Origin of the sequence: Pseudonocardia sp. ICBG1293 (genome assembly GCF_020131355.1) — a bacterium.
Lineage (GTDB): Bacteria > Actinomycetota > Actinomycetes > Mycobacteriales > Pseudonocardiaceae > Pseudonocardia.
In genome coordinates, this window is record NZ_JAHLEL010000044.1 from 345814 (window position 1) to 402295 (window position 56482).

The 56482-nt window shown below is 74.3% G+C and carries 53 protein-coding genes and 2 pseudogenes (2 of these 55 running past the window's edge); 22 read left to right on the forward strand and 33 right to left on the reverse strand.

Going from position 1 to position 56482, the window contains the following annotated elements:
• A protein-coding gene (locus KPF47_RS21330; protein ID WP_374108881.1) for a leucyl aminopeptidase crosses the window boundary here: on the forward strand, positions 1-1170 show its 3' portion. The gene continues 339 nt to the left of window position 1, outside the view; 1170 of the gene's 1509 nt are visible here — the last part of the coding sequence; its start codon lies beyond the left edge, outside the window; its stop codon occupies positions 1168-1170.
• 7 nt (positions 1171-1177) lie between these two features.
• Here KPF47_RS21330 and KPF47_RS21335 read toward each other — a convergent pair whose 3' ends face one another.
• Entirely contained in the window at positions 1178-1738 is a 561-nt protein-coding gene (locus KPF47_RS21335; protein ID WP_224390530.1) for a hypothetical protein, read from the reverse strand.
• 92 nt (positions 1739-1830) lie between these two features.
• Between KPF47_RS21335 and KPF47_RS21340 the strand changes: the two genes are divergently transcribed.
• Positions 1831-2679 (forward strand): SDR family oxidoreductase, encoded by an 849-nt coding sequence (locus KPF47_RS21340; protein WP_224390531.1) that lies wholly within the window; start codon positions 1831-1833, stop codon positions 2677-2679.
• Positions 2680-2687: 8 nt separating this feature from the next.
• Here KPF47_RS21340 and KPF47_RS21345 read toward each other — a convergent pair whose 3' ends face one another.
• Complete coding sequence (locus tag KPF47_RS21345; protein WP_224390532.1) at positions 2688-3095, reverse strand: oxidoreductase; 408 nt, start codon at positions 3093-3095, stop codon at positions 2688-2690.
• A gap of 201 nt (positions 3096-3296) precedes the next feature.
• Between KPF47_RS21345 and lpdA the strand changes: the two genes are divergently transcribed.
• The 5 genes from lpdA to lipB all read left to right on the forward strand — a co-directional run bounded on the left by lpdA (position 3297) and on the right by lipB (position 9550).
• Positions 3297-4688, forward strand: a complete 1392-nt coding sequence (gene lpdA / locus KPF47_RS21350) for a dihydrolipoyl dehydrogenase (RefSeq protein WP_224390533.1) — start codon at positions 3297-3299, stop codon at positions 4686-4688.
• 53 nt (positions 4689-4741) lie between these two features.
• Positions 4742-6529, forward strand: a complete 1788-nt coding sequence (sucB, locus tag KPF47_RS21355) for a 2-oxoglutarate dehydrogenase, E2 component, dihydrolipoamide succinyltransferase (protein ID WP_224390535.1) — start codon at positions 4742-4744, stop codon at positions 6527-6529.
• 135 nt (positions 6530-6664) lie between these two features.
• The gene (locus KPF47_RS21360; RefSeq protein ID WP_224390537.1) at positions 6665-7555 is read left to right on the forward strand and encodes a TIGR01777 family oxidoreductase; all 891 of its coding nucleotides are present in this window, start codon (positions 6665-6667) and stop codon (positions 7553-7555) included.
• Complete coding sequence (locus KPF47_RS21365) at positions 7552-8817, forward strand: NAD(P)/FAD-dependent oxidoreductase (protein ID WP_224390539.1); 1266 nt, start codon at positions 7552-7554, stop codon at positions 8815-8817. The genes KPF47_RS21360 and KPF47_RS21365 overlap by 4 nt, the downstream gene beginning before the upstream one ends.
• Positions 8818-8827: 10 nt before the next feature.
• The gene (gene lipB, locus KPF47_RS21370) at positions 8828-9550 is read left to right on the forward strand and encodes a lipoyl(octanoyl) transferase LipB (RefSeq protein WP_224390540.1); all 723 of its coding nucleotides are present in this window, start codon (positions 8828-8830) and stop codon (positions 9548-9550) included.
• A gap of 56 nt (positions 9551-9606) precedes the next feature.
• On the opposite strand, the gene KPF47_RS21375 is transcribed toward lipB, so the two are convergent.
• Positions 9607-10539 carry an LLM class F420-dependent oxidoreductase gene (locus tag KPF47_RS21375; RefSeq protein ID WP_224390542.1) on the reverse strand — a complete coding sequence of 311 codons (933 nt, stop codon included), beginning with the start codon at positions 10537-10539 and terminating at the stop codon, positions 9607-9609.
• Between the two features lie 78 nt (positions 10540-10617).
• Here KPF47_RS21375 and KPF47_RS21380 point away from each other — a divergent pair, with 78 nt between their 5' ends.
• From KPF47_RS21380 to KPF47_RS21390, 3 genes are read left to right on the forward strand one after another with little or no spacing between them, the layout of a single operon-like run.
• Complete coding sequence (locus KPF47_RS21380; RefSeq protein ID WP_224390544.1) at positions 10618-11538, forward strand: SDR family NAD(P)-dependent oxidoreductase; 921 nt, start codon at positions 10618-10620, stop codon at positions 11536-11538.
• The gene (gene lipA, locus KPF47_RS21385; protein WP_224390545.1) at positions 11535-12539 is read left to right on the forward strand and encodes a lipoyl synthase; all 1005 of its coding nucleotides are present in this window, start codon (positions 11535-11537) and stop codon (positions 12537-12539) included. The genes KPF47_RS21380 and lipA overlap by 4 nt, the downstream gene beginning before the upstream one ends.
• A 45-nt stretch (positions 12540-12584) precedes the next feature.
• A complete protein-coding gene (locus KPF47_RS21390) occupies positions 12585-13322 on the forward strand; it encodes a DUF4191 domain-containing protein (RefSeq protein WP_224390546.1) in 738 nt (245 codons plus the stop codon).
• A gap of 75 nt (positions 13323-13397) precedes the next feature.
• Here the strand turns inward: KPF47_RS21390 and KPF47_RS21395 are convergent, their stop codons facing one another.
• The 9 genes from KPF47_RS21395 to KPF47_RS21435 form a co-directional block, all read right to left on the reverse strand.
• Positions 13398-14198: a (2Fe-2S)-binding protein gene (locus KPF47_RS21395; RefSeq protein ID WP_224390548.1), complete on the reverse strand. Its 801-nt coding sequence runs from the start codon at positions 14196-14198 to the stop codon at positions 13398-13400.
• A 115-nt stretch (positions 14199-14313) separates the two neighbouring features.
• Positions 14314-14742, reverse strand: coding sequence for a glycerol dehydratase reactivase beta/small subunit family protein (locus KPF47_RS21400; protein ID WP_224390550.1), 429 nt, complete (start codon positions 14740-14742; stop codon positions 14314-14316).
• Positions 14739-16607 carry a diol dehydratase reactivase subunit alpha gene (locus tag KPF47_RS21405; RefSeq protein ID WP_224390553.1) on the reverse strand — a complete coding sequence of 623 codons (1869 nt, stop codon included), beginning with the start codon at positions 16605-16607 and terminating at the stop codon, positions 14739-14741. Before KPF47_RS21405 ends, KPF47_RS21400 begins: the two co-directional genes overlap by 4 nt.
• A gap of 13 nt (positions 16608-16620) precedes the next feature.
• A complete protein-coding gene (locus KPF47_RS21410; protein ID WP_224390555.1) occupies positions 16621-17208 on the reverse strand; it encodes a propanediol/glycerol family dehydratase medium subunit in 588 nt (195 codons plus the stop codon).
• Positions 17205-18926: a propanediol/glycerol family dehydratase large subunit gene (locus KPF47_RS21415; RefSeq protein ID WP_224390556.1), complete on the reverse strand. Its 1722-nt coding sequence runs from the start codon at positions 18924-18926 to the stop codon at positions 17205-17207. The genes KPF47_RS21410 and KPF47_RS21415 overlap by 4 nt, the downstream gene beginning before the upstream one ends.
• 3 nt (positions 18927-18929) lie before the next feature.
• Entirely contained in the window at positions 18930-19355 is a 426-nt protein-coding gene (locus KPF47_RS21420; RefSeq protein ID WP_224390563.1) for a diol dehydratase small subunit, read from the reverse strand.
• A complete protein-coding gene (locus KPF47_RS21425) occupies positions 19352-20212 on the reverse strand; it encodes an MIP/aquaporin family protein (RefSeq protein ID WP_224390564.1) in 861 nt (286 codons plus the stop codon). Before KPF47_RS21425 ends, KPF47_RS21420 begins: the two co-directional genes overlap by 4 nt.
• Positions 20209-20610, reverse strand: a complete 402-nt coding sequence (locus KPF47_RS21430; RefSeq protein ID WP_224390565.1) for a heme-binding protein — start codon at positions 20608-20610, stop codon at positions 20209-20211. The genes KPF47_RS21425 and KPF47_RS21430 overlap by 4 nt, the downstream gene beginning before the upstream one ends.
• 157 nt (positions 20611-20767) lie before the next feature.
• Positions 20768-21808, reverse strand: a complete 1041-nt coding sequence (locus KPF47_RS21435) for a LuxR C-terminal-related transcriptional regulator (protein ID WP_224390566.1) — start codon at positions 21806-21808, stop codon at positions 20768-20770.
• 121 nt (positions 21809-21929) lie between these two features.
• Between KPF47_RS21435 and KPF47_RS21440 the strand changes: the two genes are divergently transcribed.
• Entirely contained in the window at positions 21930-22607 is a 678-nt protein-coding gene (locus KPF47_RS21440) for a GntR family transcriptional regulator (RefSeq protein ID WP_224390570.1), read from the forward strand.
• Between the two features lie 9 nt (positions 22608-22616).
• Here KPF47_RS21440 and KPF47_RS21445 read toward each other — a convergent pair whose 3' ends face one another.
• A complete protein-coding gene (locus KPF47_RS21445; protein WP_224390571.1) occupies positions 22617-23087 on the reverse strand; it encodes an RDD family protein in 471 nt (156 codons plus the stop codon).
• Positions 23088-23270: 183 nt separating this feature from the next.
• Between KPF47_RS21445 and glnA (KPF47_RS21450) the strand changes: the two genes are divergently transcribed.
• Both glnA (KPF47_RS21450) and KPF47_RS21455 read left to right on the forward strand, forming a co-directional pair.
• Entirely contained in the window at positions 23271-24692 is a 1422-nt protein-coding gene (glnA, locus tag KPF47_RS21450; protein WP_062395988.1) for a type I glutamate--ammonia ligase, read from the forward strand.
• A gap of 402 nt (positions 24693-25094) precedes the next feature.
• On the forward strand, positions 25095-25415 hold the full coding sequence (locus tag KPF47_RS21455) for a VOC family protein (protein ID WP_224390578.1): 321 nt from the start codon (positions 25095-25097) through the stop codon (positions 25413-25415).
• A 304-nt stretch (positions 25416-25719) separates the two neighbouring features.
• Here KPF47_RS21455 and KPF47_RS21460 read toward each other — a convergent pair whose 3' ends face one another.
• The 8 genes and pseudogenes from KPF47_RS21460 to KPF47_RS40320 all read right to left on the reverse strand — a co-directional run.
• Positions 25720-26448 carry a cold-shock protein gene (locus KPF47_RS21460; RefSeq protein WP_374108882.1) on the reverse strand — a complete coding sequence of 243 codons (729 nt, stop codon included), beginning with the start codon at positions 26446-26448 and terminating at the stop codon, positions 25720-25722.
• A gap of 27 nt (positions 26449-26475) precedes the next feature.
• Positions 26476-26673 (reverse strand): annotated as a pseudogene (locus KPF47_RS21470) (cold-shock protein); the annotation flags it as partial.
• Between the two features lie 231 nt (positions 26674-26904).
• On the reverse strand, positions 26905-27171 hold the full coding sequence (locus KPF47_RS21475) for a GlsB/YeaQ/YmgE family stress response membrane protein (RefSeq protein ID WP_224390579.1): 267 nt from the start codon (positions 27169-27171) through the stop codon (positions 26905-26907).
• A gap of 715 nt (positions 27172-27886) precedes the next feature.
• Positions 27887-28321: a heme-binding protein gene (locus tag KPF47_RS21480; protein WP_224390581.1), complete on the reverse strand. Its 435-nt coding sequence runs from the start codon at positions 28319-28321 to the stop codon at positions 27887-27889.
• Positions 28322-28388: 67 nt separating this feature from the next.
• Positions 28389-28811 carry a nitroreductase/quinone reductase family protein gene (locus KPF47_RS21485; protein WP_224390582.1) on the reverse strand — a complete coding sequence of 141 codons (423 nt, stop codon included), beginning with the start codon at positions 28809-28811 and terminating at the stop codon, positions 28389-28391.
• 12 nt (positions 28812-28823) lie between these two features.
• The gene (locus tag KPF47_RS21490; protein ID WP_224390583.1) at positions 28824-29534 is read right to left on the reverse strand and encodes a M50 family metallopeptidase; all 711 of its coding nucleotides are present in this window, start codon (positions 29532-29534) and stop codon (positions 28824-28826) included.
• Positions 29535-29560: 26 nt separating this feature from the next.
• The gene (locus KPF47_RS39000) at positions 29561-30112 is read right to left on the reverse strand and encodes an LLM class flavin-dependent oxidoreductase (protein WP_308015466.1); all 552 of its coding nucleotides are present in this window, start codon (positions 30110-30112) and stop codon (positions 29561-29563) included.
• A 76-nt stretch (positions 30113-30188) separates the two neighbouring features.
• Positions 30189-30512: pseudogene (locus KPF47_RS40320) on the reverse strand (LLM class flavin-dependent oxidoreductase); the annotation flags it as partial.
• Between KPF47_RS40320 and KPF47_RS21500 the strand changes: the two are divergent.
• Entirely contained in the window at positions 30500-31465 is a 966-nt protein-coding gene (locus KPF47_RS21500; protein WP_224390584.1) for a MerR family transcriptional regulator, read from the forward strand. The pseudogene KPF47_RS40320 and the gene KPF47_RS21500 overlap by 13 nt on opposite strands.
• Here KPF47_RS21500 and KPF47_RS21505 read toward each other — a convergent pair.
• Positions 31444-34479, reverse strand: coding sequence for a bifunctional [glutamine synthetase] adenylyltransferase/[glutamine synthetase]-adenylyl-L-tyrosine phosphorylase (locus KPF47_RS21505; protein ID WP_224390585.1), 3036 nt, complete (start codon positions 34477-34479; stop codon positions 31444-31446). The genes KPF47_RS21500 and KPF47_RS21505 overlap by 22 nt on opposite strands.
• A 68-nt stretch (positions 34480-34547) precedes the next feature.
• A complete protein-coding gene (locus KPF47_RS21510) occupies positions 34548-34997 on the reverse strand; it encodes a Rid family hydrolase (protein WP_224390586.1) in 450 nt (149 codons plus the stop codon).
• Between the two features lie 44 nt (positions 34998-35041).
• Between KPF47_RS21510 and KPF47_RS21515 the strand changes: the two genes are divergently transcribed.
• Positions 35042-35524, forward strand: coding sequence for a MarR family winged helix-turn-helix transcriptional regulator (locus KPF47_RS21515; protein ID WP_224390587.1), 483 nt, complete (start codon positions 35042-35044; stop codon positions 35522-35524).
• Positions 35525-35571: 47 nt separating this feature from the next.
• Complete coding sequence (locus KPF47_RS21520) at positions 35572-36786, forward strand: FAD-dependent monooxygenase (RefSeq protein WP_224390588.1); 1215 nt, start codon at positions 35572-35574, stop codon at positions 36784-36786.
• Here KPF47_RS21520 and KPF47_RS21525 read toward each other — a convergent pair.
• The 3 genes from KPF47_RS21525 to KPF47_RS21535 all read right to left on the reverse strand — a co-directional run bounded on the left by KPF47_RS21525 (position 36783) and on the right by KPF47_RS21535 (position 40327).
• Positions 36783-37271: a cupin domain-containing protein gene (locus tag KPF47_RS21525; protein WP_224390589.1), complete on the reverse strand. Its 489-nt coding sequence runs from the start codon at positions 37269-37271 to the stop codon at positions 36783-36785. The two genes, KPF47_RS21520 and KPF47_RS21525, sit on opposite strands and share 4 nt — an antisense overlap.
• Positions 37268-38611 carry a type I glutamate--ammonia ligase gene (gene glnA, locus KPF47_RS21530; RefSeq protein WP_224390590.1) on the reverse strand — a complete coding sequence of 448 codons (1344 nt, stop codon included), beginning with the start codon at positions 38609-38611 and terminating at the stop codon, positions 37268-37270. Before glnA (KPF47_RS21530) ends, KPF47_RS21525 begins: the two co-directional genes overlap by 4 nt.
• Positions 38612-38704: 93 nt before the next feature.
• On the reverse strand, positions 38705-40327 hold the full coding sequence (locus KPF47_RS21535) for an alpha/beta hydrolase (protein WP_224390593.1): 1623 nt from the start codon (positions 40325-40327) through the stop codon (positions 38705-38707).
• 178 nt (positions 40328-40505) lie between these two features.
• On the opposite strand from KPF47_RS21535, the gene panB reads away from it, so the two are divergent.
• The gene (gene panB / locus KPF47_RS21540) at positions 40506-41360 is read left to right on the forward strand and encodes a 3-methyl-2-oxobutanoate hydroxymethyltransferase (RefSeq protein ID WP_224390596.1); all 855 of its coding nucleotides are present in this window, start codon (positions 40506-40508) and stop codon (positions 41358-41360) included.
• On the opposite strand, the gene KPF47_RS21545 is transcribed toward panB, so the two are convergent.
• A complete protein-coding gene (locus KPF47_RS21545) occupies positions 41351-42577 on the reverse strand; it encodes a glutamate-cysteine ligase family protein (protein ID WP_224390597.1) in 1227 nt (408 codons plus the stop codon). The genes panB and KPF47_RS21545 overlap by 10 nt on opposite strands.
• A gap of 182 nt (positions 42578-42759) precedes the next feature.
• Here KPF47_RS21545 and KPF47_RS21550 point away from each other — a divergent pair, with 182 nt between their 5' ends.
• Together KPF47_RS21550 and KPF47_RS21555 are read left to right on the forward strand one after the other, a co-directional pair.
• The gene (locus KPF47_RS21550; protein WP_224390599.1) at positions 42760-42927 is read left to right on the forward strand and encodes a hypothetical protein; all 168 of its coding nucleotides are present in this window, start codon (positions 42760-42762) and stop codon (positions 42925-42927) included.
• Positions 42928-42931: 4 nt separating this feature from the next.
• Positions 42932-43726: a hypothetical protein gene (locus tag KPF47_RS21555; protein WP_224390601.1), complete on the forward strand. Its 795-nt coding sequence runs from the start codon at positions 42932-42934 to the stop codon at positions 43724-43726.
• On the opposite strand, the gene KPF47_RS21560 is transcribed toward KPF47_RS21555, so the two are convergent.
• The 3 genes from KPF47_RS21560 to KPF47_RS21570 form a co-directional block, all read right to left on the reverse strand.
• The gene (locus KPF47_RS21560) at positions 43709-44518 is read right to left on the reverse strand and encodes a maleylpyruvate isomerase family mycothiol-dependent enzyme (protein ID WP_224390603.1); all 810 of its coding nucleotides are present in this window, start codon (positions 44516-44518) and stop codon (positions 43709-43711) included. The genes KPF47_RS21555 and KPF47_RS21560 overlap by 18 nt on opposite strands.
• Complete coding sequence (locus KPF47_RS21565) at positions 44488-45327, reverse strand: fumarylacetoacetate hydrolase family protein (RefSeq protein ID WP_224390604.1); 840 nt, start codon at positions 45325-45327, stop codon at positions 44488-44490. Before KPF47_RS21565 ends, KPF47_RS21560 begins: the two co-directional genes overlap by 31 nt.
• Positions 45328-45780: 453 nt before the next feature.
• Entirely contained in the window at positions 45781-48153 is a 2373-nt protein-coding gene (locus KPF47_RS21570) for a xanthine dehydrogenase family protein molybdopterin-binding subunit (RefSeq protein WP_224390606.1), read from the reverse strand.
• A gap of 111 nt (positions 48154-48264) precedes the next feature.
• Here KPF47_RS21570 and KPF47_RS21575 point away from each other — a divergent pair, with 111 nt between their 5' ends.
• Positions 48265-49914 carry a fumarate hydratase gene (locus KPF47_RS21575; protein ID WP_224390608.1) on the forward strand — a complete coding sequence of 550 codons (1650 nt, stop codon included), beginning with the start codon at positions 48265-48267 and terminating at the stop codon, positions 49912-49914.
• Between the two features lie 133 nt (positions 49915-50047).
• Here KPF47_RS21575 and KPF47_RS21580 read toward each other — a convergent pair whose 3' ends face one another.
• The 3 genes from KPF47_RS21580 to KPF47_RS21590 are packed head-to-tail and all read right to left on the reverse strand — an operon-like array spanning position 50048 to position 54907.
• A complete protein-coding gene (locus tag KPF47_RS21580; RefSeq protein ID WP_224390610.1) occupies positions 50048-52774 on the reverse strand; it encodes a bifunctional GNAT family N-acetyltransferase/acetate--CoA ligase family protein in 2727 nt (908 codons plus the stop codon).
• 8 nt (positions 52775-52782) lie between these two features.
• Complete coding sequence (locus KPF47_RS21585; RefSeq protein WP_224390612.1) at positions 52783-53955, reverse strand: acetoin utilization protein AcuC; 1173 nt, start codon at positions 53953-53955, stop codon at positions 52783-52785.
• Positions 53956-53989: 34 nt separating this feature from the next.
• On the reverse strand, positions 53990-54907 hold the full coding sequence (locus KPF47_RS21590; RefSeq protein WP_224390615.1) for a sulfurtransferase: 918 nt from the start codon (positions 54905-54907) through the stop codon (positions 53990-53992).
• A 93-nt stretch (positions 54908-55000) separates the two neighbouring features.
• Here KPF47_RS21590 and KPF47_RS21595 point away from each other — a divergent pair, with 93 nt between their 5' ends.
• Positions 55001-55717 (forward strand): metal-dependent transcriptional regulator, encoded by a 717-nt coding sequence (locus tag KPF47_RS21595; protein WP_224390616.1) that lies wholly within the window; start codon positions 55001-55003, stop codon positions 55715-55717.
• Between the two features lie 15 nt (positions 55718-55732).
• Positions 55733-56482, forward strand: partial view of a UDP-glucose 4-epimerase GalE gene (gene galE / locus KPF47_RS21600; protein WP_224390617.1) — the 5' portion only. It continues 219 nt past the right edge of the window; 750 of the gene's 969 nt are visible here — the first part of the coding sequence; it begins with the start codon at positions 55733-55735; the stop codon falls past the right edge of the window.

Here is a 56482-nt window from a genome sequence, read left to right on the forward strand (position 1 = left end):
GCCCGCGCCCTGGCCGGCACCGGCTCGGCGCTGAGCACGCTGTCCGCCCTCGACGAGGAGGCCGCCGTCGTCGGCGCCGTGCTCGGCGGGCACCGCTTCGACCGGCACCGCTCCTCCCCCGACGCCGCGTCCGCCCCGGTCGGCTCGTGGTCGTTCACCGGCACCGACGACCGGGCCGTCCGGCGCGCGACGCTGGTCGCCGAGGCCGTGGTCACCGCCCGGGACCTGGTCAACACCGCGCCCAACGTGCTGGTCCCGGAGACCTTCGCGGCGCACGCCGTCGCACTGGGCGAGCGCGCCGGGCTGGTCACCGAGGTCCTCGACGACGCGGGACTGCGGGAGAACGGCTACGGCGGGATCACCGGCGTCGGGAAGGGATCGTCGAACCCGCCCCGGCTGGTCCGGCTGACCTGGAACGGCGGCGCGGCCGCGGCGAAGCGGGTGGCGCTCGTCGGCAAGGGGATCACCTTCGACACCGGCGGCATCTCGCTGAAGCCCAACGCCGGCATGGCCGACATGACCTCGGACATGGGTGGGGCGGCGGCCGTCGTCGCGACGGTCGTGCTGGCCGCGAGGCTGGAGCTGCCGGTCACCGTGACCGCGACCGTGCCGATGGCGGAGAACATGCCGTCCTCGACGGCGTACAAGCCCGGTGACGTGCTGACCATGTTCGGCGGCACCACCGTCGAGGTGCTCAACACCGACGCCGAGGGACGGCTGATCCTCGCCGACGCGATCGTCCGCGCCGCCCAGGACGATCCCGACTACCTGGTGGAGACCTCGACGCTGACCGGAGCGCAGCTGGTCGCGCTCGGCATGCGCACGGCCGGGGTGATGGGCTCCGACGAGCTGCGCGACCGGATCGCCGCGCACGGCGTCGCCACCGGCGAGGACGCCTGGGCGATGCCGCTGCCGGAGTACCTGCGCAGCGACCTGGACTCGCGGGTGGCCGACATCAGCAACGTCAGCGGGCAGCGGTTCGCCGGGATGCTGCTGGCGGGCATGTTCCTCAAGGAGTTCGTGCCGGCCGGGCTGCCGTGGGCGCACATCGACATCGCCGGGCCGTCGTTCCACACCGGCGGGCCGCGCGGCTACACCACCAAGGGCGGCACCGGGGTGCCGGTGCGCACCCTGCTGGCGTTCCTGGAGGACGTGGCCCGGAACGGCTGACGCCGCCTCAGCGGTCCTGCAGCGCGTCCAGCGCGACGGCGAACGCCGCGGCCAGCCGGAAGTCGACGCGCGGGTCGGGGACGGACACGTCGTAGGCGTCGCGCAGCGACCACTTCCGGTCGCTGCTCATCAGCGGCGTGCCGTCGGCGTCGTCGGTGACGTCGAAGTGGTACGGCAGCGGCAGGTTCTCCGCGACCCGGCGCAGCAGCGCGACCCCCAGGCTGCGCTCGCGCCCGGTCGCGGCGAGCCCGGGTGCGCTCAGCGTCCACGTCGAGCGCAGGAGGCTCGCCCCGAACCGCTTGCCGAAGGTGCCGATCACCTGCCCGTGCTCGTCGATCACGTCGTGCTCGGCGCGGACGTCGAGGCGCTGGCGGGCCCGGAAGGAGAACACCGCGCGCGAGCGGCTGTCGTCGGCCCAGAAGGTGACCTGCTCCTTGAAAGCGAACCGCTTCTGCTGGGCGAAGGCCATCAGCGCGCCCTGGCTGCCGTCGGGGTTCGCGGCGTGCACGTCGTAGCGGTTCACGCCGAGGGTGATCCGCTGGCGGACGAGGAAGCGGGGAAGGTGCATCGCGGCCGTCACGGGGCCCGAGTCTGGCCGGACCGGATCCGGGCGGCGACACCGGACCGGGGGTTACCCACGGGTAGGGCATACTGCCGCCCATGAGCCGGCAGCGTCGTCGACACGAGGTCCCCACGCACGCCCCGCGCTCCGCGGTGGTCACCGGCGCCGCCCGCGGCATCGGCGAGCAGATCGCCCGCGAGCTGGTCGGGCGCGGTTACCGGGTGCTGGTCACCGACGTCGACGGCGCCGCGGCGCAGGCCACCGCGACCCGGATCGGGGCCGCCGCCGGTACCGCCTGCGACGTCACCGACCCGGCCGCGTCCGCGGGCGCGGTGGCGCGGGCCCGCGAGCTCGCCCCGCTGGGGGCCTGGGTGAGCAACGCCGGTGTCGGGTTCGACGGCACCGTCGCCGACATCGCCGAGGCCCGCGCCCGCGCGCTGGTCGAGGTCAACCTGCTGGGCCCGCTCTGGGGCGCGCGCGCCGCGGTGGCCGCGTTCCGCGAGCAGGCCGCCGACGGCTCCGCCCGGGGCGGCGAGATCGGGGTGACGGTGTCGCTGTCCGGGCTCGGCCCGGTACCCGGCCTGTCGGTCTACGCGGCGTCGAAGGCGGGCGCCCTGTCGATGGTGTCCGCGCTCGCCTCGGAGGTGCGCCGCGAGGGCATCGGGGTGCACGCGGTGTGCCCGGACGGGGTGAACACCGAGCTGCTGCGGTCGATGACGCCCGGCGGCCAGGGCCAGGCACTCGTGCGCTCGGGGGTGCTGGTCACCCCCGAGCAGGTCGCGACGGCGCTGGTCGGGATGTTCGGGACCGGCCGGGTGTACCGCACGCTGCCGGCCTGGCGGGGTGCGCTGCTGCGGCTGACCGCGCTGGCCCCCGGTCCCGCGCTGCGCCTGGAGCCCGCGATGCGCGCGCTGGGCGAGCGGCGCGCCCGCTCGCTGCGCCCCTGACGGGCCGGTCAGGCGTCGCGGTCCTTGGCCCGCAGCTCGCGCAGCATCCGCTCCTGACGCTCACGCTTGCGCAGGGCACGGTCGCGGGCGTCGTGCTCGCGCATCCGGTTCGGGTAGCCGACCAGCTGCACGTCGTAGATCGGCATCTGCAGCGACCGGGCCAGCTTCTTCGCCGCGTTCGGATTCGCGACCCGTCTGCGGGTCCACTCCCCGTCGTGCGCGACGAGGACGACCGTCGTCTCCGTCACGGTCGTGCGCGGCTCGACGAAGGCCTCGACCCCGATCCGGGCGGCCGACCACTCCCGCAGGTGGGACTCCCCCTCCGCGTACCTGCCACGCCTCCCGCCGGAGCCGGATCCCCGGCCGGACCTGGGCCCCGACGGTCCCCGTGACCGGAACAGGTCGAGCAGACCCATGCGCGTCGTCCTCTCCTCGATCCGGTCGCACCCCGACGAACCGGACACGGTAGCTCCAGGTACCCAACGAACGGGATCACGGATTTGCTCCCGACACCCCCGTGGCGCAGCCGCGGCCGGATGACAAGATGGTCGCCGCGTAGCGGGGTCCCGTCCGGCGGAGCCGGTCCACCGGTGGTGACCCCCGGAGGGAGCTGATCGGTGTCCGACCCGGGCGCTCGTTCCGCCGACCTGGTGATCCTGGGCGGCGGCTCCGGTGGCTACGCGTGCGCGCTGCGGGCCGCGGAGCTGGGGCTGTCGGTCGTCCTGGTCGAGAAGGACAAGCTCGGGGGCACCTGCCTGCACCGCGGCTGCATCCCGACCAAGGCGCTGCTGCACGCGGCCGAGGTCGCCGACCACGCCCGCGACGGCGGACAGGTCGGTGTCCGGTCCACCTTCGACGGCCTCGACATGGCCGGGGTGAACGCCTACAAGGACCGCGTGGTCTCCCGGCTGTACACGGGCCTGCAGGGCCTGGTCGCCTCGCGCGGGATCACCGTGGTGCCCGGCGCGGGCACCCTGGAGGGTCCCGGCACCGTCCGGGTCGGCGACGAACGGATCACCGGCCGCCACGTCGTGCTCGCCACCGGCTCCTACGCACGGTCGCTGCCCGGTCTGGAGCTCGACGACCGCGTCGTCACCTCCGACGCCGCGATCTCCCTCGACGAGGCCCCGCGCCGGGTCGTCGTGCTCGGCGGCGGTGTGATCGGCGTCGAGTTCGCCAGCGTGTGGCGCTCCTTCGGGGCCGAGGTGACGATCGTCGAGGCGCTGGGGCGGCTCGTGCCGAACGAGGACGAGTTCTGCTCCACCCAGCTCGCGCGGGCGTTCCGGCGGCGCCGGATCGCGACCCGCACCGGGGTGCGGTTCGCGGCGGCGACCCGCAGCGGGGACACCGTCACCGTGTCCCTGGAATCCGGTGAGGAGATCGAGGCCGACCTGCTGCTGGTCGCGGTCGGCCGCGGTCCCAACACCACCGGTCACGGCTTCGCCGAGGCCGGCGTCGCGATGGACGGCGGGTTCGTCACCGTCGACGAGCGGCTGCGCACGAACCTCGACGGCGTGTACGCCGTCGGCGACGTCACCCCCGGTCTGCAGCTCGCCCACCGCGGCTTCGCGCACGGGATCTTCGTCGCCGAGGACGTCGCGGGGCTGGCGCCCCGCCCGGTCACCGACGACGGCATCCCGCGCGTCACCTACTGCGACCCCGAGGTCGCCTCGGTCGGGCTGACCGAGGCCGCCGCGCGGGACCGCCACGGCGAGGTGCACACCCTGACCTACGACCTGGCCGGCAACGGGAAGTCGCAGATCCTGCAGACCTCCGGCGCGGTCAAGCTCGTCGCCGAGGGACCTGCCGGGCAGGGCGGGCGCGTCCTCGGCGTGCACATGGTGGGCTCCCGGATCGGGGAGCTCGTCGGGGAGGCACAACTGGTCTACAACTGGGAGGCTCTGCCCACCGACGTCGCCCCGCTGATCCACGCCCACCCCACCCAGAGCGAGGCCCTCGGAGAGGCCCACCTCGCGCTGGCCGGGAGACCGCTGCACACCCACGGCTGATCCCGGCCCCACGACCCGAACACCCACGCGGAACAAGAGGAGCTCCACCCGACATGGCCGTCACCGTTGAGATGCCCGCCCTGGGCGAGAGTGTCACCGAGGGCACCGTCACCCGTTGGCTCAAGGCCGAGGGCGACACCGTCGAGGTCGACGAGCCGTTGCTCGAGGTCTCGACCGACAAGGTCGACACGGAGATCCCGTCGCCGGCCGCCGGCGTGCTGAAGCGCATCATCGCGGGCGAGGACGACACCGTCGAGGTCGGCGGCGAGCTCGCCGTCATCGGCGACGCCGACGAGGCGGACGACACCGGTTCCGACTCCTCCTCCGAGAAGGCCGAGGAGCCCGCGGAGTCCGAGCCCGAGCCGGAGCAGGCCGAGGAGGAGGCCCCGAAGCCGTCCTCCGGTGGCTCGTCGTCCGGCGGGGGCTCCGGCACCCCGGTCACCATGCCCGAGCTCGGCGAGTCGGTCACCGAGGGCACCGTGACCCGCTGGCTCAAGCAGGTCGGCGACGCCGTCGAGGTCGACGAGCCGCTGCTCGAGGTCTCCACCGACAAGGTCGACACGGAGATCCCGTCGCCGGTCGCGGGCACCGTGCTCGAGCACACCGTCGCCGAGGACGAGACCGTCGAGGTCGGCGCCCAGCTCGCGCTGGTCGGGGACGGCTCCGCCGCCCCGTCGCAGGACGAGGCCCCGGAGCCGGCGAAGGCCCCGGAGAAGAAGGAGGAGCCGAAGCAGGAGGCTCCGAAGGCCGAGGCCCCGAAGTCGGAGACCCCGAAGAAGGAGCACCCCAAGGCCGAGGAGAAGCAGGAGAAGGCCCCGGCCGGCTCCGAGGACTCCCCCGCCGGGAAGATCGAGCCGTCGTCCAACGGCTCGGGCTCGGGTGAGAAGCCGTACGTGACCCCGCTGGTGCGCAAGCTGGCCCAGGAGCACGGCGTCGACCTCGACTCCGTCACCGGGTCCGGTGTCGGCGGTCGCATCCGCAAGCAGGACGTGCTCGCCGCCGCCGAGCAGGCGAAGGCCCCGGCGCAGGAGAAGCCGTCCGCCCCGGCGTCGCAGCCCTCCTCCGGGGGCGCGCCGAAGGAGCCGCAGGCCGTCCCGACCCGCGCGGAGAACGCGCCGGAGCCGGGCACCACGGTCAAGCTCCCGCGTCTGCGCCAGGTCATCGCCCAGCGGATGAACGAGTCGCTGGCCACCTCGGCCCAGCTGACCACCGTCCAGGAGGTCGACCTCACCCGCATCGTGAAGCTGCGGAACCGGGTCAAGGAGGACTTCAAGCGCCGCGAGGGCGCCAACCTCACCTTCCTGGCCTTCATCGCCAAGGCCACCATCGAGGCGCTCAAGGCGTTCCCGTCGGTGAACGCCTCGATCTCCGAGGACAACAAGCAGGTCACCTACCACGGCGCGGTCCACATGGGCATCGCCGTGGACACCCCGCGCGGCCTGCTCGTCCCGGTGATCAAGGACGCCGACGACCTGTCGCTGGCCGGCATCGCCAAGAAGATCGCCGACGTCGCGGCCCGCACCCGGGCCTCGAAGATCGGTCCGGACGAGCTGTCCGGCGGCACCTTCACGATCACGAACATCGGGTCCGCCGGCGCGCTGTTCGACACGCCGATCATCAACCAGCCCCAGGTCGCCATCCTGGGCACCGGCGCGATCTCGAAGGAGCCGAAGGTCGTCACCGGCCCGGAGGGCGACGACGTCATCGCCGTCCGCTCGGTCTGCTTCCTGCCCTTGACCTACGACCACCGCCTGGTCGACGGCGCCGACGCCGGCCGCTTCCTGTCGGCGGTCAAGGCCCGGCTGGAGGAGGGCGCGTTCGAGGCCGAGCTCGGCCTCTGACCCGCAGGTGCGCACGACGGCCCGTCCCGGATCCCGGGGCGGGCCGTCGCCGTTCACCCGTCCGAGTGATCGGGTGACGACGGTCGCGGCATGTCCGGCTCGCGCGCTCGCCCGGGACCGGGAAGTATCGCGGCCGTGCGAGTCGTCGTGGCCGGTTCGTCCGGACTGATCGGAACAGCCCTGGTCGCCCATCTGCGGGGCGCGGGACACGAGGTGCTGCGCCTGGTGCGGCGCAGCCCCGCCGCCCCCGACGAGCGCGGCTGGGACCCTCCCGCCGGCACGCTGCAGGACGGCACCCTCGACGGGGCCGACGCGGTCGTGAACCTCAACGGTGCCGGCATCGCCGACCGGCCGTGGACGGGGGCGCGCAAGCAGCTGATCCGCGACTCGCGCAACGTCCCCACCGACGTCCTCGCCGAGGCCGTGGCCCGGCACGGGGTTCCGGTGCTGGTCAGCGGCTCGGCCGTCGGCTACTACGGGGACACCGGCGCGGTCGTCGTCGACGAGTCCGCGCCGTCGGGCTCGGGGTTCCTCGCCGACGTCTGCCGGGACTGGGAGGCCGCCACCGCCCCCGCCGCCGACGCCGGCGCCCGGGTCGTGCTGGTCCGCACCGGACTGGTGCTGTCCCCCTCCGGCGGGCTGCTCGCGATGCTGCGGCCGCTGTTCAAGGGGTTCCTCGGCGGGCGGATCGGCAGGGGCACCCAGTACATGCCGTGGGTCTCGCTCGACGACCAGGTCGCCGCGATCCGCTTCGCCGTCGAGACCGCGGAGCTGCGCGGCCCGGCGAACGTGACCGGGCCCGTCCCGGTCACCAACGCCGAGTTCACCAAGGAGATGGCCGCCGCCGTCGGCCGCCCGGCGCCGTTCCCGGTGCCCGGTCCGGTGATCTCCACCGTGCTCGGCGAGATGGGCCGCGAGATGCTGCTCGGCGGCCAGCGGGCGGTGCCCTCGGCGCTGCTCGAGGCCGGTTTCCAGTTCCGCCACCACACCATCGGCGACGCGCTCTCGGCCGCGGTCGGGTCATGACCCCGTCCGGGGTCGACGTCCTCGTCGTCGGGGCGGGCCTGGCCGGCCTGCGCGCCGCCACCGTCCTGCACCGCCACGGGCTCACCGTCCGCGTGCTGGAGTCCGCCGACCGGGTCGGCGGACGGATGACGACCGACGTCGTCGACGGTTTCCGCTGCGACCGCGGGTTCCAGGTGCTCAACACCTCCTACCCCGCGCTGCACGCCGCACTGGCCCCGCACGGGCTCGACACCCTCGCCGCGCGGGCGTTCGAGCCCGGTGCCGCGATCCGTGCGGGCGACGGCGAGCTGCACCGGTTCGTCAACCCGCTGCGTCGCCCGGCCTCGGCCCCCGCCACCGCCCTGGACGACCTGTTCGGCCCGATCGAGAAGGCCAAGCTCGTCGCCTGGACCGCGAAGGTGCTGGCGTCGCCGCCGTCCCGGACCGCGACGCTGGTCGGCTCCTCCGCCGCCCGGGACCTCGACGCCGCCGGGCTCGGCGGCGCGGTCACCGACCGGTTCCTGCGCCCCTTCCTGTCCGGGGTGCTCGCCGAGACGGCGCTGGAGACCTCGGCCGCCTTCGTCCGGCTGGTGTGGCGCAGCTTCGCGCTCGGCACGATCGTCGTCCCCGACGACGGCATGGAGGCACTCCCCCGGCGTCTGGCCGCGGCGCTGCCCGAGGGCACCGTGACGCTCGGGACCTGGGTGCACGCCGTGCGCGGTGGGCCGGCCCCCGCCCTGGACACCGACGGCGGCACCCTGTCCGCGCGGGCGGTCGTCGTCGCGGCGGACCCGCGGACCGCGGCCGCGCTGCTCCCCGGGGTGGCCGAGCCGCGGATGAACGCGCTCACGACGTTCTTCCACCTCCCGCCGCAGGCCCCGACCGCAGATCCCCTGCTCCACCTGGACGGCACCGGCGGGCCGGTCGTCAACACGATGGTGATGACCGCGGCCGCGCCGGGCTACTCCGCCGACGGGCGCCCGCTGGTGGCGTCCTCCATCGTCGGCACCCCGGGGGGCACCGGCGTCGACGAGCCCACGGTGCGCCGCGAGCTGGCCCGGATCTGGGGCGTGGCCACCGACGACTGGACGCACCTGCACACCGCGCAGGTCGACGAGGCCCTGCCGCTGTTCGAGGCGGGCCGCCCGGTCCGCCGCGACGTCGACCTCGGCGAGAACCTGTTCGTCGCGGGCGACCACCGTGACACCCCGTCCACCCAGGGGGCGCTGGTCAGCGGACGCCGGGCTGCGCAGGCCGTCCTCGCCCGGCTGGGCGCGGCGTAGGCTCGCCGTCATGCCCGCTCCGCACCTGTCCTGCCGCGCCGGAACCGAGGACGTCCGGGTCGACCGCCTGGGTCACGTCGAGTACCAGGCGGCGTGGGACACCCAGAAGGCGCACGCCGCCGCGCGCAAGGACGGCGGGCCCGACGTGCTGATGCTGCTGGAGCACCCGCCGGTGTACACCGCCGGACGACGCACGCGACCCGAGGACCGGCCGACCGACGGCACCCCCGTCGTCGACGTCGACCGGGGCGGGCGCATCACCTGGCACGGGCCGGGGCAGCTCGTCGGCTACCCGATCATCGCGCTCGGCGAGCCGATGGACGTGGTCGACTACGTCCGCCGCCTCGAGGAGGCCCTGATCCGGGTCTGCCACGACCTCGGCGTGACGAGCGCGGGCCGGGTCGAGGGCCGCTCGGGCGTCTGGCTGCCCGCCCAGGGCTTCACCCCCGAGCGGAAGGTCGCGGCGATCGGCGTCCGGATCGCCGGCGGCGTCACCCAGCACGGCTTCTCCGTCAACTGCGACGCCGACCTGGGCGACTTCGGCAAGATCGTGCCGTGCGGGATCGCCGACGCCGGCGTCACCACCCTGACCGCGGAGCTGGACCGCGAGGTGACCGTCGACGAGGTCGCCGGCCCGGCGGCCGCCGCCGTGCTGGACGCGCTCGACGGGCGGCTGCCGGTCGCCGAGCACCCGGTGGTCCGCCAGGTCGACCTGATGTCCGGTCTGGGCTGAGCCCGCGACACCCGGGCCGCCGTCCGGGGGGGGGCGCGCCCTGCGACGCCCGCTGGTCAGCGCAGCTGCGGCACGACCGTCGCCGCGAAGTCCTCGATGTGGGCGAGGTCGGACAGGTCGAGGATCTGCAGGTAGAACCGGGTCGTCCCGGTGACCTCCGACCACCGGCCGAGCTGGTCCACGACCTGGCCGGGGGTGCCGGCCAGGCAGTTCTCCCGGACCTCGGCGGCGTCGCGGCCGACCGAGGCGGCGCGGCGCTCGACCTCGGCGTCGTCCTTGCCCAGGCACAGCATCTGCGCCGTCGACCAGGTCAGCGTGCCCGGGTCGCGCCCGGCCGCGGTGCAGGCCTCGCGGACCCGTCCGAACTGCTCGGCGACGGCCTCGGGCTGCTGGAACGGCACGTTGAACTCGGTCGCGAACCGGGCGGCCAGTGCCGGGGTCTTCCGCCGCCCCATCCCGCCCACGATGACCGGTGGCGCGTCCTGGACGGGCCGCGGCAGCGCCGGGGAGTCGGTGAGCGTGTAGTGCCGCCCTTGGTGGGTGAAGCGCTCGCCGAGCGGGGTCGACCACAGCCCGGTGAGGATCTCCAGCTGCTCGGTGAGGATCTCGAACCGCTCGGCCAGCGGCGGGAACGGGATGCCCAGTGCCCGGTGCTCGGCCTCGAACCAGCCCGAGCCGAGCCCGACCTCGACACGGCCGCCGGACATCTCGTCGGCCTGCGCGACGGCGACGGCGAGCGGACCGGGCAGCCGGAACGTCGCGCTGGTGACCAGGGTGCCGAGCCGGATGCGCTCGGTCTCGCGGCCCAGCGCGGCGAGGGTCACCCAGGCGTCGGTCGGACCGGGCAGGCCGCTGCCGTCACCCATCGCGAGGAAGTGGTCGGAGCGGAAGAACGCGTCGTAGCCGGCGTCCTGCGTGGTCCGCGCGACGCGGAGGAGGTCGGTGTAGCGGGCGCCCTGCTGGGGCTCGGTGAAGATCCGGAAGTCCACGGGTCGCGACGCTAGCCGCCCGGGCGGGCCCGCGCCGCCCGGCCACCGGCCCCCGCGGCCGCTCGCTACGGTCGCCTCGTGCACCCGCTCCCCGACCAGACCGGCCGGACCGTCGTCGTCACCGGGACGACCTCCGGGCTCGGCCTCGCCCTGTCCGCCGCGCTCGCCCGGGCCGGCGCCCGGGTGCTGATGACCGCCCGCGACGCGGCCCGGGGCCGGGCGGCGGCGCGCGAGGCCGGTGGTGAGACGGTGCTGCTGGACCTCGCCGATCTCGCCTCGGTGCGGTCCGCCGCGGCACGGATCCGGGACCGTACCGGCGACCGGGTGGACGTGCTGGTGAACAACGCGGGCGTCGCGATGGGACCGCGCGCCCGCACCGCGGACGGGTTCGAACTGCAGATCGGCACCAACCACCTCGGGCCGGCCGCGCTGACCTGGCTGCTGATGCCCGCGCTGCGCGCCGCCGGGGACCCCGAGCGTCCCTCCCGGGTCGTCACCACCTCGAGCCTCGGGCACCGCACCGGCCGGCTCGACCCCGACGACCTCGGGTGGCGGCACCGGCGGTGGTCGCCGAACGCCGCCTACGGCGCGTCGAAGCTGGCGAACCTGCTGTTCGCCGCCGAGCTGGACCGTCGGCTACGGCTGTCCGGGGACCCCGTGCTGTCGGTGGCCGCGCACCCGGGGATGACCGAGTCGTCGCTGCTCGCGAACTCGTTCCGGCGGGGCGCGACGCTGCAGGCGCGGCTGTTCTCGCCGTGGGAGCGCTGGCTCACCTCGCCGGTCTCCGAGGGCGTCGGGCCACAGCTCGCCGCGGTCACCGGGCCGGTGCACGGCGGCGACTACCTCGGCCCCACCGGTCCGCTGGAGGTCCGCGGGCCCGCCGGGCCGGCGCGGCGCTCGGCGGCCGCGCAGGACCCGGTGCTCGCCGCCCGGTTGTGGCAGGTCACGGCCGCCGCGACCGGCGTCACACCGGACCCCGGGCGTACGCTGGAGGCGTGACCATCGCACCCGAAGGCCGCAAGCTCCTCCGCCTCGAGGTCCGCAACAGCGAGACCCCGATCGAGCGCAAGCCGTCCTGGATCCGCACCCGCGCCAAGACCGGTCCGCAGTACACCGAGCTGAAGGGTCTCGTCCGCTCGGGCGGCCTGCACACGGTGTGCGAGGAGGCCGGTTGCCCCAACATCTACGAGTGCTGGGAGGACCGGGAGGCGACGTTCCTGATCGGTGGGGAGCAGTGCACCCGCCGCTGCGACTTCTGCCAGATCGACACCGGCAAGCCGGCCGACCTGGACACCGACGAGCCGCGCCGGGTCGCGGAGTCGGTGCAGCAGATGGGGCTGCGCTACTCCACCGTGACCGGCGTGGCCCGCGACGACCTGGACGACGGCGGCTCGTGGCTCTACGCCGAGACCGTCCGCAAGATCCACGAGCTGAACCCGGGTACCGGCGTCGAGCTGCTCGCCCCGGACTTCAACTCGATCGACGACCAGCTGACCCCGGTCTTCGAGTCCCGTCCCGAGGTGTTCGCGCACAACCTCGAGACCGTCCCGCGGATCTTCAAGCGGATCCGCCCGGCGTTCCGCTACGACCGGTCGCTGGAGGTCATCACCAAGGCGCGCGCGTTCGGGCTGGTCACCAAGTCGAACCTGATCCTGGGCATGGGTGAGACCCCGGACGAGGTCACCTCGGCGCTGCAGGACCTGCACGACGCGGGCTGCGAGATCATCACGATCACCCAGTACCTGCGCCCGACCAAGCGTCACCACCCGGTGGAGCGCTGGGTCAAGCCCGAGGAGTTCGTCGAGCACTCGAAGGCCGCCGAGGAGATCGGGTTCGCCGGCGTGATGGCCGGGCCCCTGGTGCGGTCGTCCTACCGCGCGGGCCGGCTCTACGCCCAGACCGTCGCCCACCGCGGCGAGGAGCTCTCCCCCGCCCTGGCGCACCTGGCCGACTCGGGCCCCGCCGCCCAGGAGGCGAGCTCCCTGCTGGCGCGCAGCTGAGACCTCCTCGCACCGTCGATCACGGGTCGGACGTAGGCTGGTCACATGCCCGGCAAGCCCCGTAAGCCCTCGCCCGAAGAGAAGAAGGCGCTCAAGGCCCAGAAGAAGGCCGCGTCGAAGCAGCGTCGCCAGCAGATCTGGCAGGCGTTCCAGATGCAGCGCAAGGAGGACTCCAAGCTCCTCCCGATCATGATCGGCGTCTTCGTCGGGTCGATCGTGGTCGTCACGCTCGTCGGCTGGCTGCTGGGCCTGGTCTGGTTCTTCCTGCCCTTCGGCATCCTGATCGGCGCGCTCGCCGCGTTCAGCATCTTCGGCCGGCGCGTCCAGCGCTCGATCTACGTGAAGGCCGACGGGCAGCCGGGCGCCGCCGGCTGGGCACTGGACAACATGCGCGGGCAGTGGCGGATCACGCAGGGCATCGCGGGCACCACCCACCTCGACGCCGTGCACCGGGTCATCGGGCGGCCCGGGATCATCTTCGTCGCCGAGGGCGCACCGCACCGGGTCAAGACGCTGCTCGCGCAGGAGAAGAAGCGCACCGCGCGGGTCGCCGGCACCACCCCCATCTACGACGTCGTCGTGGGCAACGAGGAGGGCCAGGTCCCCCTCAAGGGCCTGCAGCGCCACCTCATGAAGCTGCCCCGCAACATCTCCGCCGCCGAGATGGACTCGCTGGAGGGCAAGCTCAACGCCCTCGGTAGCCGTTCGGCCGCGATGCCCAAGGGGCCGATGCCCCAGGGCGCGAAGATGCGCAGCATCCAGCGCACCGTCCGCCGCCGCTGACGCGCACGCCGACCGCCGGACACTCCGCCGCCGCGACCCCCTCGGGGGCCGCGGCGGCGGTGTGTCCGGTCCGGCTCAGCGGTCCGCGTCGCGCAGGTCCGCGAGGACGCAGTCGGCGCAGGTGCTGCCGCCGGGGACCCGGTAGTACAGGCAGCAGGAGTGACGGCGGAAGGTCCAGGCGTGGTCGGGCGCGACCGGGGTGCGCCGCTCGCCGGTCCCGGCCAGCCGCGGGTGCCCCAGCAGGTCCGCCGCGACCACGGCGACCGCGTCCGCGGCGTCGGGACGCTGGATGTCCAGGACCCGTTTCGCCCCCGCCACCGACGACGCCACGTTGCCCCACAGCACGCGGCCGGACACCCCGAACCGCTCCCCCGCGGTCTCCACCAGCGGGGCCAGCACCCGGTCGACCAGCGGGGCCAGGGCGTCCGGCCCCGGTCCGGCGCACGGGGTGACCCGGGGCGGGTCGAGGGCGACGACGTCGCCGAGCGGGGTCGCCGACCACCAGAGCGTCGAGGGACGCAGGTCGACCAGCACCCGGTGCAGCGCGAGCGCGGCGACCGGGGCGGACAGCAGCTTCGCCGCGAGCCCCTGCACGGCGATCGACGCCGCGATCCGTCGGCCCAGCGGTGGCGGGGCACCGAGCGCGGCCCGGGTCCGCTCGACCCGGTCGAGCAACGCGTCCGGGGCCAGGACGTCGGCGAAGGAGCGGACGGTCCGTCCGGCGGCCCGCTCGGCGGTGGCGTCGAGCAGCTCGAAGAACGGGCCGACCGCGGCCAGTCCGGCCAGCACGTCGCGCACCGGCGGCGGCGCCGCACCGACCCCCGTGCGCCGGGGCGCCGGAACCGCCGCGGTGGTGTCGGTCCGGTCGCTGCTCACCGCACGACCCTCGCACGTATGCCCGGGCCGGTCGACCGGCCCGCGGTGGCCCCGTCGGACGGGCCGGCCCGTCCGGCCGCCCGCGCCGCGACGACGGCCTGCGCCCGCGCGCGGGTCACGGCCGTTCCCCGGCCGGTGCGGGCAGGGGCAGGCCGGTCACGATCCGGGCCGCGGCCGCCCCGGACCGGCGCCCGTGCGGCGGCTCGCCCGGACCACCCGGACCGTGCTGGGCCGGGTCCGGAGCGGGATCGGTGCGGGCGGGCCGCTCGGCGGGGAGCTTGGCGTGGTGCACGACCACCGTGCCGCCCTCGTCGACGCCCACACCCACGTCGAGCCGGGACCGCTGCGCGGCGCGGAACGCCAGAGCGACCGCCCCCGCGTCCCCGGGCGGGCCGCCGACGGTGGTCGGGTCCGGCCACGCCTCGACCGGCACGCCCTCCTCCTCGGCACCGGCCAGCACCTCCCGCAGGACGGCGGCCGGGGCGCCGGGGTGGTGGCGCACGACCACCGAGGGTGGCTCCGGCGCGGACGCGGCCCGGCTCATGCCGCGGGCTCCCCCCGGCCTGCCGACGCGCTCGCGTGCGCGTCGACCAGCCCGGACGCGACCGCGTTGCGCGGCCCCTCGGTGCCGTGCACGTTGCCCGTGCCGCAGACCACGCCCGACCCGGCGAGCGCGTCGGCGATCATCTGCGGGATCTCGAAGTCCAGCGCGGACCCGCCGAGCAGCACCACGAAGTCGAGCATCCGCAGCGACCCGCCGGGGGCGACCTGGCGCAGCGCCCGCAGCGCGTTCACCACGAACACCCGGCGCTTGGCCTCGCGCCGCACCCGCACGACGTGGTCGACCGAGTGCCGGGTCCGCACCGGCACCGGCCCGTCCGGGGTCATCACGACGACCCGGGCGAACACGTGCGAGGGCAGCGGCTCGGTGAAGAACTGCACCGAGCCGTCCTCGTGGCGGAGGTGGAAGAAGCTCTCCACCTTCGCGAGCGGGTACCACTTGACCTGCTCGGCGGTCTCGCGGTCGTCGAGCGCCAGCTCGGAGTCGATCAGCTTGGTGACCAGCTCCCCCGCCCCGGCGACGTGCACCGCGGTGCAGGTGCCGTCGCGCAGGAGCAGGGCCGCGTCGGTGGAGCCGCCACCCATGTCCAGGATGGCGATCGGGCTGTCGGTGCCGGGGGTGGTGAGCGCGCCGCGCACGGCCATCTCCCCCTCGACGCCGCCGATCCGCGCCGCACAGCCGAGGATCCCGGCGACCCGGTCGGCGACGACCTGCATGCGGCTCCGGCTGGTGCGCACCATCGCGGCGAGCGCGACGGCGTTCTCCAGCGACACCTCGCCGGCCAGCCCGCCCCGCACCTCGCGCGGGACGAAGGTGTCGATCGCGAGCACGTCGCGGATGCGGATCTCGCCGGCCGGCTGCCCGGTCACGTCGGTCATCGTGTCGCGGACCTGGGCGAGCATCCCGCCGACGTGCGTGCCGGGCTCGCCGGTCGCGTCGTCGAGGGGCTGCACCCTGGCCAGGGTCTCCATGATCGCGTCCGCACCCGCGTCGACGTCGATCCGCAGGCTCTTGCCCGCGCCGGTCAGGACCAGCTCACCGACCGGGACGCGCCGGTCGGTCACGTCCCCGGCCGGGGTCCGGACGACGGCCGCCGAGCGGTTGCCGGTCAGCGCCCGCGCCACCGGGGCGACCTGCCAGGTCTGCTCGGGGTCCAGCCCGAAGACGGTCGCGAGGCCGTAGGAGTCTGACAGCGTGCGGATGGTGCGTCCGGGCGGGGCCACCTCGACCGCCGCGGACATGCCGAGCGGTACCCGCTCGACGGCGCCGACCTCGTCGACGATCGGGATCGCGACCGGGATCCGGTTCGCGACCAGGACGGCGTCGTCCTGGGCGAGCACGGCGGCGACCAGCTCCACACCGCGCCCGTGCGCCGCGGTCAGGACCTGCGCGACACGGTCGAAGTCCCAGCCCCGCCCGACGACGACGATCACCGGCCCCTGCGGGGCGTCCCGGTGACCGGTGAGGTCGTCGATCGACACGGTGGTGCCGGACCCGAGACCGCTCCCACCGGGCGTCGACGGGTTGTGCCCGATCATCGTGGACTCGGTGATGATCGTCTCGGTGATCGTCTCCATGGCGAGACCGCTGATCACGGGGGTGGCCTCGTTGAGGAGCACCTCGTCGAGCTCCGCGGCGGTCCGCCGGGCCCCCTCCAGTGCCCGGCGGACCGCGGTGACCGCGCCGTCGGCGTTGTCCGGGGTCCCCTTGACCCCGGTGGTGCGGGTCAGGGCGGTCCCGAGGTGGTGGACCCGGCCGTCGACCTCGACCGAGGCCACGCACGCCTCGGTCATCGAGTTGCCGATGTCCACGCCCACGACCAGCCGTGAGCCCTCCGTCCCGTGCACCCGTTCCTCCTCCTCAGCCCGTGTTGCTCAGCGAGCCGGCGACGGTGACCTCGACCGGACGGACCCCGTGCCGGATCTGCTCGAACTCCTTGAGGTGCAGCAGCGCCGCCTTGGCCTGCCAGCGCGGGCGGGCCATCTGGTCGTTGCGGGTGGGCACCGGCTGCGGCGACTCCCCCTTGGCGTACTGCGCCGCGTTGGCGCCGATGCCGCGGAAGACCTCGGCGTCGAGCAGCGGGGACTGCGGGAACAGCTCCAGGTTGGACAGCCGCGGGAGGTCCTTCTGGTGGATCATCGTCGTGCCGCGGGAGAGCAGCCCGACGCAGATCCCCGAGCCCGAGAGCTTCGCCCCGGTGTGGGCGATCGCGGCGAGGTCGGCGGTGTCCCACACCCGGACGAGCCGGGAGGTGACGCCCTGTTCCTCGATGCCCGCCATGAGCTGGCGCAGCACCTCGGCGTGCGGGACGTCCACGATCGTGCGGGTGAAGAACCCGGCGAACGCCGGGGACACCGCGATCACGACCTCGTCGGGACGGGTGCCCCGGGCGGCCGGACCGGTCTCGGTGAGCGAGACGGCGAACGGGTCCTCGGTGGTCGTGCTCACGAGACCTCCTCCTCGGGGTTCTCCGCGCTGGTGACGTGGCGCAGCTTCTTGAGGTCGTTCCACCGCCGACCGGTCAGGCGGTAGCCGGTGCCGGGGCCCGCGTAGTCGTTGGCGTCGTTGATGGCGGCCTGCGGGACGAAGTCCGCATCGAGGATCGCCGAGGTCTGCAGCAGGTCACCGGACACCCGCTGGCGCAGGACCTGCAGCAGGTTCTCCGCGACGTCGTGGAAGCCGGTGCGCTCCAGGATCCTCACCAGGTCCAGGCCGGTGGTACCGCGGTCCATGACCGACTGGGCGCCCTTGAGGTCCTCCAGGACCTCGCGCAGCGGGTAGTCGGCACTGGAGTTGGCGTAGGTGGCCGCCTCGACCTCCTCGTCGGTGATCCGCGGCAGGTCCAGCTCGGCGAACACGGCCTGCATCGCGCGGGCCGCCTTCTCGCGCACGGCGAGGATCTCCGGCTCCCGGACGTGACGCAGGCCGCCGTCGATCTGCAGGTCGCGCTGGATGGTGTTCCAGTCGTCGTAGTCCTCGACGTCGAGGTTCGACCCGGCGAACATGTTGTCCGAGTTCGGGACGCCCGAGAAGCCGGAGCACACCAGGTCCTGGCCGGACAGCAGCTGGGGCATGAGGCGGCTGGTGCGGCGCATCGCCGAGTGCGAGAAGGACTGGTCGTTGCCGGCCGCGCACTCCAGGTCGAGCATGTTGCAGACCAGGTTCTCCGCGGCCACGGCCCGGATGCCGCCGGGTACCGCACCGGGCACGCCGATGCAGCTGATCGAGCCGTTCTGCAGGCCCTGCACACCGGCGCCCTTGGCCATCAGGATGCAGCGGATCTCCAGGAACAGCATGGAGCGGCCCTCGGCGTTGCCCATCTGCACCTCCGACCCGGTGCCCGAGGTGAAGCGCATCTTGATGCCGCGCGAGGCGTAGGCACTGGCCAGGAACGACTTCGACCACGGGGTGTCGTCACCGTCGACGAACACCGACTCGGTGCCGTAGACCGAGATCGTCTCGGCGTAGCCGGTGATGCCGCGCATGCCCAGGTCGAGCTCGGTGGCCTCCTCCAGCGCGCACTGGGTGATGACGCCGCCGCGGCCGGACTGGGCACCGACCTGCAGGCCGATGGCGACCAGCGGCGCGTACCGCAGGACGCCGAGGGTGGTCTCCATCTCGGCGAAGCCGCGCAGCGCGGCCTCTGCGGCGTCGGCGGCGACCTGGATGGGGTTGTCCCGGGCACTGGTGGAGTGCGCCTGGTTCGCGGGCGAGCGGCGGGCCCGCATCTTCTGCATCGACATCATGATCTCGACGACGTTGAGCAGCTTGACGACGTCGAGCAGCTTGGCCGGGGTGAGACCGCGGGTGATGTCGAGGATCTCGGCCCGCGAGACCCCCGGGTCGACGAGCATCCGGGCGATGTCGGAGGACGGGATGGCGTTGGCGCGCTCGGCGACGTCGACGTCGATCGCGTGGTCGGCGATGAAGGTGTCCATGAAGTCGAACTCGGCGCGCGGGCGGCCGTCGAGCTCGACGACGACGCCGTCCTCGACCCGGACGCCGGGCTGCGGGTCGAAGTCGCTCTCCATCGCGACGAGGCCCTTCTCCGGCCACTCCTCGACGAACCCGTCGAGGTTGACCGGGCGGGACTCGAGCATGTCCGTGCGCTTGGACGTGCGGGTCCCGGTCGACCGGTCGCCCGTCCCGGGCAGGGTGCTGGTCATCGGTCAGTCTCCTTCGCGGGCGAGCAGGTCGCGGTCGGCGTAGACCGTCGCGGCCTCGCGGACGAGGGCCGCGCAGGTGGTCGCGGAGTAGTCGTTCTCCAGCCGGTCGGCGATCTCGGCCAGCCGCGCCGCCGACGACGCGCGGGGGCGCAGGGCGTTGTAGATCGCGAGCACCTCCTCGTCGGGGACCGCGGTCAGCTCCGCGGCCCGGCGCATGTTGTCGGCGAGCTGACGACGCCCGACCGCGTCGGAGATCTCCCCCTGCAGCCGCAGCGTCTCGCGCGAGATGCGCAGGTCCTCGTTGCGGATCTCGCCGGACACGACGGCGGCCATGGTGACCTCCGACAGCGGCCGGCCGGTCGGGGTGCGGAGCAGGTCGGGCCGCTGCACGGACAGCGGGTAGTCGGCGGGGCCGAGGGTGGTGCTCATCGGTTCTCCTCCAGGCGGGACGCCACGGGCTGCTCGACCGGGGCCTCCGGGTGCGGGACGCGGCCGACGGGGGTCTCGCCGGTCGCGGCGGCCTCCAGCTCGGCCGGGGTGAGGAAGCGCTCGACCAGCAGGACGAACGCGCCGCCCCCGATCAGGCCGCCGAGCAGCGGGGCGACGATCAGGAGCCACCAGTACGGGACGCCGGCGGCGGTGACGAACGCGGTGTCGTAGCCGGTGACGAACGAGGCCAGGCGCGGGCCGAGGTCGCGGGCGGGGTTGATCGCGTACCCGGCGTTGGCGCCGAAGGCGATCCCGATGCCGACGACCAGGAAGCCGATCAGGAAGGGCGCCATGTTGGCGCCGGGCGGGTTGTTGAGCGCGTTGGTCAGCGCGAAGATCACGAAGACGAGCAGGGCGGTGCCGACGACCTGGTCGCCGAACGCAGCGAAGATCGTGACGTGCTCGCCGGGCAGGGTGGAGAAGATGGTCTGCGTGGCGACGGTGTGACCGGGGTCGACGGCCGCGATCGGGCCGGCGTAGACGGCCCGCACGACGAGGGCGGCCAGGAAGGCCCCGACCGTCTGGGCCAGCCAGTAGGGCACGACCTTGCGCCAGGCGAAGCCCTGGAACACGGCCAGCGCCAGGGTGACGGCCGGGTTGAGGTGGGCTCCGCTGACCCGGCCCGCGATGTAGACGCCCATGGTGACCGCGACGCCCCACCCCCAGACCAGGGTGCCCCAGTCGCCGTTCGCGCCCTCGGAGGTGACGACCTGGGCGACGGTGCCGCAGCCGATGAGGATGAGGACGAAGGTCCCGGCGAACTCGGCGGCGAGCTCGCCGGTGTCCCGGCGCGTCACGCCAGTGCCGCGACGGCGGCCTCGGCCACCGTCACGTCCTCCTCCACCGAGCCGGCACTGACCCCGACGGCGCCGACCAGCTCGCCGTCGCGGTGGACGGGGATACCGCCGCCGAAGGCGACCATGCCGCCCGCGGTGTGCTCCAGGCCGTAGAGCTCGGCGCCGGGCTGGACCAGCGGGGTGAGGGCGGCGGTCGGCAGGTCCATCAGGATCGCGGTGCGCGCCTTGCGCTGGGCGATGTCGATGCTGGCGCGGATGGCGCCGTCCTGACGGGCGAAGGCGAGCAGGTGCCCGCCGTCGTCGACGACCGCGACGTTCATCGGCCGGCCGATCTCGGTCGCCTTCGCCAGTCCGGCCGCCAGCGCCTTCTCGGCGTCCTGGAGGGTCAGTCGTGCCATCCGGGCCTCACTCCTCGTCGAGTCGGGCGGCCCGGGTCGGTACCGGGCACGTCCTCGACGCTAGGAGCGTGGTCACCCGCCGGATATGAGGGCTCTCCCTACCCCCACCCGTCCCCCACACCTTCGGGGCAGGTCCGAACGGACCACCCCGGACGCGTCAGCTCCCCGCGCCGAAGCGCGCGAGCATGGTCCGGTTGCGGGCACCGGTCTTGCGCAACACGGCGCCGACGTGCTTCTCCACCGTCTTGACCGAGATCGCGAGCCGGGTGGCGATCTGCTTGTCCGCCAGGCCCTGCTCGACGAGCTCGCGTACCTCGCGCTCGCGCACGGTGAGGGTGTGCCCGCCCCGCGGGGCGACCGGCGTGCGCCCGGCGACCGCGGGCCCGGCCCGGCCCGGCGCGGGCGGGTCCGGCCAGCAGACCCGCACGCGGGTCCCCCACCCCGGGACGCTGTCGATGTCCCACCGGCCGCCCGCGGCCCGCACGGCGGCCTCGACCCGGTCCAGCCCGGAGCGCGGCGCCGTCGCCGGGTCGAACCCGCGGCCGTCGTCCTCCACGAGCAGGCGGACCGTGCCCGGCTCGAACACCAGCCCGACCCGCAGGCTGTCCGCGCCGGAGTGGTGCACGGCGTTGTCCAGGAGCAGCCGGGCGACCTCGTGCACCCCGACCGCGACGACCGGGTCCGGCACCCGCTCGGCGCCGAGGGTGACGACGCCGCCGCGGACACCGAGGGCGCGCAGCGCGCGGTCCAGCTCGGCGCGCAGCTCCGGGAGCAGCTGCGGGGCGACCGGTGCCGTCGCGACGGCCGGGTCGTCGGTGAGCAGCCGGACCGCCATCACCGCGACGGCGGCCTGCGCGGCGAACCCCTCGACCGCGGCGACGTCACGGGCCGAGAAGGATCCACCCCCTCCGAAAGCACAGGCCCCGAGCAGTTCGTCGTCCCACCACAGGGGCGCGCCGAGCACGTCCGGGGCGCCGGGTGCACCCCCCTCGACCAGGAGCGTCCGGGGCTCACGGACCAGGCGGGCCAGCACGTCGTCGACCGGCGGCAGCGGCGCACGCTGCACGAGCGGCGCACGGTCCCCGACCAGGGTCACCACCCCGCCACCGCCGCCGAGACGGCGCGTGGTGCGCCGGACGAGGTCGTCCAGCAGCGCCGTCACACCCCGGTCCTGCGCCGCACCGTGAGTGAGGATCACCCGGTCCTCCCGGTATCCATCTTGCATCTATGCCGCATCGGTGGAGGTGACGGTAGGGATGCCGCCCGGAGCGGGCAAGCCTCGCGACAGCGGGCCGCGGGCGGTCGGGCATGATTCGGACGTGGACGACGGGTCACGGACGAGCGGGAGCGCCACCGAACGGGCGTACCGGTTCGCCAAGGCCGGGATCCTCGACGGGACCCTTCCGGCCGGCGAGCTGATCAGCGAGGGCCAGGTCGCACGCCCCCTGCGTCTGAGCCGCACCCCGGTCCGCGAGGCGTTCCTGCAGCTGCAGGCGGAGGGGCTGCTCAAGCTCTACCCCAAGCGGGGCGCCCTGGTGGTGCCGGTCTCCCCCGGTGAGGTGGACGCCGTCGTGGAGGCCCGCGACGTCATCGAGTCGCACGCGATCACGACCGTCGTCGCGGTCGACGACGAGACCCTCGAGCACGTCGCGGCCGCGATGGGCGCGGCGATCGACGACCAGGTCGCCGCGGTCGCCGCGCGCGACGAGCTGGCCTTCGTCGAGGCCGACCGGGTGTTCCACACCGTGCTGGTGCGGGCGGGGTGCCGCAGCATCCTGCTGGAGGTCTACGGCACGCTGCGCGACCGGCAGCTGCGGATGAACATGGGGGCGCTCGGCGGGCGGTTCCCCGGCCGGGCCGAGCGCCTGGTCACCGAGCACCGCCGGCTCCTCGATCGGCTGCGCGAGCGGGACCGCGACGGTGCCGTCGCGGCGCTGCGGGTACACCTGGCCGGCACCCGGGCGTCGGTGCTCGGCGCTCCCCCCGTCGGCGCCTGAGCCGGGCCCTCAGTCCCGCAGCACCCGCACGACGACCGTGCTGCTCGCGCGGTCGTGCCAGCCGCGCCCGTCGGTGTCACGCAGGAACGGCGGCAGCACCACCGCGATCATCGCGGTCCGCAGCACCGCCCGCGGTACGCCGACGTGGGTGGCCATGTCGGTGCGCGCCACCCGCGTCCCCAGCGCGAGGTGCCCGGGCGCGGCGCCGAGCACCGACACCGACAGCACGGTGAGGACGAACCACGTCCCGAGGACCCACCAGCTGAACGCCGGGGTACCGAGCGCGTCGACCCCCGCGACCAGCAGGACGAGCAGGTAGGACAGGAACCAGTCCAGGCAGATCCCGGCGACCCGGCGGCCGAACCCGGCGACGGAGTAGTGGCCGGTCGCCGGCAGCCCGAAGCGCTCACCGGGGTGTCCGGCCGGGGCGGCACCCCCGGCGGATGAACCGGGGAGCCAGGACTCGATCCAACGGGCCATGCTCTCTAGCCTAGGCGCCGAGGCCGCACCACCGAGCGGGACCGGACCGGACACCGATGACGAACGTGATCGATGTCGCGGTCGGGTCAGTTAACGTCGGTGAAACAGGTGAGTGATGGGTGAGCAACACGGCACTCCTACCGTCACCCACGATCTCCACCAGCGAATGAAGGAGCCCAGAGAGTGTTCAGCAACGCCGAAGAGGTACTCAAGTACATCTCGGACGAGAAGGTCGAGTACGTCGACATCAGGTTCTGCGACCTGCCCGGCGTCATGCAGCACCTCACCGTCCCCGCCAAGACGGCCGGCGACCTCCTGGAGAACGGTGCCGCGTTCGACGGCTCCTCCGTCCGCGGGTTCCAGGCGATCAACGAGTCCGACATGGCGCTGCACCCGGACACGACGACCGCCCGTCTCGACCCGTTCCGCAAGCACAAGACGCTGAACATCAACTTCTTCGTGCACGACCCGATCACCGGTGAGCCCTACTCCCGGGACCCGCGGAACGTCGCCCGCAAGGCCCAGGAGTACCTGGCCGCCTCCGGCATCGCCGACACCGCGTACATGGCGCCCGAGGCCGAGTTCTACGTCTTCGACTCGATCCGGTTCGGCACCGACCCGCACCAGGCCTACCACCACATCGACTCCGCGGAGGGCTGGTGGAACACCGGCCGCGAGGAGGTCGGGGGCAACCTGGGCTACAAGGTCAACTACAAGGGCGGCTACTTCCCCGTCCCGCCGGTCGACCACTACGCCGACCTGCGCGCCGACATCGTCACCGCGATGCAGGCGTCGGGCTTCGAGGTGGAGCGCGAGCACCACGAGGTGGGCACCGCGGGCCAGGCCGAGATCAACTACAAGTTCGACACGCTGCTGCGTGCGGCCGACGACGTCATGCTCTTCAAGTACCTGGTGAAGAACGTCGCGTGGCAGAACGGCAAGACCGCGACCTTCATGCCGAAGCCGCTGTTCGGTGACAACGGCTCGGGCATGCACGTGCACTCGTCGCTCTGGAAGGACGGGCAGCCGCTCTTCCACGACGAGTCCGGCTACGGCGGCCTGTCCGACACCGCCCGCTACTACATCGGCGGCCTGCTGCACCACGCGCCGTCGCTGCTGGCGTTCACCAACCCGACGGTGAACTCCTACCACCGCCTGGTCCCGGGCTTCGAGGCGCCGGTCAACCTGGTCTACTCCGCGCGCAACCGCTCGGCCTGCATCCGGATCCCGCTGACCGGTGACAGCCCGAAGGCCAAGCGCGTCGAGTTCCGCTGCCCCGACTCGTCCGGCAACCCGTACCTCGCCTTCTCGGCGATCCTGATGGCCGGCCTCGACGGCATCAAGAACAAGATCGAGCCGCCGGCGCCGATCGACAAGGACCTCTACGAGCTCCCGCCGGAGGAGGCCAAGGACATCGCGCAGGTCCCGGCCTCGCTCGGTGCGGTCATCGACAAGCTGGAGCAGGACCACGACTACCTGCTCGAAGGTGGCGTGTTCACCCCGGACCTGATCGAGACCTGGATCTCCTACAAGCGGGAGAACGAGATCGACCCGCTGCGGCTGCGCCCGCACCCGTACGAGTTCGCCCTGTACTACGACGTCTGATCGTCCATGGCGCCTGACCTGGTAGAACAGGGTCGGGCGCCATGATCAGGCCGTCTGGCATCCAGACGACCGGCCCGTTCTCCTCCGGCCTGCTCCGGGGAGGGCGGGCCGTCGTCGTTCCTGGCCACCGGGACCGCGTCCACCGCCCGCCCGGTCCGACTGTCGGTTCCGGTGCGGGTCGACCTGGCCTGAAGTCTCGGTCATGGTCGGACCCTGACTGCAAGCCTGCAACGAGGACAGCATGTGACCGGGATCCACGCGATGATCGTTCTTGTCGCAGGGCTACCGCCCGGACGGTCTGTCGGATCCCAGGAGGCGTCGTGAGCGTGACCAGTGCCCTGCACCTGAACTTCCGTGGTGAGGCCCGAGCTGCGTTGGAGTTCTACCAGTCGGTCTTCGGAGGTGACATCATCCTGCGACTCGCTGCCCGGCCAGGACCCGCAGCAGATCGTGTGGGGCCAGGTGCAGGCCTCCGGCGGTTTCCATGTCATGGCCTACGACGTGCAGCACACCCTCGAGTGGCGCCGCGGCGAGAACGAGTTCTACTTCGCGTTGCGATCCGCCGATGCCGACGAGATCACCCGGTACTGGGACGCCCTGACGGACGGGGCGTCGATCCTGGTCCCGCTGGGCCCGTCGGTGTTCTCGCCGCTGTACGGAAAGCTGACCGACCGGTTCGGCGTCACCTGGATCATCGACGTCGTCGTCCCGTACGAGCCCTGACCCCGCGGGTCGGCCCGGGTCTCGTGACGCCGTCGGCGCGGGGAGCCGGAGGCACGCCAGACAGAGCCGACCACCGTTGACATGCAGCGACCGACCTCACCGGGTCGCAGGAGTGCGCCTTGTGGTTGCCGCTGGTCACGATCAAAGCCGGATCACTCCCACGACGTCTGATCGAGGCGTCCCGTCGCCCGTCCCGGCGGCGCGATGAACGGCGGCCGACCCGGCAGAGCCTCCGGGCACCTGTCGGGTCGACCGCCGGCCGTCGTCGCTCTCCGGCCCGGACGGGACTCCCCGGGCCGCCGGGTCAGAGGCGTTCGACGCGGTCGGCCTGCGGGCCCCGATCGCTCTGACGCACCCCGTACCGGACCCGGTCGCCCTTCTGCAGCGGCTCGAAGCCCGCGATCACGGACACGTGGACGAAGAGGTCGTCACCGCCGGCGTCCGGGCTGATGAAACCGAAGCCGCGGTCCTCGTCGTAGCGCACGACGACGCCCTCGCCGCCCCGTGCGGGCACGTCCCGCGACGACGGCCCCGCAGCCGGGGCGGGTGCCGACCGCTTCGGCGCCGCCGGGGGCGCGCCGGCCCGGACCAGGTGCACGTCACGGGCCTGGGGACCCTTCTCCGCCTGGGCCACCTCGAAGGCGATGCGGTCGCCCTCCGCCAGCCACGTCAGCCCCTCGGCCAGCGACCGCGCGTGCACGAAGACGTCCTCGTCGCCGGAGTCGGGAGTGACGAAGCCGAAGCCCTTGCCCTCGTCGTACCAGGTCACCGTGCCGTCGGCCCCGTCGTCGCCGTCCGCCCCGCCGTCCGGGACGGGGAGGCCCGCCCCCTCCCCCAACGGGATCACGTGCCCGGCCTGCGGGCCGCGCTCGCCCTCGACGACCAGGAAGGCCACCCGCTGGCCCTCGGTGACGACGCCTCCGGTCACGATGGCGGAGCTGTGCACGAAGATGTCGCCGCCGCCGCCGTCCGGCGTCGCGAAGCCGTACCCCTTCCCCGGCTCGTACCAGGTGACCGTGCCGAGCAGGCCCATGGCATCGTCGGCGGCCTCGGCGGTGACCCGCACCCGCAGCGCCTGGGGCCCGCGGTCGTTCTCACCGACCTCGAACTCGACGACCTGGCCCTCGCGGAGCACGGCCGTGCCGCCGCCCCCGACGATCTCGGAGGCGTGCACGAACACGTCCGGCGAGCCGTCCTCGGGGGCGAGGAAGCCGAAACCCCGTTCGGCGTCGAACCAGCGGACGGTCCCGTGCGACATCGAGGAACTCCTGATCGGGAGGGCGGGTGGGCCCCCAGTCTCCCCGACGGACCTCGCGGGCCGTCGGGCCGGGCCCGTGGGCCCGCGGGTCCGGGAGGGACGGCCGTCGGCACGCGGGCACCGCCGTGCCGCGGAAGTCGGGCGGCGCAGTCCGTCGACCGGGCCCGGACATACGTCGGCGCCCGCCCGGAGAGCTCCGGGCGGGCGCCGACGAGGGGTGTTACGGGTGCGTCAGGCGCGGACCTTGCGGCCCACGATGACGCGGTAGATCGCCAGCAGGATCAGCGACCCCACGATGGCGAGCAGCCAGGTGGAGATGTTGAAGAACCCGCCCAGGCCGACGCCGAAGACCGCGCTGCCGATCCAGCCGCCGAGCAGCGCTCCGACGACACCCAGGATCAGGGTGACGATGATGCCGCCCGGGTCCTTGCCCGGCATGATGGCCTTGGCGATGGCGCCCGCGATCAGCCCCAGCACGATCCACGCGATGATTCCCATGTCTGTCTCCCTCGCTGACGGTCCGTGCGAGACGAACCGAATCTGACCGGTCGGCACCGAGTGACCCGTGGGGGTCGTGGCGAAACGTCCCCCGGGGTCACCGTTCGGCTGCGATCGGGAGACGGGAGGACGTCGGCCCGGTCCGGCTGCTCCGAACGGCACCGGGGAGACACCCGTCCGCCGGCCGGGTACGGCCGTCGGCACCACGCGGTTCCCGATGTCGTGTAGGACGCGACCGACGCTAGCCACCACCGGTCACGGGAACATCGCGGAACACCCCTGACCCACCATCAGGTGCCGGAGTTCGCACGGTCGGGGTCCTCCCGGATGTGCGCGCGTCACCCGGCGACCACGACCGGCGGACGCGACACCCGCCCGCGGCCGGGCCCGTCCGGGGCATCGCCGGCGCGGAATCGGTGCAGAGATCATCTCACCGACCGCGTCCGCGGATCCGTTGACAGGGACAGGACGCGAATGCTTGACTCGGAGCTACCGTGTTCCAGGTCACACGGAGTGCGGGTCACGTCCACCCGGACACTCCGCTCGGTGACACCGCCCGGATGTCGACGCCTCGCCACCGGCCACGCGAGACCCTCTGCGCGCCGCAGCGCACCCACGCACGTGCACGGTCCTTCCTCGGCGGCAGGATCGTGTCCCCTCCGCGCCCCCGGGCTGACATCGTCGCCCGGGGGTGCGGCACATCCGGGGAACCGGCCTACTCGGCCCCGGTGACCGCGACGAGGCCGGCGGCCTCGATGCCCGCGAGGGCCGCGGCCTCGTCGTTCAGCGACGCGTCGCCGGTCACTCCGACGGCACCCAGCAGCGTGCCGGCCGCGTCCTTGACGAAGACCCCGCCGGGGACGGAGAGGATCTTGCCGCCGGCCAGGTTCGCCACCGAGGTGAAGAACTCCGGGGAGTCCGCGGCCCGGGCGGCGATCGCGCGGTTGGTCATCCCGAGGGCGAGCACCCCGCTGGCCTTGCCGACGGCGAGGTCGGGGCGCAGGAAGCCCGAGCCGTCCTGGCGGGCCAGCGCGACGATCGCGCCACCCGGGTCCAGCACGGCGACGGTCAGCGGGTTGAACCCCTGCTCCGTGCCGTGGGCCAGGGCGGCGGCGGCGATGGTCTGTGCCTGCTCGAGCGAGATCGTCATGCCCGGAACCCTGCCATCACCGTGGCGCGCGTGCCCACCCCGGCCTCACGCTCCGGGCAGTGCGCGGTCAGCGCCGGCGCAGGCCCACCAGCGGGATCGTCCGGTCGGTCCGGCGCTCGTAGTCGGCGAACCCGCCGTTGTTCTCCTTGATCCAGGTCCAGACCCGGTCGCGGTCGGCCTCGTCGAGCTCGCTCGCGTGCACCTGCACGGTCTCGACCGCGCCCTCGCCGTCGGAGATCTCGGCGGTGACGTCGGGGTGCGCCATCAGGTTGTGGAACCAGGCCGGGTGGCGGGGCGCGCCGGCCGCGGAGGCGACCACGACCCAGCGGTCGCCGTCGGCGAACCAGCGCAGCGGCGCGATCCGCTCGGCGCCGCTCTTCGCGCCGATGTGGTGGACCAGGATCATCGGCAGGCCGGTGAACGGCTCCCCGACCCGGCCGTCGTTCTCGCGGAACTCGCGGATCACCCTGGTGTTGAAGTCCTCTGCCATTCCTCGATGCTGTCAGGCGGGCGCCCCACCGGGGGCGAAGACGACCCAGCATGCGGCGAGCGTCGCCGCGGACGCGACGAGGACGAACAGCGACGCCCACGCCCCGCCGCCGAGCGGGGTCAGCTCGGCGAGCCGATCGGCGTCGGAGTGCCGCAGCCGCCCCCCGCGACGGCCCCGGCGCAGCTCCAGGCAGACCTTCACACCGCCGAACAGCAGGAACCAGGCGAGCGCGGCGGCGAAAGCGGTGCGCAGGTCGTCCGGGGCGCGCAGGGCGACGAGCACGAGCACGGCTCCGGTGGCCACGACGGCCAGCCCCCCGTAGAGGTTGCGGATCTGCAGCAGGGTGACGGCGAGCAGGCCCACCGCGATCCACAGCATCGCCTGCGCGGCGTCGGCCGCGACGAGCACCGCGCCGCCCAGCCCGAGCAGCGGGGGGAACACGTACCCGGCGACGAACATCGCGACCACCCCGGGCCCGCGCCCGGCACCGGTGGAGTGCGTGACGCCGGAGGAGTCGGCGTGCAGCCTGATCCCGGTCAGCCCGCGCCCGACCAGCACCGCGACGAGCGCATGCCCACCCTCGTGCGCGATCGTCACCGCCGTGCGGGTCAGCCGCCAGCTGGGCCGCCACGCGACGACGGCCAGCGCGACCAGCGCCGCGAGCAGCGACGCCGGCCGGGCGGCGACGAGCTCGTAGCCGCGGGTGATCACGTCGAGGTCCACCGGACCAGTGAACCAGCGGGCCCCGGTCACACCGCGGCGAGGATCTCCTCCACCGCGGCGAGCGCGGTCGTGGTGTCGCCGGCCAGGTACATGAGGTCGACGAAGGCGTGCTCGACATCGGTGTCGGCGGCGACCCGGCGCAGCACCGCGGCCGCGTCGGCCGCGGTCTCGCCGGGCTGCGGGTTGACCCGCAGGACCGCACCGACGGCGTCGGCGGCCCGCCCGGCGGCGACGGCGGCCTCCCGCAGCTGCGACCAGGGCGTCGACACGGCGGCGTCGAGGTCGGTGGTGGCGGTCCCGGCGACGGGCAGGAAGCCGTCGGCGCGTTCGGCGATCCGCCGTCGCGCGCGGGGCGCCCACCCGGCGAGGTAGACCGGGACCCGCCCGGACGTCGGCCTGGCGTGCACGTGCGAGGGCGCGACGGTGGCGAAGCGTCCGTCGAAGGCCACCGGGTCGGTGCCCCACCAGGCGTCGAACAGGTCGAGGGCGTCGTCGAGGCGGGCGCCGCGCTCGGACATGGGGACGCCGACGGCGGCGTACTCCTCCGGGGCCCAGCCGGTGCCGAGGCCCAGCAGCAGCCGCCCGCCGGAGAGCGGCGTCGAGGGTGGTGGCCTGGCGGGCGAGCAGCGCGGCGGGGTACCAGGGCGCGTTCAGCGTGCTGGTGCCCAGCTGCACCCGGGAGGTGACCGCGGCCGCCGCCGTCAGCAGGGCCATCGGGTCGTGCGCACTGCCGAACTCGGCCGGCACGCTGCCGGGTCCACCCGGGCCGCCGCCGTAGCCGATGGCCGGGTCGACCGCGACGAGCAGCCGGTCACCGGTCCACAGGCTCGCCGCGCCGCGCTCCTCCGCACCGGCCGCGAACTCCGCGGTCCGGTCGATCTGCGCGGCCGCCGCACCGAACTGCGGGACCGAGAATCCGATTCGCACTTGACCTCCAGTCGCTGGAACCCCCGAGGCTGTACCCCGTGACCGCACCACGTCCTGATGATCACCCTGTCACGCTGACGATCGGGCAGCTCGCCCGGCGCAGCGGGGTCGCGGTGCGCACGCTCCGGTTCTGGTCGGACGAGGGGCTCGTCCCCGCCGACCGCGACGGAGCGGGCCACCGTGTCTACGGGGCGGCCGCGGTCGCCCGGCTCGATCTCGTGCGCACCCTGCGCGAGCTCGGCCTGGGCCTGGACGACGTGCGCGCCGTGCTGTCCCGCCGACGGGGGGTCGGCGAGATCGCGGCGGCACACGTACGGGCCCTGGACGACCGGATCCGGGAGCTGCGGGCCCAGCGGGCGGTGTGCGCGCTGCTCGCCCGCGGCGCACCCGGTGACCTCCCACCCGACGAACGGAGCGTGACCCTGATGAACGACCTCGCCCGGCTGTCCGCGGCCCAGCGGCAGCACCTGATCGACGAGTTCGTGAGCGAGGCCTTCGCCGGCATCGACGCCGACGCGCCCGGTGCGGGCATCGCCACCGCGATGCGGTCGATGCCGGCCGAGCTGCCCGACGACCCGACCCCCGAGCAGGTCGGGGCCTGGGTGGAGCTGGCCGAGCTGGTCGGCGCCCCGGGCTTCCGGGCCCGCTGCCGGGAGATGGCCGTCGCCGGCGCCACCGTCGCCGAGCACCGCGAGCGGCAGGCCGACCCGGCCGCGGTGGCCGAACACGCCGGCGGCGCGCTCGCCGCGGGGGTCGACCCGGCCTCGCCCGCGGCGGCCGCGGCGCTGGCGCGGATCCCCGGCGTCGCCGGGCTGCCGGCGGCCGACCGGACCGCCTGGGCCGACACGGTCGAGCTGTTCGCCGACCGTCGCGTCGAGCGGTACTGGACGCTGCTCGGGGTGCTCAACGACTGGCCGGCGCGGGAGCCGGCGATCCCGGCGTACGAGTGGTTCGCCGCCGCGCTGCGCGCCGCACCGGTCGGTCAGTCCTCCGACCAGCCGTAGAACACCCGCTCGACGACCGCCCGGGCGCGCCGCGTGACGCGCTTGTAGTCGTCGAGGAACTCTCCCGGGTCGCCGCCGGCGGGGTACCCGAGTGCGGTGGCCACGGCGGCCAGCTCCCGTCCCGAACGCGGGAGCTGGTCGCCGGGCTTGCCCTTGACCAGCATGATCGCGTTGCGGGCCGCGGTCGCGGTGCGCCAGCCCTCCTCGAGCTCGGCCGCGTCCCCGGCGCTGATCAGCCCGGCCTCGGCGGCCTCGCGCAGCCCGTCCAACGTCGACGGGGTGCGCAGCTCGGGCAGGTCCCCGGCGTGCTGGAGCTGCAGCAGCTGCACCGTCCACTCGACGTCGGCGAGCCCGCCCAGGCCGAGCTTCGTGTGGGTGGAGCGGTCCGCCCCGCGGGGCAGGCGCTCGGCGTCGACCCGGGCCTTGATCCGGCGGATCTCCGACACCGACGCCGCCGACAACCCGTCCGCCGGGTAGCGGATCGGGTCGACCAGCGCGGTGAACTCCCGGCCCAGCGTCCGGTCCCCCGCGATCGGCCGGGACCGCAGCAGCGCCTGGGCCTCCCACACCTCGCCCCAGCGGGCGTAGTACTCGCGGTAGGAGGCGAGCGTGCGGACCATCGGTCCGGAGCGCCCCTCCGGGCGCAGGTCTGCGTCGACCGGAAGCGCCGGGTCCGGGCTCGGGGAGCCCAGCAGCCGTCGCACCCGTTCGACGACGCGGGTCGCCCACCGCACCGCGGTGTGGTCGTCGACCCCCTCGGCCGGCGCGCAGACGAACATGACGTCGGCGTCGCTGCCGTAGCTCGACTCGCCGCCGCCGAGACGCCCCATCCCGATCACCGACAGGACGGCGGGCCGCTCGGTCTCCGCCCGCAGCACCGCATCCAGCGTCGCGGCCAGTACCGCCTCGTTCACCGAGTTCAGCGCCGCGCAGACGGCGTCGACGGGCAGCAGGCCGAGCAGGTCGGCACAGGCGATCCGCAGCATCTCGTGGCGGCGGTAGGACCGCGCCGAGGCGACCGCTGCCTCCGGGGTGTGCTGCCGGGCCACGGTGGTGCGCAGCGCCATCGACACCTCGGCCGGATCCCGGGTCAGCTCCGGGCTCTGCACCCCCGAGGAGGTCGCGAGCATCCGCAGGACCTCCGGGGCGCGGGCCAGCAGGTCCGGGACCAGCGCCGACGTGCCGAGCAGCGTCATCAGCCGCTGTGCGACCGCGCCCTCGTCGCGGAGCAGGCGCAGGTACCAGGGGGTGTCGGCGAGCGCCTCGGAAACCCGCCGGTAGGCGAGCAGGCCGCGGTCGGGGTCCGGGCTGCGCGACAGCGAGTCCAGCAGCACCGGAAGCAGGGCGCGCTGGATCGACGCGGCCCGCGACACCCCGCCGGTGAGCGCCCGCAGGTGCCCCAGCGCCCCCTCCGGCGACGCCCAGCCCAGCGCCTTCATCCGCGCCCGTGCCGCCTCCGGGGACAGCACGGCGTCGGCGCCGTCGGCGGCCAGCCGCGACACCGCCGACAGCAGCGGCCGGTAGAACAGCTTCTCGTGGAGCCGGGTGACGCGGCGGGCGTTGCGCTGCCACTCGTCGACCAGCACCCCGACGACGTCGCGGCGGCCGTCCGGGCGGATCCGCGCGGCCCGGGCGAGCCAGCGCAGCCCGTCGGTGTCGTCGGCGGCCGGGAGCAGGTGGGTGCGGCGCAGCTTCTGCAGCTGCAGCCGGTGCTCCAGCAGGCGCAGGAACCGGTAGGAGGCGGCGAGGTTGGCGCCGTCGTCGCGGCCGACGTAGCCGCCCTCGGACAGCGCGGCGAGCGCGACCAGGGTGGTGCCCGAGTGCAGGGTGTCGTCGCCGCGGCCGTGCACCAGCTGCAGCAGCTGCACGGCGAACTCGACGTCGCGCAGCCCGCCGCGGCCCAGCTTCAGCTCCCGTTCCCGCTGTTCGGACGGGATGTTCTCGATGACCCGGGCACGCATGGCCTGCACCTCGGCGACGAAGTCGTCCCGGGTGGAGGCCTGCCAGACCATCGGCGAGAGCGCCTCGACGTAGGCCCGGCCGAGCTCGGCGTCCCCGGCGATCGGCCGGGCCTTGAGCAGGGCCTGGAACTCCCAGGTCTTCGCCCACCGCTTGTAGTAGGCGACGTGCCCGTCGAGGGTCCGCACCAGCGCGCCCTGGCGGCCCTCGGGCCGCAGGTTCGCGTCGACCTCGAAGCAGGCCTCCCCCGCGATGCGCATGACCCGCGACGCCAGCTTCGTCGCGGGTGCGGCGAGCTCACCGCCGGGCTCGGCGACGAACACGACGTCGACGTCGGAGACGTAGTTGAGCTCGCGCCCGCCGCACTTGCCGAGGCCGATGACCGCCAGGCGCAGCTCGTCGGGCGGGTCCAGCTCGGCGGCGGCCACCGCCAGCGCCGCCGAGACCGCGGCCTCGGCGAGGTCGGCGAGCTGCGCGGCGACGTCGTCGACCTCCATCACCGGCAGCGTGGGGTCCCCGACCGCGGCCAGGTCGGCCGAGGCGAGGCCGAGCAGCTCGTCGCGGTAGGCGGTGCGCAGCGCCGCCACGGCCTCGGCCCCGGTCAGCGGGGCCCGCGCCCCGCCGACGGTGCCCGGGCGCGGGGCGTCCGGGTCGGCACCGACCGCGCGGAGCAGGTTCGCGCTGCGCCGGGCCAGGTCCGGCGGCAGGTTCCCGCGCTCGGCGGTGTCGGCGAGCAACGGCCAGCGGTCCGGGTGCCCGACGAGGTGGTCGCCCAGCGCCGTCGACGACCCCAGGGTCGCGAACAGCCGGCCACGCAGGCCGCGGTCGGTGCGCAGCGCCCGGTCGATCGCGGGCCACGGGGCGGTCTGCGCGAGCCGCTCGACCGCCCGCAGCGCGAGGGACTGGTCGGGGCTGCGGGCCAGCGCCCACATGATCTCCTCGCAGCCCGGGGCCGGCCCGTCGCCGGCCCACCAGCCCAGACCGCGCAGGGTCGTGGCCGCGTCCTCACCGGTGAGGCCGAGCCGGGCCAGCGATGTCCCCGTGCGCCGATCCATGACCGGTGATCCTGCCCCATCACCGCGGGGTCACGGTGCCCACCGTCCGCCCGGCAGCCCCGGACGGGTCAGTCCCGCCCGGTGCGCTCCGGTTCGATCAGCGCGGTCACCCGGATCTCGACGCGCATCGCGGCGAGCCCGAGCGCGGTCACCCCGGTCTGCGTCCACACCGGTGCGCGTCCGCCGGTACGCACCCGGAACTCGCGGGTCATGACGTCGTTGTGGTCCGCACCGATCGCCGCCTCCCCCGGGGCGACGCGGTGGTAGGAGTTCACGTGCACCACGTCCGCCCAGGTCGCGCCGGCCTCGGCGAGGGTGCGGGCCACGTTGTCGAAGGCCGCGACGATCTCGGCCTCCAGGTCCTGCGGGACGGCGAAGGCGTCGTCCCAGCCGCCCTGGCCGGAGGTCTCGACCCGGTTCCCGATGCGGACGGCCTGGCTGTAGCCGAGCAGGTCCCGGGCGGCCTCACCGTAGCCGGGGGTCAGGTGGAAGGTCGGTCGGTCATTTACTTCAAGCATGAATTCAATCTACAAGTGATTGACGGCGTTGTACAGTCCGGCCGGTGGAGGACCGACCCGCCGAGCCCGACGCCGCACCCCGGTGGCTGGACGCGCAGGACAAGGCCGCCTGGACCGGCGTCGCGTCGATGATCATGCTGCTGCCCGGGCGCCTGGAGGCCCCGCTGCAGCGCGAGCACGGGCTGAGCCTGTTCGAGTACCTGACGCTGAGCCACATGTCCGAGGCACCGGAGCGCCGGCTGCGGATGGGCGAGCTCGCGTTCCTCACCAACGGTTCGCAGTCCCGGCTGTCGAACGTCGTCAAGCGGCTGGAGGGCCGCGGCTGGGTGCGACGCTCCCCCGACCCCGGCGACGGCCGCTACACCCTGGCCGCGCTCACCGACGACGGCCTCGCCGTCGTGCGGGCCGCCGCGCCGACCCACCTGCGCACCGTGCGCGAGCTGGTCCTCGACCGGCTCGGCGACGACGACCGCGCCGTGCTGGGCCGCATCACCGACACCCTGGCCCTGGCCTTCCCCCGCCCCTGAGACGTGCACCGCCGACCGCCGACCGACACCCGTCCAGGAGGACCCCCGTGCACGTGTTGATCGCCGGAGGCGGGATCGGCGGGCTCACCACCGCGCTCGCCCTGCACCGGGTCGGGATCGGGTCGACCGTGTTCGAGCAGGGCTCCGGCGCGGGCGAGCTCGGCGTCGGGTTCAACCTGCTCCCGCACGCCGTGCGGGTACTCCACGACCTCGGGCTCGCCGAGGACCTGGCCGCGGTCGGGATCGCGACGACCGACCTCACCTACGCCCACCGGCTCGGACAGCCGATCCTGCGGCGCCCCTGCGGGGTGGCGGCCGGGTTCGCCGTCCCCCAGGTCGCCGGGCACCGCGGCCGGGTGCACCGGATGCTCGCCGACGCCGTGCGGGACCGGCTCGGGCCGGACGCGGTCCGCACCCGGCACCGGGTGGCCGCCGTCGCCGACGACCGTGACGGGGTGCGGGTGCGCTTCACCGACCCGGCGACGCCGGAGGCGACCGGTGACGTGCTGGTCGGCGCGGACGGCATCCACTCCGCGGTGCGGACGGGCCTGTTCCCTGGGGAGGGGCCGCCGCACTGGAACGGGGTGTCGATGTGGCGCGGGGCGACGGACTGGCCGGCGTTCCGCGGGGGCCGCTCGATGGTGGTCGCGGGCGGGAACGCGGCCAAGCTCGTCGTCTACCCGGTCGGCGCCGGGTCCGCGCCCGGCACCGTGCTCACGAACTGGGCGGTGTGCATCGCGACCGGCGTCGACGGCGACCCGGCCCCGCAGCGGCAGGACTGGTCACGGCCCGCCGACCGCGAGGAGACCCTCGCCCACGCCCGCCGCTTCCAGCTCGACGACGTCGACCACCTCGCCCTGATCGCCGCGACACCCGGCATCTTCGGGTTCCCGATGTGCGACCGGGACCCGCTGCCGCACTGGTCCCGCGGCCGGGTCACGCTGCTCGACGACGCCGCGCACCCGATGGTCCCGATGGGCTCCAACGGCGCGGGCCAGGCGATCCTCGACGCCGCCTCGCTCGCCGGACACCTGTCGGCGGCCGCCACCCCGCAGGCGGCGCTGGCCGCCTCCCAGGCCGAGCGGCTGCCGACGACCGCCGAGGTCGTGCTGCGCAACCGGATGGGGGGCCCGGAGCGGGTCATCGACGAGGTCGAGCGACGCGCCCCCGACGGCTTCGACGACCTGGACGCGGTGATCACCGGCGACGAGCTCGAGGAGATCTTCGCCGGCTACCACCGCGCGTCGGGCAACACCCGCTAGTCGGCCCCGGGGACGCTGCCCGGCGGCAGGAACTCGACGTCGTGGCGCGCCGACTGCCGGACGACCTCGGCCGGGTCGGTGAGGTCGTGCAGCCGGTCGAACAGCGACGCCAGCCGCCCGGCCGGGCTCACCCAGAACAGCGCCCGGGCGTCGGCGTCGCCCTTGTTGTAGTACGCGTGCGGGAGCCCCTTGGGCATCAGCACGGTGTCGCCCGGCCCGGCCTTCTCCCACTGCCCGTCGAGGTAGAGGGTGAACACCCCGTCGAGCACGTGGATGTGCTCGTCCTGGGTGGTGTGCACGTGCGGCGGCACCCCGGTGCCCGGCGGGTCGAGGGTCTCGAAGGCGAAGCTGGTCGCGCTGACCGCCTTCGCCCAGTAGGTGTGGCCCAGCACGTTCCACACCCGCGTGTGCTGTCCCTCGCCGGCCCGTGTGATGCCCTTCGGCAGCGGGCCCAGGATGATCTCTTCTGCGTCGAAGCCGCTCACAGGACCGGAAGGTACGTGGCGAGCTCGTGCGGTGTCACGTTCCGGCGGTAGGCGTCCCACTCGGCGCGCTTGTTGCGCAGGAAGAAGTCGAACACGTGCTCGCCGAGGTACTCGGCGACCAGCTCACTGCGCTCCATGACGTCGAGGGCCTCGGTCAGGTTCTGCGGGAGCAGCTCGTAGCCCAGCGCGCGGCGCTCGGTGTCGGTCAGGGCCCACACGTCGTCCTCGGTGGGCGGGGGCAGCTCGTACCCCTTCTGGATGCCGGTCAGACCGGCACCCAGGATGACCGCGTAGGCGAGGTAGGGGTTGCACGCGGAGTCCAGCGTGCGGACCTCGACCCGGCGCGAGGACGACTTGCCCGGGGAGTACATCGGCACCCGGACCAGGGCGGACCGGTTCGCGTGGCCCCAGGACACCGCGGTCGGGGCCTCGCCGCCGGTGATGAGCCGCTTGTAGGAGTTGACCCACTGGTTGGTGACGGCGGTGATCTCGCGGGCGTGCTTGAGCACCCCGGCGACGAACGCCTTGCCGGTCGCGGAGAGCTCGTAGGGGTCGTCCGGGTCGTGGAAGGCGTTGTGGTCGCCCTCGAACAGCGAGAAGTGGGTGTGCATCGCCGAGCCGGGGTGCTCGGAGAACGGCTTGGGCATGAACGAGGCCCGCACGCCCTGGGTGAGCGCGACCTCCTTCACGACGTAGCGGAACGTCATGAGGTTGTCGGCCATCGTCAGCGCGTCGGCGTAGCGCAGGTCGATCTCCTGCTGGCCGGGGCCGCCCTCGTGGTGGGAGAACTCCACCGAGATGCCCATCGACTCCAGCGTCTCGATCGTGTTCCGCCGGAAGTGCGGGGCGACGTCGTGGCTGGCCTGGTCGAAGTAACCGCCGGAGTCCGCCGGGACGGGGCGGGTGCCGTCGTCGGGCAGGTCGCGGAGCAGGTAGAACTCGATCTCCGGGTGCACGTAGCAGGTGAACCCGGCCTCGCCCGCCTTGTTCAGCGCACGGGTCAGCACGTGCCGCGGGTCGGCCCAGGACGGCGACCCGTCGGGCATGGCGATGTCGCAGAACATCCGGGCGGAGTAGTGCTCGCCGGAGGCGGTCTCCCAGGGCAGGACCTGGAACGTGGACGGGTCGGGCTTGGCGACCATGTCGGACTCGTAGACGCGGGCGAAGCCCTCGATGGCCGACCCGTCGAAGCCGATCCCCTCGGCGAAGGCGCCCTCCAGCTCGGCCGGGGCCACCGCCACCGACTTGAGGTAGCCGAGCACGTCCGTGAACCAGAGACGGACGAAACGGATATCGCGTTCCTCGAGCGTGCGGAGCACGAACTCCTGCTGGCGGTCCATGCGGCGGAGCCTAGGAACCCCGTGTTACGCGGACGTTACCGGGGTGTGCGAGCGACCCGGTCGTGGTCGCCCGCACACCCCGCGCGACGGGCCTCAGCCGGCCGCGAGCGTGCACTCCGCGCCCTGCGGCGGGAGCGTGAGGTTCACCAGGTAGTCGATCGCGAACCGGTCGGTGCACGCGTCACCCTGCAACGACGCGGTGTGCTGGTTGCCGTTGACCTTGATCAGGCTGCCGCCCAGCTGCTGGGCCAGGTCGACCCCGGCCTGGTACGGGGTGGCCGGGTCACCGGTGACCGACACCACGACGACCGGCGGGAGCCCGTCGACCTGGGGCGTGTGCGGCTCGCTGGTGGGCGGGACCGGCCAGAACGCGCACGCGTCGCGGGCACCGACCGGGCCGCGCCCGGTGGAACGGAACGGGGCGGCCTCGTCGGCCCGCGTGGCCAGCTCCAGGGCCTCCGAGGGTTCCTTGAGCGCAGGCTGGTTCACGCAGCTGATCGACTGGAAGGCCTGCAGCATGTTCGAGTAGCGACCCTGCTCGTCGCGCTCGTAGTAGAGGTCGGCCAGGCGCATCAGCAGGTCGCCGTTGCCGTTCGCGACCTGCGAGATCCCCTGCTGCAGCGCGGGCCACAGCTGCGAGACGTAGAGGGCCTGGCTGACGCCGGTCTGGGCGTCGGCGAAGCTCAGGACCCGCCCGTCGCCCACCTTCGCGGGCGTGTCGATCAGCGGCCGCATGACCGTCTGGAAGGCCTGGGTCGCCTTCGCCGGGTCGGTGCCCAGCGGGCAGCCGGGCCGGCTGGTGCAGTCCTTGGCGAAGTTGTCGAACGCGAGCTGGAACCCGGCGTTCTGCTTGACCGTGGAGTCGATGGTCGACTGCGTCGGGTCGATCGCGCCGTCGAGCAGCAGCGCCCGGACGTTCTGCGGGAACGCCTCGGCGTAGGCGGTGCCGAGCTCGGTGCCGTAGGAGAAGCCGGCGTAGGTCATCTTCTGGTCACCGGCGGCGGCCCGCATGACGTCCATGTCCTTGGCGACGTCACGGGTGCCGACGTTGGCCAGCACGTCGGCACCGGTGCGCTGGGTGCAGCGCTCGGCGAACTGCCGGCTGTCGGCCTCCGCCGCGGCGACCCCGGCGGGCGAGGGGTCCGCGAAGACCTTCGTGCGCTCCTCGTCGTTCTCCGCGTCGGTGAGGCACTGGATCTTCGGCAGACTGGCGCCGGTGCCGCGGGGGTCGAACCCGACCAGGTCGAACCGGTCCCCCAGGCCGTTCGTGGCCCAGGTGGAGGCCTGGCGCGCCACGAAGGACGTGCCCGAGGCGCCGGGGCCGCCCGGGTCGGCGAACAGCGAGCCGATCTTCGCGCCGGTCGCCTTCTTGCGCAGCAGCGCGATCTGCATCGTCTTCCCGTCGCCGGGCTGGGCGTAGTCCTGCGGGACGGTCACCCGGGTGCAGTCGAACTGCGGGTCGGCGTAGGTCTGCGCGTCGTCCGCGGTGGGGGCGTAGTCGTTGCAGGGGCCCCACTGCAGCTGCTGGTCGTAGAACTGCGCCAGCTCCGGCGGGTTCTGCGCGGCCTGCGGCTGGTCCCCGGTGCCCGCGTCGGCACAGGCCCCGACCAGGACGAGGGTGGCCGCACCGAGCACGGTGAGCGCGGCCGGACGCATCCGCCTGCGGGCCGGTGCCTCTCGTCGGTGGGCACGTGGTCGCAACAGCCGAGGGAGCATGACGGTGAGCATGCCACCGACCCCCGACGGTGACCGGTCGCGGGTCGTCGCCCGGGTGAGGGTGCCCACACCACGGGGCGGTCCGGGCCCGTGCGCTGCCACCCTGGCGTCCGCCATCGACGGCGAACCCGGGGACCCACGACCAGCGTGGGCCTCGAGGCACGGAAGGAGCTCACCGGTGAGCACACAGGAGAGCGGAGAGGTGGCGGCCCCGTACCGGGCGCCCGCGACCCCGCCCAGGCGGACCCGCGTCCACCACCTGCTGCAGTGGAAGCAGGAGGGTCGGCGCTGGCCCATGCTGACCGCCTACGACGTCTACTCCGCCGAGATCTTCGACGACGCCGGCATCCCGGTGCTGCTCGTCGGCGACTCCGCGGGCAACAACGTGTTCGGTCACGACAACACCATCCCGGTCACGGTCGACGACCTGGTCCCGCTGACCCGCGCCGTCGTGCGCGGCGCCCGCAGCGCACTCGTCGTGGCCGACCTGCCCTTCGGCAGCTACCAGATCTCCCCTGCGCAGGCGCAGGAGACCGCGTTCCGGTTCATGAAGGAGGGCGGGGCACACGCGGTCAAGCTGGAGGGCGGGGCGCGGTTCGCACCGCAGGTCGAGGCGCTCACCGCCTCGGGGGTGCCGGTGATGGGCCACCTCGGGTTCACCCCGCAGAGCGAGCACGCGCTGGGCGGGTTCCGCATCCAGGGCCGCGGCGACGCGGCCGACCGGCTCGTCGAGGACGCGCTGGCGGTGCAGGAGGCCGGCGCGTTCGCCGTCGTGCTGGAGATGGTCCCCGCCGACGTCGCCAAGCGGGTGACCGGGGAGCTCCGCATCCCGACCGTCGGCATCGGCGCCGGGCCCGACTGCGACGCCCAGGTGCTGGTGTGGTCGGACATGGCCGGCATGAACCGCGGGAAGGTGCCGCGCTTCGTGAAGAAGTACGCCGAGCTGGGTACGGCACTGCACGACGCGGCGGCCGCGTTCGCCGCCGACGTCCGGCACGGCGAGTACCCCGCCGAGGAGCACAGCTACCGCTGAGCCGGACCGGGCCCCGGCGCGCCCCGCCGGGGCCCACCGGCCGGCCGGGTGCCGTCGGGGCACCCGGCGCCGCGCGACGGCGGGTGGCCGGCACCCGGGATGCCGCCGCCCGCGCGGTGGCGGACCAGCATCCGGGCCGCGGGGGTCTCGCGCCGCGCCAGCCGACGGGCCAGCGTCGCCAGCCGCGCGCCGTGGGCCTCGTCGCCGGCCACCGCGGCCGTCGCGGCGTCGAGGACGGCCTGCGACCCCGCCCGGACCGCGGGGTCCGACCAGCCCCGCAGCGCCGACCGGCGGTGCGCCGCCGCGTCCGGGGTGCGCCGGCGGCCGGGCAGGGTGTCGTCACGCAGCAGGCCGGTGAGCAGGCTCAGCAGCGCTGCGGGCAGGTCGGTGCCGACCCCGTCGGCCGGCTCCTCCCCCGGGACCACCGGGACGGCGTCGAAGGCCTTGAACTCGATCCGCCCCACCTCCCCCGGGATGCCGGCGTGCCGCGCGAGGCTGGGGTCGGTCACCGGCAGCGCGGCGTCGGGCGGCAGGTAGGCCAGCGCGGCCGGACGCGCCCCGGTGCGCCGTGCCGTGCGGGCCGACAGCCCGCCCCACGGGCGGCCGTCGCGGAACGGCGAGGAGAACGACCACGGCACCAGGTACGGGCTGTAGTAGGTCAGCTTCGCCGCCGCGTCGGTCAGCACTTCCGGGTCGGTGCCCGTCTCGGGGAACGACAGGTTCAGGTCCGGCCCCCAGGTGACCATGTGCAGGTGGGAGGTCCGTTCCTCCGGCGACGCGGCCATCAGCGCCCGCTCGTGGGCGTTGGGCGGCGGGTCCAGCCGGTAGACCGACAGCTCCGGGGGATGGCCGAACGCGACCGGACGCAACCCGTGCCGGGCGGCGACCCCGGCCAGCGTCCCGGCGTCGGCGACCAGCGCGTCGACCGCGGCCTCGACCGAGTCGTGCACGCAGGTGCGGATCTCGATGCCCTTCGGCTCGAACCGGAGCAGCTCGCCGTCGTCGCCGAGACGCTCGTAGCCCTCGGCGTACCACCGCTTGCGGCGGATGCCGGCATCGCCAATCCGCAGGTCCGACTGGTCGCCGGGCAGCTCCGGCAGCTCGTCGACGATCGCCGCGACCTGCGCGTGGGTCAGCGACCGGTGGTCGGCCACCGTCCCGTCCCCGCGTAGCAGCGCGAGCTCGTGCTCGAGCCCGTAGCGCGCCTCGCCCCGCATCGGTCACCCCCGGTCCCCGTCGTGGCACAGGACGTTACCGACGGCGGGCCGGGCGTGGCTGTGATCCGTCCCCGCCCCCGGCTCACCCGTTCCGCCCTGGACAACCCCGTGCCGAACGGTCAGCCTGGTGACGGCGGCCACGTCCACCAGGTGGCCGGGACCCGGAGCACACGGGAGGCGTCATGAGGCTGGGTCGCAAGATCTCCGAGGGATTCGCCGTGGACCACGAGGCCGACCGGGTGGCCGACGCCCAGGACCGCCCGCGTCCGGCGCGGGCCGTCGAGCCCGAGTTCACCGAGTGGACGCCGGCCGCCCCGCAGCCGGCGCACTCGGGGCCCCGCGAGGACTGACCGGGTGCGCGGGCTGTTCCGCCGGACACCGCTGGAGCACCCGACCGGCCCGCTGGAGGGCCACAAGCTGGCCTTCCCGATGCTGTCCGCCGACGGCACGACGGCGGGCTTCAGCGGGGTGACGCTCGGTCGGGCGCACGTCTACCGCACCGTCGACGACGCGGTGTGCGCGCACGGCTGCCGGCACGCGTCCCCGTCGCGGTGGTGCGACTGCGGGTTCTACTGCTTCCACACCGCCGACGACGCCCGCGAGCTGGCGTGCGCGCCCGAGCACCAGGGCGCGATCCTGCTCGAGGTGGCCGCGTCCGGCCGGTTCCGCCGCTACGAGCTGGGCCTGCGTTACGCCCGGCAACGGGTGCGCACGATCCGGATGCGGCCCTGCCGGTGCGGCTCGCGGGTCGCGGTGCTGGCCGACACCGGGTCCGGCCAGCACGGCTGGCGCAGGCTGGAGCCGGTGTGCCTGCGCTGCGCCGGGGCGCGCCCGGTGCTGTCGGCGCAACGGTTCGCCGAACTCGCCGACCTCACCCTGCTGCCCGACGACCTCGCGGCAGGCCCGCTGACCACCCCGGACCCGGTGGGGACCGGCGAGGACCCGCACGACGCCGAGCCCGCCGACGGGGCCATGGGCGACCCGGTCGCCACGGCGGGCGCGGTCGCCGTGCTCACCGCCGAGATGGCGCTGCTGCAGGCCCGGCTCGACGAGATGGCCCGCCAGCTGGGGCGCGCGACCGCACGCCTGGACGTCCTGGAGGGGCGTGACCGTCCCGCGGCGGAACCGGGCTCAGAGCCAGACCGGTAGCGGCGGGGGGAGCCTGCCGTCGGCGTCGCGCAGGCCCTTGTCGAACGGACGGCCCAGCAGCCAGGCGATGATGTCGTGCGCCTTGCCGCGGACGGTGCCGAGATCGCGCGGCTCGGCGCCGTCCGGCCCGGCGGGGCCGGGCCCGAACTCGAGCGTCGCGCCGGTACGGACCTCCTCGATCCGCACGTGCGGGCAGCCGGGCCTGCGTTCCAGCCGGGCGACCACGTCGGCGACCAGGACCTCCCGCATCGGGATGGGCAGGTCCTTGAACGAGGCGCCGACGTCGAGGTCGACGGCGTGGATCCACACCTCGCGCGCCCGGTTCCACGGCACCGCGGTCACCGGCATCTCGACGCCCTGTGGGTTGCGCACGGTCGCCGACCAGGCCTTCTCCGGCATCGAGCGCACCGCGTCGGCGAGTCGGTCGGAGGCGGCGACGACGTCGGCGCGGATCTCGTCGGAGCTGCGGACGGCCCCGGCCTCGATGTCGGCGTCGCGGGAGGCGGCGTCGGCGTAGGCCGGGGTCTCGACACCGGTCCGCGCCCAGGTCAGCAGGTTCACCATGGCGTCGGCGTTGCGGGCCAGGTGGGTGAGCACGTGCGCGCGGGTCCAGCCCGGCAGCGCCGAGGGGGCGCGGAACGCCTCGCCGGCCATCCGGGTCATCAGCCCGCGCAGGTGGGCCTGGCCGTCGGCGGCCCAGGCGAGCGCCTCGGCCACCGGCGGCGGGACGGTGGGCCGGCCCTGCGCTGCGGGGCCGGGAGTCACCGCACCGCCCGGCACACGTTGCGGCACTCGCCGATCCCCTCCACCGCGGTGACGATCTCCGCACCGTCGGTCAGGTATCGCGGGGGCGTGCGCGCGTCACCGACGCCGCCCGGGGTGCCGGTGGCGATGACGTCCCCGGGGTTGAGCGTGAGGATCTCCGACAGGTAGACGACGAGGTCCACCGCGCCGAAGACGAGCTGGTCGGTCGTCGAGTCCTGCATGGTCTCCCCGGACAGCTCGGAGAAGATCCGCAGCGACCCGCCGGCGGCCGGGTCGGCGGGCAGCTCGTCGGGGGTGACCAGCACCGGTCCGAGCGGGGTCGAGTGCTCCCAGGTCTTGCCCTGCAGGAACTGCTTGGTGCGCCGCTGGTAGTCGCGCATCGAGACGTCGTTGAGCACCGTGTACCCGGCGATGGCGGCAGCGGCCGACTCGCGGTCGGCGCGCCGGACCGAACGACCGATGACGACGACGAGCTCGGCCTCGTAGTCGACCCGGTCGGACTGCTCGGGCAGCTCGATCTCGTCGTACGCGCCGATCAGGGCGGGCGCGTACTTCCCGAAGACCGTCGGGTACTCGGGCAGCTCGTTGCCCATCTCGAGCACGTGGTCGCGGTAGTTCAGACCGACGCAGATGATCTTCTCGGGCGACGGCACCAGCGGCGCGTAGTCCAGTCCGGAGGTCTCGTGCACCGGACCGTCCGCACCCGCGGCGTGCTCGGCCCAGTCGGGGCGCTCCAGCAGCGCCCGTACGTCGGCCTCCCCCGTCTCGACGGCGGTGTCGCCGTCGACGCGCACCGCCCGGTGCCCGGTCGCGGTCCGGATCGTCGCGAGCCTCATCGTGCGGGTGCCTCCCGGTATCGGTTGCCGTCCGGCGGAGAGTCTGCGCCACCGGGGGCCCGCGGAACAGTCAGGGGGTGGGTTACCGCGCGTCCCGGCCGGTGGACGGGCCGAACTCACCCGTACGAGTGACACGGTCGACGGACCGCGACACGCACTCCGCCACCACGGCGACGGGGACGACCCCGTCCGGGAACCGTCCCACCGGCGCGGCGCCACCCGTCCCGCCCCCGGGTGACCGCCCACCGCGCCGAGAGCCGGGTCGCCCGCGGCACCCCCGCCGGCCCAGCGGCGGGGCGACCCGCAGCCACACCCGCTGTCGGGTAGCCACACCCGTTGCAGCAGGTGTGGATGCCGGACAGCGGGTGTGGATCCGCCACGGCACCCCGCCGGGCGGCCGGGCGGCGACCGTGCCCTCCGGTGGCCGGCCCGTGCCGGTCGCGGGACGCCGGGTCAGATCGCGGCGTCGTCCTCGGCGCCCCCGCCGCGCACCGGCAGGTCGTCGAACACCGCGGGCGGCTCCCGCCAGGCGTCCTGCGGCGCGCCGGCGCGCGCCGCGGCGACGGCCCGCCACACCCGCTCGGGCGTGCAGGGCAGGTCGACGTGCCGCACGCCCAGGTCCGACAGCGCGTCGACCACGGCGTTCTGCACGGCCGGGGTCGACCCGATCGTCGCGGACTCGCCGATGCCCTTGGCCCCCAGCGAGTTGAGCGGGGTCGGGGTCTCGGTCGTCGAGGTCTCGAAAGAGAACAGGTCGGCCGCGGTGGGGATCGTGTACGCGGCGAGACTCGAGGTCAGCGGCTGGCCCTCGTCGTCGAACAGGACCTCCTCGTGCAGCGCCTGCGCGACCCCCTGTGCCAGGCCGCCGTGCTGCTGTCCCTCGACGAGCAGCGGGTTCAGGATCCGCCCGCAGTCGTCGACGGCGACGTGCCGGAGCGGCGTGACCCGCCCGGTCTCGGTGTCGACCTCGACGACCGACAGGTGCGCACCGAACGGGAAGGTCGCGCCGTCCTGGGCCGAGTCGAGCCCGACGTGCAGCTCCTCGCCGGTCGCGGTGGCCTGGCGGTGCACGTCCGGCCAGGTCACGGTGGGCCCACCGGGCACGCCGGCCACCCCGAAGGTGCCCTCGTCGCTGATCTCGACGTCCTCGGCGGCGGCCTCCAGCAGGTGCGCGGCGAGCTTGCGGGCGCGCTCGTACAGCTCGTGCGCGGCCTCGGACACCGCGGTCCCGCCGAGCTGCAGCGACCGCGAGCCGCCGGTCCCGGCACCGCGCGGGACGACCGCGGTGTCGGACTGGACGTAGCGGATCCGGTCCATCGGGATGCCGAGCCGGTCCGACACCAGCATGGCGAACGACGTCGCGTGCCCCTGGCCGTGCGCGGAGGTCCCGGCCGAGACGGTCGCCGTGCCGTCGTCGTGCACGGTGACCGAGCCGTACTCCCCGCCCCCGCCACCTGCGGTGACCTCGACGTAGACCGCGATCCCGATGCCCAGGCGCACCGGGTCGCCCGCCGCGCGCCGACGGGCCTGCTCGGCACGCAACTCGTCGTACCCCGCGACGCGCAGCGCCTCGCGCAGCGGCAGGTCGTAGTCGCCGACGTCGTAGCGGGCACCGGTGGGGGTGGTGTACGGGAAGACGTCGGGCGCCAGCAGGTTGCGCCGGCGCAGCTCGACCGGGTCCATGCCCAGCTCGGCGGCGGCGACGTCGACCAGCCGCTCCAGGTGGGCGGCGGCCTCGGGCCGGCCCGCGCCGCGGAAGGCGCCCATCGGGGTGGCGTTGGTCAGCGCCGAGACGGCGTCGTAGCGCAGGTTCGTGATGTCGTAGACGCCGGTGGCCATGAGGTAGGTGGTGCGCAGCGGCAGCGCGCCGCCGAACCCGGCGTAGGCACCCGCGTCGCCGACCACACGGACCCGCAGACCGGTCATCCGGCCGTCGCGGGTGAGGCCGAGCTCGTAGTAGCCGACCTGCCCGCGTCCGTGGGGCATCGAGACGAGGTTCTCCGAGCGGGTCTCGATCCAGGCCAGCGGCCGCCCGAGCGCCCGGGCGGCGGCGACGGTCGCGGTGTGCTCGGCGAGCACCCCGGCCTTCGCGCCGAACCCGCCGCCGACGTGCGGGGCGATCACCCGGACCTGCTCGGGCTCCAGCCCGGCCAGCCCGGCCAGCTGGGTGCGGAACCCGTGCGGCATCTGGGTGGAGACGTGCACGGTCAGCGGGAAGTCGGTGGTGGTGGGGTCCACGACGATCGCGTTGCCCTCCATCGGGACGGCGGCGACGCGCTGGTTCACCATCCGGGCCCGGACGACCACCTCCGCGCCGTCGAGCGGGTCACCGGTCCCCCGCTCGCCCGCCGCGAGGTTGTTGCCCTGGTCGGGGAACTGCAGCGGGGCGTCGTCGGCGAGGGCGGCCTCGATGTCGGTGACCGCGGGCAGCGGGTCGTAGTCGACCTCGACGAGCTCGGTGGCGTCGACGGCGGCGCGGCTCTCGGCGACGACCAGCGCCACCGCCTCGCCGACGAACCGGACCCGGTCGGTCGCCAGCGGCGGCCGCGGCAGTGCCGGGTTGAGGACCATCAGGCCGTGGTGGGCGGGCAGGTCGAGGTCGGCCGCGGTGTACACGGCGAGGACGCCGGGCGCGGCCGCGGCCTCGGTGGTGTCGATGCCGGTGAGCAGCGCGTGCGCCACCGGTGAGCGGACGAACGCGACGTGGGCGAGGCCCGCCGGTGCGTCGGCACCGTGGACCAGGTTGCCGACGAACGTGCTCGCGCCGGTGATCAGGTCGGCGTCCTCGACGCGGCGGACGGAGGTTCCCAGGATCGAGCCAGGCATGTGGCCCACACTACAGCAGTAACCGGAGGCTCGTCCGCTTAGCGCCGGTCACACGTCGCCTGCGTCTCCACCTGCGGTGCCCGCCCGGCAACGGCCGGTAGCGTCCCCGCCATGCCCGAGTTCCACCACACCGACGTGCTCCCGCTCGGCCCGGACGACACCGAGTACCGCGAGCTGGACCTGCCCGCGGGAACCGTGACCGAGGCCGCGGGCCGCACCTTCCTCGAGGTCCCGCCCGAGACGATCACCGGCCTGGTCCGTGCCGCGGTCACCGACATCCAGCACCTGCTGCGACCCTCCCACCTGAAGCAGCTGCGCGCCATCATCGACGACCCCGAGGCCTCCGGCAACGACCGGTTCGTCGCCACCGACCTGCTGCGCAACGCCTGTGTGTCCGCGGGCGGGGTGCTGCCGATGTGCCAGGACACCGGCACCGCGATCGTGGTCGGCAAGAAGACCGAGACCGTGCTGACCGGCGGCGACGACGAGGCCGCGGTGTCGCGTGGCGTCTTCGAGGCCTACCAGGAGCTGAACCTGCGCTACTCGCAGATGGCGCCGATCAGCTTCTGGGACGAGAAGAACACCGGCACCAACCTGCCCGCCCAGGTCGAGCTGTACGCCAAGCCGGGCCGCGACCCGTACTACGAGTTCCTGGTCATGGCCAAGGGCGGCGGATCGGCCAACAAGACCTTCCTCTACCAGGAGACCAAGGCGCTGCTGAACCCGAAGCGCCTCGCCGCGTTCCTGGACGAGAAGCTGCGCAGCCTCGGCACCGCGGCCTGCCCGCCGTACCACCTGGCGATCGTCGTCGGCGGCATGTCGGCGGAGTTCAACCTGAAGGTCGCCAAGCTGGCCTCGGCCCGCTACCTGGACAACCTGCCGACCGAGGGCTCGCCGCTCGGTCACGCCATCCGCGACACCGACCTGGAACAGCAGGTCCTGGAGCTGACCCGCAACTTCGGGATCGGCGCCCAGTTCGGCGGCAAGTACTTCTGCCACGACGTGCGCGTCATCCGGCTGCCCCGGCACGGCGCCTCGCTGCCGGTCGGCGTCGCGGTGTCCTGCTCGGCGGACCGCCAGGCCAAGGCGAAGATCACCCCGTCCGGGGTCTACCTGGAGCAACTGGAGCGCGACCCGGCCCAGTACCTGCCCGAGGCCACCGACGCCGACCTGTCCGACGAGGTCGTGCGGGTCGACCTGAACCGGCCGATGGACGAGATCCGCGCCCAGCTCTCGCAGCTGCCGGTGAAGACCCGGCTGTCGCTGACCGGGCCGCTGGTCGTCGCCCGCGACATCGCGCACGCCAAGATCGCCGAGCGGCTCGACGCGGGCGAGCCGATGCCGCAGTACCTCAAGGACCACGCCGTCTACTACGCCGGTCCGGCCAAGACACCGGAGGGCTACGCCTCGGGCTCCTTCGGCCCGACCACGGCCGGCCGGATGGACTCCTACGTGCAGCAGTTCCAGGAGGCCGGCGGGTCGCTGGTGATGCTGGCCAAGGGCAACCGCTCGAAGCAGGTCGTGGACTCCTGCGCCGCCCACGGCGGGTTCTACCTGGGCTCGATCGGTGGGCCTGCGGCCCGGCTCGCGCAGGACTGCATCCGCAAGGTCGACGTCCTGGAGTACCCGGAGCTCGGCATGGAGGCCGTCTGGAAGATCGAGGTCGAGGACTTCCCGGCGTTCGTCGTGATGGACGACAAGGGCAACGACTTCTTCGCCGACACCAGCGCCCCGACCCTGCAGGTCACCTTCCGCACCTGACCCGACCGCCCCGCGCGTGGCCGCACCCCGGCGACGCGCGGGGCGCCCCGGGGCGTCGCGTGGCACCCCGTGGGTGGGGTGCCACGCGTGGCGACGGGGTGCCACGGCCACCCCGCGCCCGGGCGCGGGGGGGTCAGCGCAGGCGGCGCGGTCCGGCGTCGCGGCGGTCCGGTACCGGGCCGATCGTCACCCGGGCGCCGGCGACGAACGCGCCCTGCGGCGAGGCCAGCACCGGGTCCAGGGCCAGCGAGCGGACCTGCGGCAGGTCCTCGACGAGCCGGCCGATCCGCAGCACGACGTCCTCGAGCGCGGCGAGGTCGACCGGGTCGGTGCCGCGGTACCCGGTGAGCAGTGGCGCCGCCCGCGGGGCCCGCACCAGCCGTGCGGCGTCCTCGGTCGAGACCGGCAGGACCCGGTAGGCCCGGTCGTCGAGCAGCTCCGTCGCCATCCCGGAGAGCCCGAACGCGACGAGCGAGCCGAACGAGGGGTCGTCCACGACCTCGACCGTGCAGGACGTGCCCTTCGGCGCCATCCGCTGCACGTAGACCTCCTCGGACCCGGTGACCCGCGAGAGCTCCGCGTGCGCGACGCGCAGCGCCTCCTCCGAGACCAGGTCCAGGCGGACGCCGACGAAGTCCCCGCGATGACGCCACTGGTCGGCGGTCGCCTTGATCACCACCGGGTAGCCGACCTCGCCCGCGGCCGCCACCGCATCGTCGGCGTCGGTCGCCCGGCGGAAGCCGATCACCTCCAGCCCGTAGCAGGCGAGCAGCTCGACGGCCTCGTCGTCGGTGAGGGCGCGCCGGGTGTCCGGCCCGAACGCGGCGACGAGCTCGCGTGCCCGGTCGGTGTCGATGCGCTCGGGCACCACGAACTCGCCGACGGGCGTGTCGCGCCACTGCGCGTAGCGGCTGACCCGGCCCAGCGCCGAGGTCGCCCGCTCGGGGCTGGCGAAGCTCGGCACCGACCCGCGGCCGGGGGTGCCGTCGGCGCCGGGCACCGACAGCTCGGCCGGGATGCCCTCGGCGGCGAGGAACACGGCGATCACCGGGACCCCGGCGCCGCTCGCGGCACCGCGCAGGGCGTGCGCGTGGTCCCGGCCCGCCACCGCGACCGGCGGCACGAACACCGCGATCAGGGCGTCCGGGCGGGCGTCGCCGTCCAGGGGCGCGCGTACGGCGTCGGCGAACGCCTGCGGGGAGGCCTGGGTGCCGACGTCGACCGGGTCCCCGGCCAGTTCCAGCCCCTCGTCGAGCAGACCGTCGAGCACCAGCAGGTTGACCGCGGTGGAGTTGCCGACGACCGCGACCCGGCGGCCCTTCGGCAGCGGCTGGTGGGCGATCAGCAGCGCGGTGTCGAACATCTGCGGCAGGGTCTGCACGCGGATGACGCCGGACTGCTCGAACAGTGCCTGCACGCTGGACTCGTCGATCGGCGCCCCGACCGAGGCCAGCGACGGCAGCGTCCCGGTGTGCCGGCCGGACTTCACCGCGATGATCGGCTTGGTGCGGGCCAGCCTGCGGGCGACGCGGGCGAACTTGCGCGGGTTGCCGAAGGTCTCCAGGTACAGCAGCACCTGCTCGGTTCCCGGGTCGGTCTGCCAGTACTGCATGAGGTCGTTGCCGGACACGTCGGCGCGGTTGCCCGCCGACACGAACGACGACAGGCCCAGCCCGCGGGTGCGGGCGTTGGCGAGGATGGCGCTGCCGAGCGCGCCGGACTGGCAGAAGAACCCGGTACGCCCGTGGCCGGGCATCTGCGGGGCCAGGGTGGCGTTGAGCCGCACCGACGGGTCGGGGTTGGCGACGCCGAGCGCGTTCGGCCCGACGACCCGCATCCCGTGCGCCCGTGCCTCGGCCACCAGCCGGCGCTCGGCGACGGTGCCGCCGTCGTCCCCGGCGTCGGCGAACCCGGAGCTGATCACGACCAGCACCTTCACGCCCTTGGCCAGGCACGAGTCCATGACCTCGTCGATGTTCGCGGCCGGGACGGCGACGACCGCGAGGTCGACCTCGTCCGGGATGTCGATCACCGACGGGTAGGCGCGCACGCCGCGCACCGAGCGGGCGTCGGGGTTGACCGGGTAGACCGGGCCGGTGAACCCGGCACGCAGCAGGTTCAGCAGGACCGCGTGGCCGATCTTCGTCTCGTCCGCGGACGCCCCGATCACCGCCACCGAGGTCGGGTGCAGCAGGTTCGCCACGCTCCGGGCCTCGGCGGCCTGCTCGCGCGCGTAGCGGACGGCGATCGACTTCTCGGTGGGGTCGATGTCGAACTCGAGGTGCAGCACGCCCTCGGCGAAGGCCCGCGTGACGCCGTAGCCGGCCTCGCGGAACACCCGCACCATGGCGTGGTTCTCCACCAGCACCTCGGCCTCGAACCGGGACAGCCCGTTCTCCCGGGCGGCGGCCGCGAGGTGCTCCAGCAGGATCGAGCCGAGCCCGCGGGATTGGTGGTCGTCGCGGACCACGAACGCCACCTCCGCGGAGGTGACCGGCTTGTCGGTGCCCGCCCCGTCCTGTGCGGCGGCGCCCCCGCCCGGGGTCAGCCCCTCGTAGCGGCCGACGGCGATGATCTCGTCGCCGAGCAGCGCCAGGAACGCGACCCGGGTCCGGTGGTCGACGACGGTGAACCGCTCCAGGTCCCGCGCCGAGATCCGCGGGTACGGGCCGAAGTAGCGCAGGTAGCGGGTGCGGTCGGACAGTTTGGCGTGGAAGGCGAGCAGCGCCTCGGCGTCGTCGGGCAGGATCGGGCGCAGGTGCACGATGCCGCCGTCGGAGGCGACGACGTCGGCCTCCCAGTGCCGCGGGTAGGGGTGGTCGGTGCCGGGCGCCGGGGCTTCGTCGGTCTTCTCGGTCATGGTGGGTCTCAGTCCCGCGGGTCGTCGGGGTCGAGGCCGTGCAGCGGGAACACCGCACGACGGGTCTCCAGGATCGCGGAGTCGACGCGCTCGCCGAACGAGCCGCCCCACCGCTCGAAGGCCGGGTCGGCACCGTCGGACATCGAGACCGGCAGCGGCGCGCGCGTCCGGGTCGCGGCCAGCGCGGTCCAGTCCGCGGGGATGGACGTGTCCGGGTGCAGGTCGCGGTCCAGGGCCACCGCCATCAGGTGCGTCCACGAGCGCGGGACCACCCGGTAGAGCGCGTAGCCACCGCCGCCGAGCACCAGCCACTTCCCGCCCGCGGTGGTCTCGGCCATCTCGCGCAGGGCGTGGTAGATCGCCCGGTGGCCGTCGACCGACAGCTCCAGGTTCGCCAGCGGGTCCTCGGCGTGGGTGTCGGCGCCGCACTCGGTGACCAGGACCTGCGGGCGGAAGGACTCCAGCAGCGACGGGACGACGCCGTGGAAGGCACGCAGCCACCCCGCGTCGCCGGTGCCGGGGGGCAGGGACACGTTGACGGCGTAGCCCTCGCCGTTGCCGCGGCCGGTCTCCCCCGCCCAGCCGGTGCCCGGCCACAGGGTGAGCGGGTGCTGGTGCAGCGAGATCGTCAGCACCCGGGGGTCGTCGTAGAAGCAGTCCTGCACACCGTCGCCGTGGTGGACGTCGACGTCGACGTAGGCGATCCGCTCGTAGCCCTGCTCCAGCAGCCAGGCGATCGCGACCGAGCAGTCGTTGTAGACGCAGAAGCCGGCGGCCCGGTCACGCATCGCGTGGTGCAGCCCGCCCGCCATGTTGACGGCGCGGTCCGCGCGGCCCTCGGCGATCTCGCGGGCGGCGGCGACCGAGCCTCCCGCGATGAGCGCGGAGGCGTCGTGCATGCCGAAGAAGATCGGGTTGTCGGCGGTGCCCAGACCGTGGCCGACACCGAACGGCGCCTCGGGGGCGGACTTGACCGCCGTCTGGAAGCCGGGGGTGTGCACCCGGGTGAGGTCCACCTCGCCCGCGGGTTCCGGGACGACCGGCTCGATGCCGTCGAGCACCCCCAGCCCGCGGGAGAGCTCCATCATCAGCTCCAGCCGCACCGGGTTCAGGGGGTGGTCGTCGGACAGCTGGTAGGTCAGGAACTCCGGAGTCCACACCACCGACGTGCGAGCGCTCATGGGCCGGAACCGTATGTCAGGCCGGCGGGCACGGTCACTCCCGCGCGACCCACGGCCGGTCCCCGGTCTCCGCGGGGCGCCCCGGGTCGGCACTCCACTCCGACCACGACCCGGGGTAGAGCGCGGCCGGGGCCTGCGGGGTGGTCAGCCCGGACTCCTCCAGCGCGAGCACCAGGGCGCAGGCGTTGACCCCCGACCCGCAGTACGCGCCGGCCGGGACACCCGGCGCGACCCCGGCCACCCGGAAGCGCTCGGCCAGCACGTCGGCGGGGTACCAGCGCCCGTCGGGACCGGTGTTCGCCGCGGCCGGGGTGTTGCGGGCGCCCGGGACGTGCCCGGCCCGCGGGTCGACGGGCTCGGTCTCGCCCCGGAAGCGGGCCGCGGCGCGGGCGTCGAGCAGCACACCGTCGCGGGCCAGTGCCGCGGCGCCGTCGGCGTCGACCACCGGCATCCCGCCCGGCCGCACCACCAGGTCGCCGGGCGGCGCCGGATCCGGTTCCGGCGCCCCGGCGCCCGGCGCGGTGCCCGCGACGGGCAGTCGCGCGGCCTGCCAGCCGGCGAACCCCCCGTCGAGCACCCGGACCCGCCCGGGGGCGACACCGGCCCAGCGCAGCAGCCACCAGGCGCGCGCCGCGACCGAGCCGTCGAGGTCGTCGTAGGCGACGACGAGCTGGTCGGGCGCGTCGTCCCCGACCCCGGCGCGGCGCAGGACCGCCTGCAGCGCATCGGGTCCGGGCAGCGGGTGACGGCCGCCCGGGCCGGGCCGGGCAGGGCCCGAGGACAGCTCGGTGTCGAGGTCGACGAACACCGCGCCGGGGATCCGGTGGGCGTCGTGGTCGTCCCGGCCGGGCGGACCGGCCAGGCGCCACCGGACGTCGAGCACCACCGGCCGGGCGGTGCCGGCGGCCGGGGCGGGCCCCAGCAGGCCGGCGAGTTCCGAAGGGGGGATCATGGCGCCGGACACGCGCCCCATCCTGCCCCGGACGGGCGCGACGTGCGCGGGGGCCGCGCTGGGTAGACTGGACGTCGAACGAAGGGGCCCCACGTGAACGACCTCATCGACACCACGGAGATGTACCTCCGCACCATCTACGAACTCGAGGAGGAGGGCGTCGTCCCGCTGCGCGCGCGGATCGCCGAACGCCTCGGGCAGAGCGGGCCGACGGTCAGCCAGACGGTCGCCCGCATGGAACGCGACGGACTCGTCGTCGTGGCCGGGGACCGCCACCTCGAGCTGACCGACGAGGGCCGCGGCCGCGCCGTCGCCGTCATGCGCAAGCACCGGCTCGCCGAGCGGCTGCTGATCGACGTGATCGGGCTCGAGTGGGAGCTCGTCCACGCCGAGGCGTGCCGCTGGGAGCACGTGATGAGCGAGGACGTGGAGCGCAAGCTGCTCCACCTGCTCGACAAGCCGACCGTCTCCCCCTACGGCAACCCGATCCCGGGGCTGGAGGACCTGGAGCGCGGTGACGACTCGTCGGCGTCGTCGTCGGTCCCGCCGACGCTCGAGGTCGGTCTGCAGCGGCTCGACGAGCTGGCCCGCCGCGGCGGCGGCCGCGTCGAGATCCGGCGGATCGCCGAGCACGTCCAGCTCGACTCCGACCTGATGGGCGAGCTGAAGCTGGCCGGGATCGTGCCCGGCAACGCGGTCGACGTCGGTCCGATCTCCCGCTTCGGTGACCCGGTCCCGGTGAGCTCGGACGAGGAGAAGTCGACCGTCGCTCCGCCGGTCGCGCACGCCGTGCTCGTCCGCGCCGTCTGAGGAGGATCCGGACACGTGAAGCTGCTCGTCACCGGCGGCGCGGGCTACGTGGGCAGTGTGTGTGCCGCCCACCTGCTCGAGGCCGGCCACGACGTCGTCGTGCTCGACGACCTGTCCACCGGCCACCGCGACGCCGTGCCGGCGGGTGCGGAGTTCGTCGAGGGTGAGCTCGGTGCCCGCGCCGGAGAGGTCCTGGGCCGCGGGGGTTTCGACGGGGTGCTGCACTATGCCGCCCGCTCGCTGGTCGGGGAGTCCGTCGCGTCGCCCGAGAAGTACTGGGACGGCAACGTGGTGGCCTCGTTCCGGCTGCTCGAGGCGATCCGGGAGCACGCCGTGCCGCGGCTGGTGTTCTCCTCGACCGCCGCCACCTACGGCGAGCCGGAGCAGGTCCCGATCACCGAGACCGCGCCGACCCGGCCGACGAACCCGTACGGGGCGAGCAAGCTCGCGATCGACCACATGATCACCTCCTACGCCACGGCGCACGGCCTGGCCGCCACGAGCCTGCGGTACTTCAACGTGGCCGGTGCGCACCTGTCCGGCACCGTCCCGCTGGGCGAGCGGCACGCGGTGGAGACCCACCTGATCCCGCTGGTCCTGCAGGTCGCCGCGGGCACCCGCGAGTCGATCTCGGTCTACGGCGACGACTGGCCCACCCCGGACGGCTCCTGCGTCCGTGACTACATCCACGTGGACGACCTGGCCGAGGCCCACCTGCTCGCTCTGACCCACTCGGTCGCCGGGCGGCACGACGTCTACAACCTC

Excerpts from the sequence above, each read along its gene's own strand:
- KPF47_RS21335 (WP_224390530.1), bottom strand. The coding sequence starts at position 1,738 with ATGCACCTTCCCCGCTTCCTCGTCCGCCAGCGGATCACCCTCGGCGTG.
- KPF47_RS21340 (WP_224390531.1), top strand. The coding sequence starts at position 1,831 with ATGAGCCGGCAGCGTCGTCGACACGAGGTCCCCACGCACGCCCCGCGC.
- KPF47_RS21345 (WP_224390532.1), bottom strand. The coding sequence starts at position 3,095 with ATGGGTCTGCTCGACCTGTTCCGGTCACGGGGACCGTCGGGGCCCAGG.
- sucB (WP_224390535.1), top strand. The coding sequence starts at position 4,742 with ATGGCCGTCACCGTTGAGATGCCCGCCCTGGGCGAGAGTGTCACCGAG.
- KPF47_RS21365 (WP_224390539.1), top strand. The coding sequence starts at position 7,552 with ATGACCCCGTCCGGGGTCGACGTCCTCGTCGTCGGGGCGGGCCTGGCC.
- lipB (WP_224390540.1), top strand. The coding sequence starts at position 8,828 with ATGCCCGCTCCGCACCTGTCCTGCCGCGCCGGAACCGAGGACGTCCGG.
- KPF47_RS21390 (WP_224390546.1), top strand. The coding sequence starts at position 12,585 with ATGCCCGGCAAGCCCCGTAAGCCCTCGCCCGAAGAGAAGAAGGCGCTC.
- KPF47_RS21400 (WP_224390550.1), bottom strand. The coding sequence starts at position 14,742 with ATGAGCCGGGCCGCGTCCGCGCCGGAGCCACCCTCGGTGGTCGTGCGC.
- KPF47_RS21415 (WP_224390556.1), bottom strand. The coding sequence starts at position 18,926 with ATGACCAGCACCCTGCCCGGGACGGGCGACCGGTCGACCGGGACCCGC.
- KPF47_RS21420 (WP_224390563.1), bottom strand. The coding sequence starts at position 19,355 with ATGAGCACCACCCTCGGCCCCGCCGACTACCCGCTGTCCGTGCAGCGG.
- KPF47_RS21430 (WP_224390565.1), bottom strand. The coding sequence starts at position 20,610 with ATGGCACGACTGACCCTCCAGGACGCCGAGAAGGCGCTGGCGGCCGGA.
- KPF47_RS21445 (WP_224390571.1), bottom strand. The coding sequence starts at position 23,087 with ATGGCCCGTTGGATCGAGTCCTGGCTCCCCGGTTCATCCGCCGGGGGT.
- KPF47_RS21460 (WP_374108882.1), bottom strand. The coding sequence starts at position 26,448 with ATGGGCCTGCTCGGCACGGTCACCTGGTACGAGCCGGGGAAGGGGTAC.
- KPF47_RS21475 (WP_224390579.1), bottom strand. The coding sequence starts at position 27,171 with ATGGGAATCATCGCGTGGATCGTGCTGGGGCTGATCGCGGGCGCCATC.
- KPF47_RS21480 (WP_224390581.1), bottom strand. The coding sequence starts at position 28,321 with ATGACGATCTCGCTCGAGCAGGCACAGACCATCGCCGCCGCCGCCCTG.
- KPF47_RS21485 (WP_224390582.1), bottom strand. The coding sequence starts at position 28,811 with ATGGCAGAGGACTTCAACACCAGGGTGATCCGCGAGTTCCGCGAGAAC.
- KPF47_RS21505 (WP_224390585.1), bottom strand. The coding sequence starts at position 34,479 with ATGGATCGGCGCACGGGGACATCGCTGGCCCGGCTCGGCCTCACCGGT.
- KPF47_RS21510 (WP_224390586.1), bottom strand. The coding sequence starts at position 34,997 with ATGCTTGAAGTAAATGACCGACCGACCTTCCACCTGACCCCCGGCTAC.
- glnA (WP_224390590.1), bottom strand. The coding sequence starts at position 38,611 with ATGGACCGCCAGCAGGAGTTCGTGCTCCGCACGCTCGAGGAACGCGAT.
- KPF47_RS21535 (WP_224390593.1), bottom strand. The coding sequence starts at position 40,327 with ATGCTCCCTCGGCTGTTGCGACCACGTGCCCACCGACGAGAGGCACCG.
- KPF47_RS21545 (WP_224390597.1), bottom strand. The coding sequence starts at position 42,577 with ATGCGGGGCGAGGCGCGCTACGGGCTCGAGCACGAGCTCGCGCTGCTA.
- KPF47_RS21550 (WP_224390599.1), top strand. The coding sequence starts at position 42,760 with ATGAGGCTGGGTCGCAAGATCTCCGAGGGATTCGCCGTGGACCACGAG.
- KPF47_RS21565 (WP_224390604.1), bottom strand. The coding sequence starts at position 45,327 with ATGAGGCTCGCGACGATCCGGACCGCGACCGGGCACCGGGCGGTGCGC.
- KPF47_RS21570 (WP_224390606.1), bottom strand. The coding sequence starts at position 48,153 with ATGCCTGGCTCGATCCTGGGAACCTCCGTCCGCCGCGTCGAGGACGCC.
- KPF47_RS21575 (WP_224390608.1), top strand. The coding sequence starts at position 48,265 with ATGCCCGAGTTCCACCACACCGACGTGCTCCCGCTCGGCCCGGACGAC.
- KPF47_RS21580 (WP_224390610.1), bottom strand. The coding sequence starts at position 52,774 with ATGACCGAGAAGACCGACGAAGCCCCGGCGCCCGGCACCGACCACCCC.
- KPF47_RS21585 (WP_224390612.1), bottom strand. The coding sequence starts at position 53,955 with ATGAGCGCTCGCACGTCGGTGGTGTGGACTCCGGAGTTCCTGACCTAC.
- KPF47_RS21590 (WP_224390615.1), bottom strand. The coding sequence starts at position 54,907 with ATGATCCCCCCTTCGGAACTCGCCGGCCTGCTGGGGCCCGCCCCGGCC.